This window comes from Acinetobacter lactucae (assembly GCF_013122135.1).
Classification (GTDB): domain Bacteria; phylum Pseudomonadota; class Gammaproteobacteria; order Pseudomonadales; family Moraxellaceae; genus Acinetobacter; species Acinetobacter lactucae.
Genome location: NZ_CP053391.1, coordinates 3,056,246 through 3,113,916, shown reverse-complemented (window position 1 = coordinate 3,113,916; position 57,671 = coordinate 3,056,246). Strand labels below are relative to the sequence as shown.

At 39.3% G+C, this 57,671-nt stretch carries 57 protein-coding genes, 6 tRNA genes, 1 other RNA gene and 1 riboswitch (2 of these 65 running past the window's edge); of the genes, 33 read left to right on the top strand and 31 right to left on the bottom strand.

All coding sequences use genetic code 11. The features are described from left to right. The 4 genes from fabD to lysM form a co-directional block, all read left to right on the top strand. Positions 1-142, top strand: the final stretch of a protein-coding gene (gene fabD, locus HLV59_RS14595) for an ACP S-malonyltransferase (protein ID WP_016142042.1). 845 nt of this gene lie to the left of the window's left edge; only the last 142 of its 987 coding nucleotides appear in the window; its start codon lies off the left edge, out of view; the stop codon is at positions 140-142. Then, positions 139-873, top strand: a complete 735-nt coding sequence (gene fabG / locus HLV59_RS14590) for a 3-oxoacyl-ACP reductase FabG (RefSeq protein ID WP_002120395.1) — start codon at positions 139-141, stop codon at positions 871-873. The genes fabD and fabG overlap by 4 nt, the downstream gene beginning before the upstream one ends. Positions 874-957: 84 nt before the next feature. After that, positions 958-1,194, top strand: coding sequence for an acyl carrier protein (acpP, locus tag HLV59_RS14585; RefSeq protein WP_001279871.1), 237 nt, complete (start codon positions 958-960; stop codon positions 1,192-1,194). A gap of 184 nt (positions 1,195-1,378) precedes the next feature. Further along, a complete protein-coding gene (gene lysM, locus HLV59_RS14580) occupies positions 1,379-1,852 on the top strand; it encodes a peptidoglycan-binding protein LysM (protein ID WP_016142041.1) in 474 nt (157 codons plus the stop codon). Positions 1,853-1,896: 44 nt separating this feature from the next. On the opposite strand, the gene HLV59_RS14575 is transcribed toward lysM, so the two are convergent. Then, positions 1,897-2,664: a hydroxymethylpyrimidine/phosphomethylpyrimidine kinase gene (locus tag HLV59_RS14575; protein WP_057105519.1), complete on the bottom strand. Its 768-nt coding sequence runs from the start codon at positions 2,662-2,664 to the stop codon at positions 1,897-1,899. 97 nt (positions 2,665-2,761) lie between these two features. On the opposite strand from HLV59_RS14575, the gene HLV59_RS14570 reads away from it, so the two are divergent. After that, complete coding sequence (locus HLV59_RS14570) at positions 2,762-3,436, top strand: HAD-IA family hydrolase (RefSeq protein WP_057105518.1); 675 nt, start codon at positions 2,762-2,764, stop codon at positions 3,434-3,436. 58 nt (positions 3,437-3,494) lie between these two features. On the opposite strand, the gene ribB is transcribed toward HLV59_RS14570, so the two are convergent. Then, the gene (gene ribB / locus HLV59_RS14565; protein WP_061875332.1) at positions 3,495-4,154 is read right to left on the bottom strand and encodes a 3,4-dihydroxy-2-butanone-4-phosphate synthase; all 660 of its coding nucleotides are present in this window, start codon (positions 4,152-4,154) and stop codon (positions 3,495-3,497) included. Positions 4,155-4,244: 90 nt separating this feature from the next. After that, positions 4,245-4,395, bottom strand: a riboswitch (FMN riboswitch). 176 nt (positions 4,396-4,571) lie between these two features. Between ribB and HLV59_RS14560 the strand changes: the two genes are divergently transcribed. Further along, a complete protein-coding gene (locus HLV59_RS14560; RefSeq protein ID WP_171430253.1) occupies positions 4,572-6,356 on the top strand; it encodes a DUF2157 domain-containing protein in 1,785 nt (594 codons plus the stop codon). Further along, positions 6,353-6,904, top strand: coding sequence for a GDYXXLXY domain-containing protein (locus HLV59_RS14555; RefSeq protein ID WP_031947529.1), 552 nt, complete (start codon positions 6,353-6,355; stop codon positions 6,902-6,904). The genes HLV59_RS14560 and HLV59_RS14555 overlap by 4 nt, the downstream gene beginning before the upstream one ends. A gap of 54 nt (positions 6,905-6,958) precedes the next feature. On the opposite strand, the gene panD is transcribed toward HLV59_RS14555, so the two are convergent. From panD to HLV59_RS14500, 11 genes are all read right to left on the bottom strand, one after another. After that, positions 6,959-7,339: an aspartate 1-decarboxylase gene (panD, locus tag HLV59_RS14550; protein WP_016142035.1), complete on the bottom strand. Its 381-nt coding sequence runs from the start codon at positions 7,337-7,339 to the stop codon at positions 6,959-6,961. 131 nt (positions 7,340-7,470) lie between these two features. After that, entirely contained in the window at positions 7,471-8,052 is a 582-nt protein-coding gene (pth, locus tag HLV59_RS14545) for an aminoacyl-tRNA hydrolase (RefSeq protein ID WP_016142034.1), read from the bottom strand. A 20-nt stretch (positions 8,053-8,072) separates the two neighbouring features. Further along, the gene (gene rplY, locus HLV59_RS14540; RefSeq protein ID WP_002120443.1) at positions 8,073-8,369 is read right to left on the bottom strand and encodes a 50S ribosomal protein L25; all 297 of its coding nucleotides are present in this window, start codon (positions 8,367-8,369) and stop codon (positions 8,073-8,075) included. A gap of 97 nt (positions 8,370-8,466) precedes the next feature. Further along, positions 8,467-9,417, bottom strand: coding sequence for a ribose-phosphate pyrophosphokinase (locus HLV59_RS14535; protein WP_002120445.1), 951 nt, complete (start codon positions 9,415-9,417; stop codon positions 8,467-8,469). A 36-nt stretch (positions 9,418-9,453) separates the two neighbouring features. After that, positions 9,454-9,528, bottom strand: a tRNA-Gln gene (locus HLV59_RS14530). A 91-nt stretch (positions 9,529-9,619) separates the two neighbouring features. Then, positions 9,620-9,694 (bottom strand) — tRNA-Gln (locus HLV59_RS14525). A gap of 20 nt (positions 9,695-9,714) precedes the next feature. After that, positions 9,715-9,789: transfer RNA gene (locus tag HLV59_RS14520), tRNA-Gln, on the bottom strand. Between the two features lie 26 nt (positions 9,790-9,815). Further along, positions 9,816-9,890: transfer RNA gene (locus HLV59_RS14515), tRNA-Gln, on the bottom strand. Next, positions 9,889-10,722 carry a 4-(cytidine 5'-diphospho)-2-C-methyl-D-erythritol kinase gene (gene ispE / locus HLV59_RS14510; RefSeq protein ID WP_062848744.1) on the bottom strand — a complete coding sequence of 278 codons (834 nt, stop codon included), beginning with the start codon at positions 10,720-10,722 and terminating at the stop codon, positions 9,889-9,891. The genes HLV59_RS14515 and ispE overlap by 2 nt, the downstream gene beginning before the upstream one ends. An 18-nt stretch (positions 10,723-10,740) precedes the next feature. Next, positions 10,741-11,319, bottom strand: coding sequence for a lipoprotein insertase outer membrane protein LolB (lolB, locus tag HLV59_RS14505; RefSeq protein WP_125739839.1), 579 nt, complete (start codon positions 11,317-11,319; stop codon positions 10,741-10,743). 4 nt (positions 11,320-11,323) lie between these two features. Continuing rightward, positions 11,324-13,033, bottom strand: a complete 1,710-nt coding sequence (locus tag HLV59_RS14500) for a tetratricopeptide repeat protein (RefSeq protein ID WP_171430642.1) — start codon at positions 13,031-13,033, stop codon at positions 11,324-11,326. A gap of 88 nt (positions 13,034-13,121) precedes the next feature. Between HLV59_RS14500 and hemA the strand changes: the two genes are divergently transcribed. Then, a complete protein-coding gene (gene hemA / locus HLV59_RS14495; RefSeq protein WP_087090220.1) occupies positions 13,122-14,405 on the top strand; it encodes a glutamyl-tRNA reductase in 1,284 nt (427 codons plus the stop codon). On the opposite strand, the gene HLV59_RS14490 is transcribed toward hemA, so the two are convergent. Together HLV59_RS14490 and HLV59_RS14485 are read right to left on the bottom strand one after the other, a co-directional pair. Continuing rightward, on the bottom strand, positions 14,402-16,270 hold the full coding sequence (locus HLV59_RS14490; RefSeq protein ID WP_171430252.1) for a DNA primase: 1,869 nt from the start codon (positions 16,268-16,270) through the stop codon (positions 14,402-14,404). The genes hemA and HLV59_RS14490 overlap by 4 nt on opposite strands. A 158-nt stretch (positions 16,271-16,428) precedes the next feature. Beyond that, complete coding sequence (locus HLV59_RS14485) at positions 16,429-17,592, bottom strand: outer membrane protein assembly factor BamD (RefSeq protein WP_016144504.1); 1,164 nt, start codon at positions 17,590-17,592, stop codon at positions 16,429-16,431. 71 nt (positions 17,593-17,663) lie between these two features. Between HLV59_RS14485 and rluD the strand changes: the two genes are divergently transcribed. From rluD to HLV59_RS14470, 3 genes are all read left to right on the top strand, one after another. Then, a complete protein-coding gene (rluD, locus tag HLV59_RS14480; protein ID WP_016144505.1) occupies positions 17,664-18,716 on the top strand; it encodes a 23S rRNA pseudouridine(1911/1915/1917) synthase RluD in 1,053 nt (350 codons plus the stop codon). 10 nt (positions 18,717-18,726) lie between these two features. Beyond that, entirely contained in the window at positions 18,727-19,464 is a 738-nt protein-coding gene (gene pgeF / locus HLV59_RS14475) for a peptidoglycan editing factor PgeF (RefSeq protein WP_163119913.1), read from the top strand. A gap of 189 nt (positions 19,465-19,653) precedes the next feature. Then, complete coding sequence (locus HLV59_RS14470; protein WP_016142024.1) at positions 19,654-20,205, top strand: flavodoxin family protein; 552 nt, start codon at positions 19,654-19,656, stop codon at positions 20,203-20,205. 48 nt (positions 20,206-20,253) lie between these two features. On the opposite strand, the gene smpB is transcribed toward HLV59_RS14470, so the two are convergent. Continuing rightward, positions 20,254-20,730, bottom strand: coding sequence for an SsrA-binding protein SmpB (gene smpB, locus HLV59_RS14465; RefSeq protein ID WP_002120348.1), 477 nt, complete (start codon positions 20,728-20,730; stop codon positions 20,254-20,256). A 134-nt stretch (positions 20,731-20,864) separates the two neighbouring features. Between smpB and coaD the strand changes: the two genes are divergently transcribed. The 5 genes from coaD to HLV59_RS14440 all read left to right on the top strand — a co-directional run bounded on the left by coaD (position 20,865) and on the right by HLV59_RS14440 (position 23,477). After that, the gene (coaD, locus tag HLV59_RS14460) at positions 20,865-21,356 is read left to right on the top strand and encodes a pantetheine-phosphate adenylyltransferase (RefSeq protein WP_005070938.1); all 492 of its coding nucleotides are present in this window, start codon (positions 20,865-20,867) and stop codon (positions 21,354-21,356) included. Between the two features lies 1 nt (position 21,357). Then, entirely contained in the window at positions 21,358-21,621 is a 264-nt protein-coding gene (locus tag HLV59_RS14455) for a YfhL family 4Fe-4S dicluster ferredoxin (protein WP_171430251.1), read from the top strand. A gap of 27 nt (positions 21,622-21,648) precedes the next feature. Then, positions 21,649-22,004: RNase P RNA component class A (gene rnpB / locus HLV59_RS14450), an RNA gene on the top strand. Between the two features lie 63 nt (positions 22,005-22,067). Then, positions 22,068-22,144, top strand: a tRNA-Met gene (locus tag HLV59_RS14445). 148 nt (positions 22,145-22,292) lie between these two features. Beyond that, positions 22,293-23,477, top strand: a complete 1,185-nt coding sequence (locus HLV59_RS14440) for a porin (protein WP_171430250.1) — start codon at positions 22,293-22,295, stop codon at positions 23,475-23,477. 54 nt (positions 23,478-23,531) lie between these two features. Here the strand turns inward: HLV59_RS14440 and HLV59_RS14435 are convergent, their stop codons facing one another. Further along, on the bottom strand, positions 23,532-24,512 hold the full coding sequence (locus tag HLV59_RS14435) for a LysR family transcriptional regulator (protein WP_009393747.1): 981 nt from the start codon (positions 24,510-24,512) through the stop codon (positions 23,532-23,534). A gap of 103 nt (positions 24,513-24,615) precedes the next feature. On the opposite strand from HLV59_RS14435, the gene HLV59_RS14430 reads away from it, so the two are divergent. From HLV59_RS14430 to HLV59_RS14400, 7 genes are all read left to right on the top strand, one after another. Beyond that, on the top strand, positions 24,616-25,728 hold the full coding sequence (locus HLV59_RS14430) for a tartrate dehydrogenase (RefSeq protein WP_031947543.1): 1,113 nt from the start codon (positions 24,616-24,618) through the stop codon (positions 25,726-25,728). Positions 25,729-25,754: 26 nt separating this feature from the next. Beyond that, complete coding sequence (locus HLV59_RS14425) at positions 25,755-27,401, top strand: BCCT family carnitine transporter (RefSeq protein ID WP_057074931.1); 1,647 nt, start codon at positions 25,755-25,757, stop codon at positions 27,399-27,401. Positions 27,402-27,412: 11 nt separating this feature from the next. Then, a complete protein-coding gene (locus HLV59_RS14420; protein ID WP_171430249.1) occupies positions 27,413-28,387 on the top strand; it encodes an alpha/beta hydrolase in 975 nt (324 codons plus the stop codon). 42 nt (positions 28,388-28,429) lie between these two features. Next, on the top strand, positions 28,430-29,545 hold the full coding sequence (cntA, locus tag HLV59_RS14415; protein WP_171430248.1) for a carnitine monooxygenase subunit alpha: 1,116 nt from the start codon (positions 28,430-28,432) through the stop codon (positions 29,543-29,545). 63 nt (positions 29,546-29,608) lie between these two features. Next, positions 29,609-31,060, top strand: a complete 1,452-nt coding sequence (locus HLV59_RS14410) for an NAD-dependent succinate-semialdehyde dehydrogenase (RefSeq protein ID WP_171430247.1) — start codon at positions 29,609-29,611, stop codon at positions 31,058-31,060. 47 nt (positions 31,061-31,107) lie between these two features. Next, entirely contained in the window at positions 31,108-32,064 is a 957-nt protein-coding gene (gene cntB / locus HLV59_RS14405) for a carnitine monooxygenase, reductase subunit CntB (protein ID WP_171430246.1), read from the top strand. Between the two features lie 156 nt (positions 32,065-32,220). Then, positions 32,221-32,297 (top strand) — tRNA-Met (locus tag HLV59_RS14400). Between the two features lie 43 nt (positions 32,298-32,340). Here the strand turns inward: HLV59_RS14400 and HLV59_RS14395 are convergent. The 5 genes from HLV59_RS14395 to HLV59_RS14375 all read right to left on the bottom strand — a co-directional run bounded on the left by HLV59_RS14395 (position 32,341) and on the right by HLV59_RS14375 (position 37,796). Beyond that, positions 32,341-33,369: a hypothetical protein gene (locus HLV59_RS14395; RefSeq protein WP_171430245.1), complete on the bottom strand. Its 1,029-nt coding sequence runs from the start codon at positions 33,367-33,369 to the stop codon at positions 32,341-32,343. Beyond that, positions 33,362-34,987 (bottom strand): NAD+ synthase, encoded by a 1,626-nt coding sequence (locus HLV59_RS14390; protein WP_171430244.1) that lies wholly within the window; start codon positions 34,985-34,987, stop codon positions 33,362-33,364. The genes HLV59_RS14395 and HLV59_RS14390 overlap by 8 nt, the downstream gene beginning before the upstream one ends. 385 nt (positions 34,988-35,372) lie before the next feature. Next, entirely contained in the window at positions 35,373-35,933 is a 561-nt protein-coding gene (locus tag HLV59_RS14385) for a hypothetical protein (protein WP_171430243.1), read from the bottom strand. A gap of 162 nt (positions 35,934-36,095) precedes the next feature. Beyond that, on the bottom strand, positions 36,096-36,548 hold the full coding sequence (hemJ, locus tag HLV59_RS14380; RefSeq protein ID WP_171430242.1) for a protoporphyrinogen oxidase HemJ: 453 nt from the start codon (positions 36,546-36,548) through the stop codon (positions 36,096-36,098). Positions 36,549-36,566: 18 nt separating this feature from the next. Then, complete coding sequence (locus tag HLV59_RS14375; RefSeq protein WP_171430241.1) at positions 36,567-37,796, bottom strand: beta-ketoacyl synthase N-terminal-like domain-containing protein; 1,230 nt, start codon at positions 37,794-37,796, stop codon at positions 36,567-36,569. Between the two features lie 299 nt (positions 37,797-38,095). Between HLV59_RS14375 and HLV59_RS14370 the strand changes: the two genes are divergently transcribed. From HLV59_RS14370 to rimI, 8 genes are all read left to right on the top strand, one after another. Continuing rightward, entirely contained in the window at positions 38,096-39,415 is a 1,320-nt protein-coding gene (locus tag HLV59_RS14370) for an EcsC family protein (protein ID WP_031947553.1), read from the top strand. A 201-nt stretch (positions 39,416-39,616) separates the two neighbouring features. Continuing rightward, the gene (gene rpsL, locus HLV59_RS14365) at positions 39,617-39,991 is read left to right on the top strand and encodes a 30S ribosomal protein S12 (protein ID WP_002050319.1); all 375 of its coding nucleotides are present in this window, start codon (positions 39,617-39,619) and stop codon (positions 39,989-39,991) included. A 160-nt stretch (positions 39,992-40,151) separates the two neighbouring features. Beyond that, positions 40,152-40,622 carry a 30S ribosomal protein S7 gene (gene rpsG / locus HLV59_RS14360; protein WP_001138055.1) on the top strand — a complete coding sequence of 157 codons (471 nt, stop codon included), beginning with the start codon at positions 40,152-40,154 and terminating at the stop codon, positions 40,620-40,622. A gap of 177 nt (positions 40,623-40,799) precedes the next feature. Continuing rightward, complete coding sequence (gene fusA / locus HLV59_RS14355) at positions 40,800-42,938, top strand: elongation factor G (protein WP_057106722.1); 2,139 nt, start codon at positions 40,800-40,802, stop codon at positions 42,936-42,938. A 95-nt stretch (positions 42,939-43,033) separates the two neighbouring features. Beyond that, entirely contained in the window at positions 43,034-44,224 is a 1,191-nt protein-coding gene (tuf, locus tag HLV59_RS14350) for an elongation factor Tu (RefSeq protein ID WP_005065785.1), read from the top strand. 204 nt (positions 44,225-44,428) lie between these two features. Next, on the top strand, positions 44,429-45,310 hold the full coding sequence (locus tag HLV59_RS14345) for a metal-dependent hydrolase (RefSeq protein WP_057105460.1): 882 nt from the start codon (positions 44,429-44,431) through the stop codon (positions 45,308-45,310). 240 nt (positions 45,311-45,550) lie between these two features. Further along, complete coding sequence (locus HLV59_RS14340; RefSeq protein ID WP_002121736.1) at positions 45,551-46,426, top strand: metal-dependent hydrolase; 876 nt, start codon at positions 45,551-45,553, stop codon at positions 46,424-46,426. Between the two features lie 107 nt (positions 46,427-46,533). Next, on the top strand, positions 46,534-46,995 hold the full coding sequence (rimI, locus tag HLV59_RS14335) for a ribosomal protein S18-alanine N-acetyltransferase (protein WP_171430641.1): 462 nt from the start codon (positions 46,534-46,536) through the stop codon (positions 46,993-46,995). Here the strand turns inward: rimI and HLV59_RS14330 are convergent. The 3 genes from HLV59_RS14330 to trxB form a co-directional block, all read right to left on the bottom strand. Next, positions 46,981-47,796, bottom strand: coding sequence for an arginyltransferase (locus tag HLV59_RS14330; protein WP_004703325.1), 816 nt, complete (start codon positions 47,794-47,796; stop codon positions 46,981-46,983). The genes rimI and HLV59_RS14330 overlap by 15 nt on opposite strands. Positions 47,797-47,814: 18 nt before the next feature. Next, positions 47,815-48,546 (bottom strand): leucyl/phenylalanyl-tRNA--protein transferase, encoded by a 732-nt coding sequence (gene aat, locus HLV59_RS14325; protein ID WP_032063410.1) that lies wholly within the window; start codon positions 48,544-48,546, stop codon positions 47,815-47,817. 122 nt (positions 48,547-48,668) lie between these two features. Beyond that, a complete protein-coding gene (gene trxB / locus HLV59_RS14320) occupies positions 48,669-49,616 on the bottom strand; it encodes a thioredoxin-disulfide reductase (protein WP_016144520.1) in 948 nt (315 codons plus the stop codon). Positions 49,617-49,885: 269 nt separating this feature from the next. Here trxB and HLV59_RS14315 point away from each other — a divergent pair, with 269 nt between their 5' ends. Further along, positions 49,886-52,936, top strand: coding sequence for a DNA translocase FtsK (locus tag HLV59_RS14315; protein ID WP_171430240.1), 3,051 nt, complete (start codon positions 49,886-49,888; stop codon positions 52,934-52,936). 152 nt (positions 52,937-53,088) lie between these two features. Then, positions 53,089-53,709 carry a threonine export protein RhtC gene (rhtC, locus tag HLV59_RS14310; protein ID WP_016142002.1) on the top strand — a complete coding sequence of 207 codons (621 nt, stop codon included), beginning with the start codon at positions 53,089-53,091 and terminating at the stop codon, positions 53,707-53,709. 41 nt (positions 53,710-53,750) lie between these two features. Here rhtC and HLV59_RS14305 read toward each other — a convergent pair whose 3' ends face one another. The 6 genes from HLV59_RS14305 to HLV59_RS14280 form a co-directional block, all read right to left on the bottom strand. Then, positions 53,751-54,038: a PA4642 family protein gene (locus tag HLV59_RS14305; RefSeq protein ID WP_016144524.1), complete on the bottom strand. Its 288-nt coding sequence runs from the start codon at positions 54,036-54,038 to the stop codon at positions 53,751-53,753. 83 nt (positions 54,039-54,121) lie between these two features. After that, positions 54,122-54,394 (bottom strand): cell division topological specificity factor MinE, encoded by a 273-nt coding sequence (gene minE / locus HLV59_RS14300; protein WP_000896934.1) that lies wholly within the window; start codon positions 54,392-54,394, stop codon positions 54,122-54,124. 2 nt (positions 54,395-54,396) lie between these two features. Then, on the bottom strand, positions 54,397-55,209 hold the full coding sequence (minD, locus tag HLV59_RS14295) for a septum site-determining protein MinD (protein ID WP_002121719.1): 813 nt from the start codon (positions 55,207-55,209) through the stop codon (positions 54,397-54,399). 66 nt (positions 55,210-55,275) lie between these two features. Then, a complete protein-coding gene (gene minC, locus HLV59_RS14290; RefSeq protein WP_005075304.1) occupies positions 55,276-56,004 on the bottom strand; it encodes a septum site-determining protein MinC in 729 nt (242 codons plus the stop codon). A 120-nt stretch (positions 56,005-56,124) separates the two neighbouring features. After that, on the bottom strand, positions 56,125-57,171 hold the full coding sequence (locus HLV59_RS14285; RefSeq protein WP_031947564.1) for a hypothetical protein: 1,047 nt from the start codon (positions 57,169-57,171) through the stop codon (positions 56,125-56,127). Between the two features lie 16 nt (positions 57,172-57,187). Next, on the bottom strand, positions 57,188-57,671 hold the 3' portion of the coding sequence (locus HLV59_RS14280; protein WP_171430239.1) for an acyltransferase. The gene runs 443 nt beyond the window's last position; 484 of the gene's 927 nt are visible here — the last part of the coding sequence; its start codon lies beyond the right edge, outside the window; the stop codon is at positions 57,188-57,190.

Genomic DNA, 57,671 nt, shown 5'->3' with positions numbered 1-57,671 from the left:
TGTTGAATGTGGCCCGGGTACAGTATTGAGTAATCTCGCAAAGCGTTTACCAAATATTGAAAAAGCTTTTTCTATTGATAGTAAGAGCAAAATGGAAGATGCCCTAAATGCTGTTTTAGTGGCAGAAGGAAAAATTGCATGACACAAGAACGCAAAGTTGCATTAGTAACGGGCGCGAGTCGGGGTATTGGCGCTGCCATTGCCCAGCAACTTATTCAAGACGGTTATTTTGTTGTAGGTACTGCGACTTCTGAATCTGGTGCACAAAAGTTAAGTGATAGCTTTGGTGAACAAGGTGCAGGTTTGGCGCTCGACGTGCGTAATCTTGATGAGATTGAAGCAGTCGTTTCTCATATTGAACAGAACTATGGTCCTGTACTTGTTCTAGTTAACAATGCAGGTATTACGAAAGACAATTTGTTGCTTCGTATGTCTGAAGATGATTGGGATGACATTCTCAACATTCACCTGAAAGCAGTTTATCGTTTATCTAAACGTGTGCTTAAGGGGATGACGAAGGCACGTTTTGGCCGAATTATTAATATCAGTTCTGTTGTAGCTCACTTTGCAAACCCAGGCCAAGCGAACTATTCTGCTGCTAAAGCAGGTATTGAAGCATTCAGCCGTAGCCTTGCAAAAGAGATGGGTAGCCGCCAAATTACTGTAAACAGTGTGGCGCCAGGTTTTATTGCAACAGAAATGACAGATGCACTTAGTGAAGACATTCGCAAAAAAATGAGTGATCAAGTGGCTTTAAATCGCTTAGGTGAGCCACAAGATATCGCAAATGCGGTGAGTTTCCTTGCAAGTGATAAAGCAGGTTACATTACCGGTACGGTATTACATGTAAATGGTGGTTTATACATGGCCTAACGCCGATGTATAAACTTTTAAAAATTTTTATATTCAATTAAACTAGTGGCAAATTAAACGCCACAAGCAATGAGGAGAATTCCTGTGAGCGATATCGAACAACGCGTTAAACAAGCGGTTGCAGAACAACTTGGTCTTAAAGCTGAAGAGATTAAAAACGAAGCATCTTTTATGGATGACTTAGGTGCTGACTCTTTAGATTTAGTTGAACTTGTTATGTCTTTCGAAAACGACTTCGACATCACTATCCCTGATGAAGATTCTAACGAAATCACTACAGTTCAATCTGCAATTGACTATGTAACTAAAAAACTTGGTTAATTCGCATATTGCTGAATAAAAAGAAGGCCACCGTAAGGTGGCTTTTTTTATTTTAAAAAAATTAAGAGATACATATTTTTACAAGATCAACCTCAATTGATAGCAGAGGTATAACTTTTTTGAAGTATAACAATAAAGGTCAGTTTAATGACTTTACTATAAACAATAATATGAGGACTAAAAGATGGGTCTTTTTGATTTTGTAAAAGGTATTGGCAAAAAAAATACCGCACCAGCAGAACCACAACCAGCTCCAGCAACACCAGCAGAACCTTCTGCACAAGAAGTTGCAAATAAATTATTAGGTTTAATTAAAAGTTTAGGTTTAGGGGTAGAAGGCTTATCTGTAACCTATAACGGTACTACCGATACCGCGACTATTAAAGGACAGGTAAAAAGCCAAGCAGATAAAGAAAAAATTATTCTTATTGTTGGGAACATTGATCATGTGGCACAAGTAGATGACCAGATGACTGTTGCAACGCCTGAACCAGAAAGTAAATTTTATACAGTGAAATCTGGTGACAACCTTTCAAAAATTGCGAAAGAAGTTTACGGTGATGCAAATCAGTATCCAAAAATCTTTGAAGCAAATAAACCAATGTTAAAAGATCCTGATGAGATTTTCCCAGGACAAGTTTTACGTATTCCTCAATAATTGAGGTTAATAAAAAGGCGCTTTAAGCGCCTTTTTTGTGCTTTTTAAAAACGTTTTGGAATCTTTTGTCCGTTTGGTACAGGGGTATCCGCATTTTTTAAAACACCGAATAACCATGTTTCAGCATGTTGTACCGCAATTTTTAAAGAATCACCCAAAGCTAAACGCCCTGCGATAAAGCTAGCTAAAGAACAACCTGATCCGTGATATTCACCTTCAAGGCGAGGACAGCTACTAGTCGCTGCCAGTTCACCGTTAATGTATAAACTATTTTTAATATGATCTGGTGTATCTTCGTGTCCACCTTTGACTAAAACAGCTTTAGCACCCATTTCAAATAACTTTTGAGTTGCTTGATCTAAATCAGAAATACCTGTTAGAGCACGTAATTCAATGGTATTTGGAGTAATAAGTGTTGCTAGGGGAATCAGCTCAACGAAAGCTTTAACGAGAGTTGCTTGATCACCTAAAGAGCCACCACTATTTGCAACTAAAACAGGGTCAAGTACATATTGATAGTCAGGGTGAGCACGTAAAAATTCAGCTAGTGCAGCAATATTATCTGTCGTGCCAAGCATGCCTGACTTAACACATTTGATGGGTAAGTCACCTACAACTGCATTGGCTTGTGCTAATAAAAGTTCTTTTGAGGTTGCTTCGAAGCCAAATACTTGTTGTGAATTTTGAATGGTGAGGGCAGTACATGCAATTGCTGCATGGGCACCACTTTGTCCAATTGCTTCGATATCGGCTTGTAAACCTGCACCACCTGAAGGGTCTAAACCCGAGAAACAAAGTACGGTTGGACGCACGGTTATTTCCTTTTCAATTTAAATTTACGTTAGTATAAGAGAGTTTGATTAAACTCTCGACCAATTGAATTAAATACTTTACTGGGTTAGTGATTGAATGGCTATAAAACATATTTTGATTGATTTAGATGGAACCTTAACAGACCCAAAAGTTGGAATCCATACTTCAATTCGTTATGCAATGGATAAGTTGGGCTATCCATTGGCCGCCGATTTAAATATTGACTGGACAATTGGTCCCCCGTTAAAAGCATCATTAGCGAAACTTCTAGACACACAAGATGATGCTTTAGCTGAACAAGCTTTACTTGCTTATCGTGAGCGTTTTTCGGTTACAGGTTTATTCGAAAATGAAGTATATCCATCTGTTGCAGAAACGCTTAGTGCATTAAAAAAAGAAGGATATCGTTTATTTGTCGCCACCGCTAAACCAACGATTTATGCAAAACGTATCTTGGATCATTTTGAATTAAGCCAATACTTTGTACATATTTATGGGAGTGAGTTAACGGGTGAGCGCACAAATAAAGCTGAGCTTATCCATTATATTCTTGAGCGTGAGCAACTAAACCCTGAAGAATGCTTAATGGTAGGCGATCGCCAATATGACATTTTGGGTGCTCGTCATAATGGTATTGAAGCGGTAGCAGTAACTTATGGTTATGGAACACCTGAAGAGCTCGCTCAAGCACAACCAAAAGCAATGATTACGCAATTTTCTGAACTTTTGGAATATGTTGAAGGGCAGGCAACCCAAAAGAAAGTATCTTAAATATTATCAAATTTGAATTTAAAGGTTTGGCTTTAATCTAAAGCCAAACCTTTGTTATTTAAATACCATGTTGTTGGCGGTATTGAACCAGTTCTTCAATCGTAATCACAGTTAAATGATGAGTTTGAGCATATGCTAAAACTTGAATGCCCGACGCCATCGTGCCATCTGGGTTGGTTAATTCACATAACACGCCAGCGGGTTTAAGCCCAGCTAGTCTTGCTAGATCAATTGTTCCCTCTGTATGGCCTCGACGAGTAAGTACGCCACCATGACGTGCACGTAATGGAAAAACGTGACCCGGACGATTTAAGTCACTTGCGACAGCACCATCTTTAATTGCAGTTTGAATGGTAGTAACACGGTCTTTAGCAGAAACACCAGTAGTCACACCTTGAGCTGCTTCAATTGTTACTGTGAAAGCAGTATGAAACTGACTTGAGTTTTGAGAAACCATTGGAGGGAGTTCTAGATGATCTGCTAGCTCTTCTGTTAGGCATAAACATACGATACCTGAGCCGTCACGAATCATACGTGCCATTGTTTCAACAGTTAGTGTTTCAGCTGCAACAATTAAATCTGCTTCATTTTCACGGTCGAAGTCATCCATTACCAAGACAGGTTTGCCTTGACGGATATCTTCTAATGCTTGTTGAATGCGTTGTTCAGCAGGAGAGAGGGCTGAGAAAAAAAGTTCTGGTTGAATTAAGCTAGACATAATGAAACGCTCTCGTAAAAATACGGTTGAACATTTCAGGACTGATGTAAAAACAGGCTGGCACTGAAATAAAACGGATTTATCCCAGTTCGTCGTCTTCTTTCATCCGGACTATACCGTCGGCTTTGGAGTTTCACCAAATCTGCTCAAATTACACAATTTAAGCTCGTGGGCTTGTTAATCTATTTAGAAAAATTAACTTTACCACCGGTGGGGAATTACACCCCGCCCTGAAGCGATGGGTTTCATTATAGCGCGCTTGATAAAATTGGCTAGATGCTTTTATAGAATGCTAAGTTTCTTTACGAATAAGTATTTTCATAAATAGAATTAGGCTTTTTAACAAGAGCTTACTTGTTGATATGAAAATGGAATGCTATGTTTTTTATAGAAAATTATAAATAAAATAGGTGTTTCATGCAGAGAAGAGACTATTATCCTCTGACCAATAGCTCATTTATTCAGCATCTCCATATTTTCAGTTATGTATTTATGGCGGTAAGCATTCTGTATTTAATTGCTGCTAATTGGTTGATGCTTCCAGACAGTATTCAACTCGCTATCCCGCCCACTATATTAGTTGTCACAGCTTGGTTCAGCATAAAAGATACTTTAAGAGATGGGGTTAGGCAGACCTTACATAGCGTTTGTGGTTTGATGATAGGCTTAAGTCTGGCTGTAATTGGGCAGATTTATCAAACTGGTGCAGACAGCTATTTGCTTTTTTTAATTTGGACATTGCTGTTATTACCTTGGCTATATCGACCCAATATTGGAATCTTTGCTTTAATTTGTATTACTAGCCAACTTACACTTTTTTTATTTTTTAAGCAGACTTTTTGGCTAGAAAAATTTCCCTATTTATATCTATTTGCTCTAAATTTATTAAGCCTTATTGAGTTTTGGATATGTATAAAGAAATATCGTGCTTTACGATTTGTCTTTATTGCTTGGTTTGCAGTTATTTCAATCATTGGAATGATTCAATATTTATCGAATGAGAATATTCCTTATCTGATCTCTGCTTTCTTTTCAGGAATAATCGCTTTTTATTATTTCTTCAAAAAAGATGATCAATTATGTGCCAGTTTAATGGCTGCTGTTCTTGGTGTAACGGCTACCATATGGCTTGTAGATGGGATTAATCATCTATTTAAAGACTCTAATGAGTTCATCTTTTTATTGATTGCGGGCATTATTTTTATTTGGTTTGCGCTGATTAGCTATCTTTTAATAAAAATTTTTCGTCAAAGCCGCTTTTATATCATTCCAATGGCAATTGGTGCTTGGCTTGCGGGTTTAGCGCTTGCAGCTTTTACGCTCGTATTTTGGGAAGCCATTTCTTTAGTGATTGGAATTATTTTTGTAGCATTTGCTATCGTGCTTTTAAAAAAATCGCAACGTTATTTCTTTCGACAATTTGCTTATTGTTTATTTATCAGTGGACAGACTGCTTTCTTATTTCATCTTGGTTCAGAAACAGATCAGATGCTATGGGTTTTAATTGCACAGATTTTTATTCTATGTATTAGTTATTTCTTTAAACCACATTGGTTTTTCATTTTAATTCAAATGCTTGCTACGTATGGCATAGCTTTTATCTATTTGCTACAACTGGACCATTCATTATGGTCAATACATTCTACTCAAACCTATTTAAATTTAACTTTGCTCAATTATTTTGTTTTTAGTTTGGTACTCTTACCTAAGAGAGAATCACTAGTTCTATATGAGCGTAGTATTTTTTTATGTGTGCTAGTCGTCATTCTAGTAGCTTCTTTTTTCGATACTTTTATGGGACTTGTTCCAGAAAATTCGATAGATCAATATAGGTGGGTTCTATATTTTCTGCCTAGTGTTTGGTTACTTTACTTTAGTGTTTTTCATTTATATAGACAACTTCAGGGAATCATATTTTTCGCTTTTTTAATTTTTGGTGTGTTACTTATTGCATTGGGATATTTCGAAATTTTCATATTGTTTACTATTTTAACGTGGGCATTAAAAAGTAAAGATCGGATTGTTTATGGAGTTAGCTTAGCTGTATTCGTTTTAGTGTTCTGGCAGCTCTATTACAACCTACAAATAACTTTTCTTGCTAAGAGTTTATCTATTTTTATTTCTGGTGTTTTTCTATTGGCTCTGTCTGGGTTGCTTGACCGTGAAAATAAAAATGGTCTTATTGAAGGAGAGAAACAATGAAAAAGTATTTTTCTCTTATTCTTGCATTAGCCACGATGTTATTTTTTGCAGCGTTAGTAGTCAAAAACGAATGGCATCTGCACCATAGTAAAAGTATTTTCATTGAGCTTAAACCAGTTGATCCTCGTTCAATTTTACAAGGTGACTATATGGCATTGGCTTATGAGTTACATTTACAATCTCTTAAAGCTCTTGCTGGAAGTGAAAGTGAAGCACTAGAACAGGTGGTTTTTAATCGCTCTTCTGTTCCCGCAAAAATTATTTTGGATTCACAAAATCGCGTAGTTCGTACCATTTTAGATATCAATAATTCATTTGCTGGGCAGAGGTTAATTTTAAAAAATCCTGAAAATCGTTTGCAGGCTTTATATCCTGCTTCTCGTAGTTTTTTGTTTGCAGAAGGCTTGGCTCAATGTTATGAAAAAGCCAAATACGCTGAATTTAAGGTAAACCCTAAAGGTGAGGCGATTCTGTTTGATTTGCGAGGAGAGGGGCTTCAACCTTTAAATTGTGAAAAGCAAAAGAACTGGTGGAAAAGAACTATTTAGGATTTATAAAAATAAAAAAGCCCGTTAATACGGGCTTTTCTTTTTTAATCTTTATTAAGCAACTTGTACAGGAATGCAATTCGCTGTGTGGTTGACTGTATTATCTGGGTTTGCATATACCAAACGTGGTTTGTGAGCATTTGCTTCAACTTCGGTGAAATCACCAAACGTAGCAATAATAACTAAATCGCCAACATCTGCTTGATGTGCAGCACCGCCGTTTACTGAAATAATGCCAGAGTTATCTTCACCACGAATCGCATAAGTCGTGAAGCGTTTGCCATTGGTTACATTCCAAACATGAATTTCTTCATATTCACGAATACCAGCTAAATCCATCAATACGCCATCAATTGCACAAGAACCTTCATAGTGAAGCTCAGCATGGGTTACAACTGCACGGTGAATTTTGCATTTTAATAAACGAGATAGCATGGCTAGCGTCTCCTGAGTAGACCTAAGATGTAGATCTTATGGTGAAATCTTTAGCTTTTGCGGTTGGCAAAGTGGCTGATGCGCATTTTGCTCCTAAAAAAGCAAGATAGCAAGCATGATTGTTCAACAATTTAAGTGGGTTTATATGCATTAATTTGATTCATTGCCTGAGGAACTTGTCCTTGAACAAGTAGCTTCACTTTAGAAAGGGCATGATCAATTGCTGCATCCATCAGACTTTGTTCACTACTTGGTGCTTTTCCAAGTACGTGACCTGAAACTCTCTCTTTCGAGCCAGGATGTCCGATCCCAATACGTAAACGGTGAAAATTTGGACCAATATGAGGAACAATGTCACGTAAACCGTTATGCCCACCGTGACCACCGCCTGTTTTAAGGCGAATAACTCCAGGGTTCATATCTAGTTCATCATGAGCAATCAAAATTGCTTCGGGAGCAATTTGATAAAATTTTGCAAATGGAACTACACTTTGTCCAGAACGGTTCATAAATGTAGTGGGTAGAAGTAGACGGACATCGTGTCCTTCTATGTTACCACGTCCACTGATTCCGTGAAATTTCGGATCATTTTTTAATGTAATGCCATATTTATCAGCAAGCTGTTCTATGAACCAAAAACCTGCATTATGGCGGGTCTGGGCATATTCTGAACCAGGATTGCCCAAACCAACAATTAGCGAAATATTTGACACTAATCTACGCCTTTAAACACTTATGCGCGTTTGAAGTCAGCGTGCATAGGAGTGTTTTTAGATGGGTGACGTTGTAACGCTTGGATTTTAACGTTTTCAACTTTGTCGCCCACTTTGATTTCTACAACTTCTTCAAAGAAAGCATTGCTTTCTAAAGCTTTTACAAGCTCACGAAGTTCTAAAGTAACAGTTACAGGCTCAGCGTTGCCACCATAAATGATAGCTGGAATTAAAGCTTCGCGACGAAGGCGGCGGCTCGCACCTTTCCCTTGTTTGTCTTCAGCACGCGCTTGAGCGTTTAATACGAAGTTTGCCATGAGTAAATCCTCATTAAAGTTTAAATAGACTAAACTTGCGACCAGTTTAGTGAGAGAAAACCCCAGCCAAGGCTAGGGTTTATAAAAAGCTGCAATATTATAAACTATCGAACATTGCACTGATAGACTCTTCGTTATTAATACGACGAATCGTTTCAGCAACCATACTAGCAACAGAAACCTGACGGATCTTGCCTAAGGTTAATGCTTCTTCAGAAAGAGGAATGGTATCAGTCACAACCAGTTCATCAATAACTGAATTACGTAAGTTTTCAATAGCCTTACCTGATAGTACAGGGTGAGTTGCGTATGCAACTACACGACGTGCACCAAATTGCTTAAGCGCATCAGCTGCTTTACACAATGTACCCGCAGTATCAACCATATCGTCTACGATAACGCAATCACGATCTTTTACGTCACCAATTAAGTGCATAACTTGCGACTCGTTGGCTTTTTGACGACGTTTATCAATAATTGCTAAATCGATGTCACCCATCTGTTTGGCAACAGCACGAGCACGTACTACACCACCAACGTCAGGAGAAACCACCATAAGGTTGTCATGTTGTTGTTGACGTAAGTCAGCAAGCAAAGCAGGAGTACCGTAGATGTTGTCGACTGGAATATCGAAGAAACCTTGAATTTGGTCAGCATGTAAGTCGATCATCACGACACGGTCAATACCAACAGTGGTAAGCATGTCTGCGACAACTTTAGCTGTAATCGGCACACGTGCAGAACGTGGACGACGGTCTTGGCGAGCATAACCAAAATAAGGGATAACAGCGGTAATACGACCAGCACTTGCACGACGCAAAGCATCTGCCATAACCAAGATTTCCATAAGGTTATCATTGGTAGGGGCACAAGTAGGCTGAACGATAAATACGTCTTTACCACGAACATTTTCAGTAATTTCTACTGAAATTTCTCCATCAGAAAAGTGACCGACTGATGCAGCACCTAGAGGGATATGTAAGTGACTTACGACTTTTTGAGCGAACTGTGGATGAGCATTTCCACTAAAAACGACAAGATTGGGCATGAAGCACCCTTGGCGGTTGGTATGTAATGAAATAGATGGCAGGGGCGGCTGGATTCGAACCAACGGATGCCGAGATCAAAACCCGGTGCCTTACCACTTGGCGACGCCCCTAATGCGGCAGAACTTTAATATTTTTGCAATGCAATGTCAAGATTAATCAACAAAAAGCATAGCAATTAAGTCTGTCTTTAAAATAAGAGAATGGCAGGGGCGGCTGGATTCGAACCAACGGATGCCGAGATCAAAACCCGGTGCCTTACCACTTGGCGACGCCCCTAAATTCGATGATATATATGATGGCAGGGGCGGCTGGATTCGAACCAACGGATGCCGAGATCAAAACCCGGTGCCTTACCACTTGGCGACGCCCCTAATATAATCATCATTACAGGTGAGGTTGGCAGGGGCGGCTGGATTCGAACCAACGGATGCCGAGATCAAAACCCGGTGCCTTACCACTTGGCGACGCCCCTAACGTGTAACCTTAAAATGATTAAGAGGAGATTCTTTTAAACTATTTACCAAGTAAGATTTACATGGCGAATGCTTAAGAATTTCATCAATATTCATTTCATTCGTTACTTCAGTAAAAACACAAGCACCTGTACCTGTAAGCTTTGCTTGACCAAACTGATCTAAATATTGCATTGCTTCTTCTACTTCAGGGTATAACTGTCGAGCCAGTGGCTCAAAGTTATTTCCAAAATTAGAAGGCTCTAACTGATAGGCGCAAAATTTAGTGGTCTTAGAGTCTCTTGTCAATGTTTTTTGTGAAAAAAGCAATTGAGTGCTGATAAAACAATCAGGTTTTAAAATAATGAACTGTTTTTGATCTAAGTCTATGAATGATAAATGTTCGCCGATGCCTTCAGCCCATGCATTTTTACCATAAATAAAAATTGGAACATCAGCACCGAGCTTTACACCGTAGTCCGCAAGTTGTTCTTGCTTTAGGCCACATTCCCATAATTGATTTAACACAATAAGCGTTGTGGCGGCATTAGATGAACCGCCGCCTAGACCCGCACCCATTGGAATATTTTTTTCAATTTTGATGTGCAAGCCACAAAGTTTTTTCGCATGCGGTCTTAGTATTTGAGCAGCTCGATAAATCAAATTTTCTTCAGGTCTGACTTCACTCAATCCATCAATTTCGATTTGTTGATCCAAAGTGGGCGTAAATATCATCCAGTCATATAAATCAATAAGTTGGAAAATGGTTTGTAACTCATGATAACCATTTTCGCGTCGGCCTGTAATATGCAAAAACAGGTTGAGTTTAGCTGGAGAAGGAACTCGAATCATAGATTTATATAATTAGACTTAACGGTTTTGGATGACCATTGTAATACGGTTTTCTTTATCTTCAGCAAGAGCTTGCTTTAAAACCAGTTTGTTTGGCAAAGTTTGTGCGCCATCATAGCTAAAATTAACTGTCCATCCATCTTCAATCAGTTGGTTTACACGATTTTCGCTATCTTTACTGATTTGAGCACTTAAAGTTGCAGGTTTGGCTAAAATCCAACTCGTTAAATGAGTAATAGGTGCTTGCCAACCAGTTGCACGCTCTAAAAGCTCTTCTGGAGAGGCCGCAGTAATTAATCCAGTTTTCGCACTATTTAACTTAACTTCACCGGGTTTACCCTGAATTTGGGTTTTTCCTACACCTAAAATACCGCTTAATTCAATATCAAAATTATCTTGTTGTTGAACCCATGTGAAAAAAGCACTACCAGTTTGCTGTGGTGTGCGAACCCCGATTTTACCTTGTAAATTAAAGTGTTTTTCATCTTGAACTTGTTGGGTAACCGCAGGTTTTGGTTGAGTAAAATGCTGACAACCGGTTAGAAATAATACACTTGATCCACAGATCGCTGTGCACAGTTGGGCAAATTTGCTCATATATTTAACTCTTTTTTGCAGATGTAGGTAAAATTAACGCATCAAGCTGTTGTAATTGTGGATCATTGGCATGTTTTTGTTTCAGTTGTTGTAACACAGCGCTAAATTGAGTTAATGATCCTTGCATATACAATGCTTTAGCATAACGAATGCCAATATTTATATTGTGACTAAGTTCATAAGCTTTGCCTAAAGCCTCTGCCGCGGCTTCATAATCATTCTGCAAAAATGCAATATAGCCTAGCGTATCAAGGATTGAGGCTTGTTCCGGCGCATATTCTAAAGCTTGCTCTGCATATTGACGTGCTTCTTTTAGCCGACGGTTTTGCAGGGCTAATGTATAAGCATATGCATTAAGGTAAGTTGGACTGTTAGGCTCAAGTTGCAATAATTGCTTTAATGTTTTGTCCAGTTTATCTCTGTCAGTATACGGATCAAGTAATAAAACTTCTGCGTAAATGAGTTCTGGATCATCGGGTAAATTCTTTATCGCTTCATCTAATAAGTTTAATGCAGCTTTTTTATTGCCCATTTTCTTTAAGATTTCAGCTTGAGCTTGATATAAGAAACTTGCATGTTGGGGATAATTTACGCGTTCTTGAGTAAGGAATCGTAAAGCATCGTGTAAATTTTCTTGTTTATCATATATTGCAATCAAGTTTCGTCTTGATACCACGTATAAACTGCCATCAACTAAACGATAGTAAGCTTTTGCAGTTTCATAATGCTGTTTACGTTCTGCATTAATCGCTAAGTAGTAATACGCTTCATTTTGGTATTTAGCCGAGTTTCGCAGGTCGACAAGATATTGTTCTGCTTTGTCATACTGTTTTAAATCAATGCTTGTTAAGCCTGCAATAAATAAAGCTTCTTCAGCTTGAGGGTTCGCTTCTATAATTTTTTCAAGTTTTTCTAAAGCAAGCTGAGGTTGGTTAATTTGTATGAGATAGCGGATTTCAGCTAAACGAATATCTAAATTTTTCTTATTTTTACGACTCGACTTTGCATACCATTTAAGTGCACCTTCTTGATCGCTGAGAGCAATGAGTAAGTTTGCTTTCATTAAAATAAAGCTCGTTACTTTAGGACGTCGGCGTAATGCTTTGTTAATGTTGGTTAGCGCAGTTTGTAATTGACCATTTTGTGCTTCTAAATTGGCGATGAGCGCTAAGATAGAAGGGTTGGCTTTTTCTGCACTCGAGCGTAAAGCTGTTAATAAAACCTCTCGATCTTGTGCATTTTCTGGGGCAATGCTGGCTAAAATCTGTTCTAGATCGGCGGTGGGGTCTATCTTTAAAATCTTATCTAATGTCTCAGCAGCAAGCTGATATTCGTGCGTTTTTAAAGCAATATGTGACAAATAGAATAAGGCTGGTACATCTTTGGGTTCTTGAGCGACCCAATGTGTAGCAATGTTTAACGCAGCTTGTAAATCATTATATTCAAGTGCAACGTCTAAAGCTCGCTGCTTAATTGAGGTAGAGTTGCTTTTAATTGCGAGCACTGTGTAATTGTGCAAAGCGTTTGGAATATCGTCATAAGCGAGCGCAAATTCAGCGACCATGGATTGCTCTAATGCCTGATCAAACGAATGCACGGCATAGGTCTCTTGCACAGGACGTGCATAGACATATGAGGACATGCTACCTAACAATAAGAATGTGGTAGAATACTGTCTTATCGAAGCACCGTTAAAATTAATACGGCTATTCATTTGACGCAATTTTTATTGATCCAAAGTAATGCTTTTTATGACACCGATGTTGCACAATAGCATAAATTTAGCGAAATGATGATCTGATATGTCTTTCTTTGCATTGGGTGTCAACCATCAAACAGCTTCTGTAGAACTCCGCGAACAAATTGCTTTCAATGCAGAGCGATTAAGTCGTTTGCTTGCCGAACAACGCCATCACCAAAACCTAAAGGATTTGGTGGTCGTCTCGACTTGTAACCGTACAGAAGTTTATGCCATGGCAGACAATGCCGAAAGCCTTCTAAAATGGTTAGCCGATGCCAATAATATTGATGTAAAGCAGTTAATTCATCATGTTTATCGTTACGAGAACACGCAGGCAATTACACATTTAATGCGAGTAGCGAGTGGTTTAGACTCTCTTATGCTAGGTGAACCACAAATTTTAGGGCAGGTTAAAAGTGCTTTAGCATTGTCTAAAGAAGCCCAAACGGTCTCTCCTGAATTGAACAGTGTTTTTGAATATGCTTTTTATGCAGCTAAACGGGTACGTTCCGAAACCGCGGTAGGTAGTCATGCTGTTTCAATGGGTTATGCAGTTGCACAACTGGCCTTACAGGTTTTTAGTAAGCCTGAAAAACTTACCGTAATGGTGGTTGCTGCGGGTGAAATGAATAGCTTAGTGGCTAAACATTTGGCTGAAATGGGTGTCGCGAAGATTATTATTTGTAATCGTAGCCGTGAGCGTGCTGACCAGTTGGCTCAAGAAATTGCACATCAGGTGGAAGTTGAGATTATTGAGTTTTCAGCATTAGCAGAAAATTTATATCGTGCTGATGTCGTGTCGAGCTGTACTGGTAGTTTATACCAAGTTATTGCTTATTCTGATGTTAAGACCGCATTAAAAAAACGTCGCTATCAACAAATGTTGATGGTCGATTTAGCAGTGCCACGTGATATAGATCCTAAAGTTGAAGCACTTGATGGGGTCTATTTATATGGTGTGGATGATTTACAAAGTGTGATTGATGAGAACCTCGCTCAGCGTCGTCAGGCGGCAGTTGAAGCGGAAGTGATGGTGAATCAATTAGCGACTCAGCTTATTACTCATCAAAAGGTTAAAGAAGCTGGTAGCACAATTCATGCGTACCGCCAGCACAGTGAAGAGATTAGTCAACAAGAGCTTACGCATGCATTAGAAGCTTTACATCATGGTGATAATGCCGAACAAGTATTACAGCAATTTGCCCACCGTTTGACGCAAAAACTTATGCATCCTACATCGATATTACTACGTGAAGCTGCTAAAGCAGAAAATCCTGATTATTTTGAATGGCTACAACAGCATTTACAGGATGTGTTTGATCATGAGCGTAAACCAAAACATTAAGACAACAGCTTTAAACTGATTTGTTTCGTCAACTCATTGAGTTGTTGTCTTAGATTTCTTGATTCAATTAAAGAAATCGGCGATTTAAGTTTTTGACGTAAATATCTTTCTTGCAGACTTAATGAATATTCTTTGGCTAACTTGTCAGCTACCTCAGGAGCCTGTGTTAATGCTTGAATATTTGTTCTTTGCATAATATCGGCAATTTCATGACAGTAACTACTACAAGCACCAAGCACATAATAAGTTGCCAGCTCTTGGTCATCTGGTAAATCATCAAAAATACGATTTAAGATCGCCAGTACTTTGGCTAATAATTCATCTTGGTGAATATAGGCCCGTAATCCTTCAAAATGAATATAAAGAAAAGGATGATGCATTAAAATTGCGATCGCAAAGTCTTCATCTTTTGTATGAATATTAAATGACAGCGAAGCATCGTGACTGATTTGTGGGGTAAAACGTTTACCAAGTCCGAGTTTCTCACGGAAAGATTGAGTAAGTAAGTAACGGAAAGAACCTTGTTTAGGTAATAATTCTGTGAGTTCTCTGAGTTCTCCCATGACTAAACTTTTCCCTTCAGGTGTACTGATATCGTGTTGGCCTGTTAAGTGCGCAAATACAAAATCGGACAAAAGAGGGGACTGTTGTAATAATTTTTGGAAATTTTCCAGCCCTTCTCGACGGATCAGAGAGTCGGGGTCATGATCATTCGGTAGAACAAAAAATTTAAGTTCACGACCATCATTAAGAAGTGGTAAAGCAATTTCTAACGTTCTGCGTGCTGCTTTTTGACCTGCCGCATCACCATCAAAAGCAATGGTAATTCGGCTATTTTGTTTAAATAAAATATTAAGATGTTCTGTATTACTTGCAGTCCCTAACGTTGCTACGGCCCCAGTAATGCCATATTGCTGAAGTGCAATGACATCCATATATCCTTCAACCATTAACCAATCGCTAGATTTAAGCTTTCTACCTTCATAAAGCCCATAAAGTAGCTGGTTTTTGTGGAAGACTTCGGAGTCCGGTGAGTTAATATATTTGGGCTTGATTTCATCATTTAAGGCACGTCCACCAAAACCAACGACTCGACCTTTAGGGTCACGAATTGGGAAAATAACGCGATCACGTAATAAATCAAAATCACGACCATTATCGCTCGAGCGGATAAGCCCAAGTTGTTTTAAGCCGTCAATGTCATAGGGAAAGGCTTTCTCTAGGTGCTGCCAGTCTTCTGGAGCATAGCCTAAGCGCCAAAATTGAATCGTCTGATTGGTTAATCCACGCTGTTTAAAGTAATTTTTTGCCTTTTGGCTATGAGGTAATTGTTGTTCATAGAACTGAGCAACATTTTCCAGTAAGTCATATAAATTACCTTCTTGAACTGGTTCATCAAAGCTAAACGGCTGTTCGAACTGAGCAAAAGGGTCATCGAAGAATACTGGTTCAAGCGTGTTGTAGCTTTCATCTGATGGCTGCTGTGGAGTTACAGGCTCAGCCATATTTGTTTTAGTAACAGGTGGCTTTGTAACCTGACGGGTATAAGACAGTTTTTTATTTTCAGTATTATCTTTGGGTAATTCAATTCCAGTACTACTGGATAATTCTTTCATTACCTCTATAAAGTTTCGGTTATCGATATCCATGAGAAAACGGATTGCATTTCCGTTAGCTTGACAACCAAAGCAGTGATAATACTGCTTGTCACGGTAGACATGGAACGATGGTGTTTTTTCTTGATGAAAAGGGCAACAGCCGGAATATGTACGTCCGGTTTTTTTCAGTTTCACACGTTGACCAATCAGATCGACAATATCTGTGCGATCTAGAATTTGATCAATCGTATGTTGTGGAATTGCCATAATTCAGATAACCGTATTAAAACTTGATGAGACAGTGAGTCAGAATATTCTGACATGATGAATCGAGATATGCCCAATAAATATTTTAATATTTTATGAAAACAAACAGGCAAGTGATATCACTTGCCTGTTTATTGATGTTTTTTTAAAGCTTAAACTTATTGAGCAGCGTTATCCGCGCCTTGTGTTGCCTCATCTGATTGAACATCAGTTGAAGCTTCAGTAGAGGTAACAGCCGGAGCAACAGTTGTATTTTCTGCTGCTTGTGGTTCAGGTTTGTCTAATAACCCGAAGCTTAAACGGTTTGTCCAGCTACGTTCAGACTTAGGCGCTTCAACAGGTGTTTGTTCTGGTGCTTCAGTTTCTTCTTTATCTGAATTGCCAATTAAACCAAAGCTAACACGATTGAGGAAACCACGTTTTGGAGCTTCTGCTTCAGTTGTGCTTTCTGGCGTTGCAGCTGTCGACTCACGACCGAAAATACCTAAAGTTGCACGGTTAATCCAGTTACCTTCTTTACGAGCAGCACGCATATTAACTGTGCCGTCTTTTTTCACAAGGCTTGGGTAATTAAGCTTTAAAACTTCAATATATTGTTGTGAAGTGGCTTTATCACCTAATTTGTCATAGCTATATGCCAAAGTCGCTAACGCTTCTGGAACTTGTGGCGTTTGTGGGTAATGTTCAATCACCCATTGCGAACGTTCAGCAGCTGCGATCCAAGCTTTACGTTTAACGTTGAAGCGAGCAGCAGTCATTTCATTTTCAGCAAGTTCTTGCCCAATGAATTTCATACGTTGAGCAGCATCAACAGAATATTGACTACTTGGGAAACGGCGAATTAAATCAACAAAGTTTTGATACGCAACTTTTAAATAACTCACATCACGATGAGATTGCTGTAAAGAGGTATAGCGCAACAAACTGTCGTAGTTTTGCTCCATATTGGCAACAGCACGAACATAATAAGCATAATCCACATTTGGATGTTGAGGATTTAAACGAATAAAACGTTCTGCTAAGGCAATCGCGCCTTCATAATCTTTTTGTTTAAATTTCGAATATAGAAGTTCAAGTTGTGCTTGTTGTGCGTATTGTCCAGTCGGATAATAAGTATCGATTGCCTCTAAAGACTTGGTCGCATCAAGATATTGACCACGGTCAAGCGACTTTTGGGCCTTTTCGAAGTAAGCTTGTTCACTAGATTGAGGGCCAGTATCGACCACTTCTTTTTTACTTGGATTGCTGCTACAGCCCACAAATGCAGACGCTACGCCTAAAGATAAGGCAAGCATCGTAATTTTATAACGTGGTAGCGACATAAAAACTCCTCTGTTATGTTGGGCAATGAGCTACAATTGCGCTATTAAACCACTTTTATCTCAATGATCAAATGACTTCAGCACAATCTTCAAACACAAACTTATCTGAAACCGACTTCAATTTACTTGAAGATTCTGAGGATGCAGATAACCATACTTCTGATACAACTGCAACACGTTTATCGTTGCAAGTTCAGCTAGATGAAACCTATCTGGGACAACGTATCGATCAGGTAGCGGCCTTGGTATGGAGCGAGTTTTCACGTGAAAAGCTCAAGCAATGGTTGAAAGATGGCCATCTGTTGGTGAATGGTAACATTGTCAAGCCTAAGCACCGTTGTGAAGGAACTGAGCTGCTTACGCTCGAAGTAGAGCTTGAAGCTCAGACAACGAGTCAACCTGAAAATATTCCACTCAATGTTGTCTATGAAGATGATGATATTTTAGTTATTAATAAGCCGGTAGGCATGGTGGTACATCCAGGAGCAGGCAATAGTTCCGGAACTTTGGTAAATGCCTTGCTTTATCATTTTCCAAAATTGGCAGAACTTTCGCGTGCTGGTTTGGTACACCGTATTGATAAAGATACCAGTGGCTTACTTGTTGTTGCTAAAACATTAGAGGCTCAATTTTCTTTAAGTAAACAGTTGGCGAATAAAACGGTCTACCGTGTATATGACTTGGTTGTTTATGGAAATATTATTGCTGGCGGTACGATTGATGAACCGATCAAACGTCATCCAGTTGACCGTGTGAAAATGGCGATTTTGCCGGGCGGGCGAGATGCGGTAACCCACTATAATGTGAAAGAACGCTTTAAAGATTTTACTCGTGTACAAGCGCGTCTTGAAACGGGTCGAACACATCAGATTCGTGTGCATTTTAGTTATATTGGTTACGGTTTGATTGGTGATCAGGTTTATATGAACCGTGTACGTGTGCCAGCTGGTGCATCTGAATTACTGATTGAAACTTTACGTGGTTTTAAACGTCAAGCATTGCACGCAGCTAAATTAGGCTTAAAACACCCTCGTACTGGTGAAGAAATGCTGTTTGAAGCGCCGTGGCCTGAAGACTTTACACATTTAGTGAATGTGTTGCGTTCAGAAAACGCTGCATATTAAGGACGTGTATATGGAATTTGTTCAAGGTTTACCTCAAGGCGTATTTGTAGGGCAGACACGTATTCAGCATCCTTTGGCATTGCCAACAGATCAAGTTGAGTTATCTGGCTTTAATTTGGCTTTACATGTCAAAGATGAGGCACAACGTGTTCAACAGCATCGAATGATATTGTTAGATGAGTTTGCGAAATTCGGTGTTAAAAAAATGACATGGATGACTCAAACGCACAGTACGATTTGCCATACTGTAAATGAACAAATTCCTTTTAAAGCCTTAATTGGTGATGGTTTAGTTACTCAAACGAAAGGTCATGCTTTAATGATGATGACGGCTGATTGCTTACCTGTCGTGTTGGGAAATATCGAAGGCAGTGAAGTTGCTAATTTGCATGCGGGTTGGCGTGGTTTGGCTGGTGGCATTATTGAAAATACAGTGGCGGCTATGCAAAATCCTCCAACTTGGGCATGGTTAGGAGCTGCAATTAGTCAACCTTGTTTTGAAATTGGAGCTGAAGTAAAAACTGCTTTTTGTGACAAGTATCCAGAGTTGGAAACAGCTTTTGTTGAGGGGGCGGGTCCCAATAAATTTCATGCAGATTTATATGCGATTGCACGCTTTATTTTGCAACGTTTAGGTGTGCAACAAGTCTTAGGTGGAGATCAATGCTCTTATCAACAGAGTAATGAATATTTTTCTTATCGTCGTGATGCGAAGACAGGACGTATGGCTACGTTTGTTTTTATGTAAGTTTTGATCACCGCCTTAAATGACTCTCTTATTTTATATTTATTAAAAATAGGAGAGTTTTTTATTTAATTTGAAAATATTTCTATAGTATGCGGTAGTGAAAGCCTTATATTTCATATTTATAGATGAAGGTTTAGCAAGCGTTAATAAAATGATAAAATAGAAAAAATCGCTCAAAATTTTAAACTTATGTCTTTGCCTGAAAAACACCTCTCTATTGTCTACCACAGTCCATATGGTCATACCGCGAAGGTAGCTGCTGCAATTGCTGCGGGTGCAGAGGTGATGGGGGTAAAAGTACATCTAATGAATATTGAACATATTGATTGGGATGCGCTTGATGCATCGCATGGTATTATTTTTGGTTCGCCTACTTATATGGGAAGTATGACGGCCGACTTTAAAAAGTTTATGGATAGTACTTCTAAACGTTGGAAAGAGCGTTTATGGCAAGGGAAGCTTGCAGCTGGATTTGCAAACTCAGGTGGTCTAAGCGGCGATAAACTAGCTGTATTACAACAATTAAATATTTTTGCAATGCAACATGGCATGCTTTGGTCTGGTTTACCTTTAATGACGACAGGTCATGGTGAAAAAGATTTAAACCGATTATCGAGTTGTTTAGGTCTAATGACACAGTCAGATAATGCGCCTGTTGAAATTACTCCACCACAAGGCGATTTAGATACTGCAAAATGGTTTGGCGAGTATATTGCGGGTCTTTTATACAGATTAAATTAATAAACTTCACAATGTAAAAAAGCCTCTAAAAAGAGGCTTTTTATTTAATTACTTATGAAATATACGAGCTTTATCACGCTGCCAATCGCGATCTTTTTCAGTCGCACGTTTGTCATGAAGCTGTTTACCTTTCACAAGGGCAATTTCAAGTTTAACCAAGTGACCTTTCCAGTAACATGCCAAAGGAACACATGAGTAACCTTTTTGGTTAACTGAACCTGTTAACTTTTCTAGTTCTCGGCGTGATAATAATAATTTACGTGTACGTGTAGCTTCAGGTACTACATGAGTAGATGCAGAAAGGAGCGGTTGAATTTGTGCACCAAATAAAAACGCTTCACCATTCTTAAAAATGACATAACTTTCTGTCAAACTCATGCGACCAGCACGTAAAGACTTTACTTCCCAGCCGAGTAAAGACATACCAGCTTCAAATTTTTCTTCGATAAAATAATCGTGGCGGGCACGTTTGTTTTGTGCGATGGTTCCGCCATTATGTTTCTTTACTACTGTTGCTTTCGCCATAATTCAAACTTCCACAATTGCCCCTATTGTGCCGTAAACTGATGCTAAGGTGAAGTTTTTCCTGCACATCAATATTTCGCCTCATGTATAACTTTTGCTAAAATAGGTTCACAATACAATTAGAGTACTAGCGGATGTCTAAAACGCGTGTAATTTATCCTGGAACATTTGACCCCATCACGAATGGACACGTTGATTTAGTTACTAGAGCATCAAGAATGTTTGATGAGGTTGTAGTAGCAATTGCAATTGGACATCATAAAAACCCTTTGTTCAGTTTAGAAGAGAGAGTTGAACTGGCCCAAACCTCATTAAGCCATTTATCAAATGTGGAATTTGTTGGTTTTGATGGTTTGCTCGTTAACTTTTTCAAAGAGCAAAAGGCAACAGCAGTACTTCGTGGTTTAAGAGCAGTTTCTGATTTTGAATATGAATTTCAACTTGCCAATATGAACCGTCAACTTGACCCACATTTTGAAGCAGTGTTTTTAACACCATCTGAGCAGTATTCATTTATTTCTTCGACATTGATTCGAGAAATTGCTCGTTTAAAAGGGGATGTAACCAAGTTTGTTCCGCAAGCTGTGGTTGAGGCCTTTGAACGTAAACATCAACAAGGTTGGTAACGTGTCGCTATATATTACCGATGAATGCATAAACTGTGATGTTTGTGAACCAGTTTGCCCAAACGAAGCTATTTTCATGGGTGAAGTGATTTATGAAATTAATCCTGATTTATGCACTGAATGCGTTGGTCATCATGACCAACCGCAATGTCAGTTATTTTGTCCTGTAGACTGTATTCCTAAAGATCCACAGCATGTGGAAACGGAAGAGCAGCTATTCGACAAATATAAAAAATTAATTGCTCAAAAAAGCACAAGCAATTAGTCAATAAATTTGTTAATATGCGCCCCTGAGGTGAGCTGGATGGTCGCTGCTGTGGAGGTCTTCGTGACTGAAGCAGGGGAGGAAAGTCCGGGCTTCATAGGGCAGGGTGCCAGGTAACGCCTGGGCGGTGAAAGCCGACGGAAAGTGCAGCAGAGAGTAGACCGCCTCATTCGTGAGGTAAGGGTGAAAGGGTGCGGTAAGAGCGCACCGCGTGTCTGGTAACAGTTCACGGCATGGTAAACCCCACCAGAAGCAAGACCAAATAGGAATCCTGAGGTACGGCCCGTACTGGATTCGGGTAGGTCGCTTGAGCGTATGAGTGATTGTACGCCTAGAGGAATGACCATCCTCGACAGAACCCGGCTTATAGGCTCACTTCACCTAATTTATTTAAAATTTTTCTTGACGTGCGTTAAAGAAGTTAAGATAATGCGCGCACAGTTTTCGGCTATGTAGCTCAGTTGGTTAGAGCACCGCACTCATAATGCGGGGGTCACAAGTTCAAGTCTCGTCATAGCCACCATTTTATAGACCACGCTCCTGCGTGGTCTTTTTTTATGTTCATTTTTTGATTAAACACAGTTTGTAAAGACCGACTTTATAGTTATGGCATTGTTTGTCTAGATCAATTTCTTCATGTTCTTATGACACTTAACAAGGATGTTGAAGACATGAAAAGGTCATTATTATTTTTAGGAATTTTAAGTTTAACTGCGGGAGTAGAAGTCTCTGCGGCCGATTTAAGTTGGGGAGATCCAACTTTAGATTCAGGTCAGTTTAAAGTTTCTGGCGCCGTGCGTTCCCGCTATTTGCATAAAGATTATGTAGTTGATGCAAATGAAGGTTCTCAAAATGATGACTGGCGGCTAACCGATATTAAATTAGTGTTAGGTTATGAGAATCCAAATTGGATTGCAGGTGCAGATGCCCGTTGTTATCAATATGATCGCTTATGTGATGCGATTTTCCTAAAAAAAGCATGGGTGGGTTATAAGTTAACTGACCAGCAGAGAATGACAGTAGGTTTACAACCCGTTGATTTTGGCTTTGGCGAATTTTGGGGGAGTAGTTACTACGAAACGCTTTTAAATACAGTCGGTTTAGAAGACATCGATAATCTGGGGATCAAATATAAATTTGTAGATAATCAATATAATTTAACTTTAGGTTTCTATCCAACTGATGGTGGAAATTATAAAGGAACTTCAAAAGACTCAAGCCGTTATAGTGGTAATTTTGTTGAAGCTGATGATTTAACCAACGGTACTAATATTGAAGAAAAGAATATGTGGATTGCTCGAGCATCTAGAAAATTTGAGCTTGATAAGGCACAAAATTTTTCGACCGAGTTAGGTAGTTCAGTTTGGTACTCTGATTTAGAAAATAAAAGAACTGATGAAGATGGTCATCGTAAGTCATGGAACGTTTTTGCTCAAACGCAATATCAAGCATGGCAATGGATGTTCTTAGCTGGGAAGCAAGATGTCACCAATGGCGATAATTTATTTCCAAATAGCTCAACCATTGGAGCTTTTGATTATCCATATCAAGTTGCCAATAAAGGTAAATATTTGGTCAATGAAATTAACTATACCTTTGCTCAGCCATTTCACAAACTTGAAAATATTAAACCTTATATCTCTCATAGCCGCTTCTTTAAAGATGAGGATGGCTATAAAGACTCTGAACGCTTAATTGCAGGGGTTTATTTTAATTACAAAGCCATTGGTATTCAGGGTGAATATATTATGAGTAAAAATGATCCAATGGTTGGCGGTGGGGCTGATGGCCTTGCACAAGGTAGCAGTAATGATTGGGATAAATTATTTTATCTTTCAATTGGGTACTATTTTTAAAATTTGAAAGCAATTTATTGCCCTAAGTGAATAGACCTCACTTAGGGCTTTTTTTCATAGAAAGACTTTTTCAGGCGGTGGTTCTCGTTTAACTGCTGGAGAAATGAGTTGCCCTCGGTTTAGGTTTTGAACATGCTGTAAACGATTGAGTAGCTCGTTTTGAATAAACAAAATACAAGTCTGTAATTTAGATGAGCTTTTAAGCCGTGATGGATAAACCGCCCAAATATCTGCATCTTGCCAGTACTCAGGTAAAATGTGTTGGAGTTGACCGGTAATTAATTCATCTGCAACATCCCAAATTGACCGGAAAATAATACCGTGACCTTCTATGGCAAGCTGATGAATAATCTCACCATTATTTGAAACAAAACGTGGTTTGATATGTACCGAGACATCTTCAGAAGCATGCCTAAATTTCCAGAGTACCGAGGATTGATCGCGTTCACTAATTGTTAAACAGTCATGTGATTGTAAATCTTCAATGCTGTCTGGTACGCCATGTTTAAGTAAATAGCTTGGCGCTGCACACAAAATTCGAAAATTAGAAGCTAACTTCTTCGCAATCATGTTTGGCGCAATTTCATTACCAATTCTAATGTCCAAATCGATACTGTGTTGAATCAGGTCTTTAGTATTGTCGATGGTGTCAAAATGAATTTGGAGCTTTGGATAAAGCATCATTAATTTAGACAGAATTGGTGCGATATGTTTTCTGCCAAAACCAAAGCTACTAATAATATCCATACGACCTGTAGGTGTACTGAGTGGGTTATTGACCAGTTCACAGACTTCATCAAATTCTTCAAGAATATTTGAAACTCTCTCAAGGATGAGTTTGCCATCTTCCGTTAAGCTGACATGACGCGTGCTGCGATGAAAGAGTTTGCAGCTTAACGTGTTTTCTAAAATATTAATTCGCTTGCTAATAAAAGCTGGCGATGTCCCAAGTTCCTCAGCAGATTCGACAAAACTTTTTAGTTTGGCGACTGTGCAAAAAACCTTTAAATCCGATAGGTTAGGTAGATTATTCACGATCCGTGTCCATTGGAGTGATAGTTCTGTTGTTGATCATTTTTGCTTAAAACATCATGTTTAAGCCATACAAGGATATTAGTCGAAGGTGTGAAGGAAGCTTATGGCAAAAAGATATAAAGTTGCCACGATTGCAGGCGATGGCATTGGTTTAGAAGTTCTACCAGAAGGCATTAAGGTTGTAAAGGCAGCAGCAGAAAAGCATGGTATTGAGCTTCAGCTAGATGCTTTCGATTGGGCAAGCTGCGATTACTACCTTGAGCACGGCAAAATGATGCCAGATGACTGGTTCGAAACTTTACAGGGCTACGATGCGATTTATTTTGGCGCTGTAGGCTGGCCGGATAAAGTGCCGGACCATATTTCGCTTTGGGGTTCGCTGCTCCAGTTCCGTCGTGGTTTTGACCAATATGTGAATTTACGTCCAGTGCGCCTAATGCCGGGTGTGAAATGTCCATTGGTAGGTAAAAAACCGGGCGATATCGATTTTTACGTGGTTCGTGAAAATAGTGAAGGTGAATACTCGGCCATTGGTGGTAAAGCTTTTGAAGGAACAGACCGAGAATTTGTTTTACAAGAAGCAGTATTTACACGTCATGGCGTAGACCGAATTTTGCGTTATGCATTTGAGTTTGCAAATCAGCGCGATGCGAAAAAAATTACAGCAGCGACTAAGTCCAATGGTATTGCAGTTAGTATGCCGTACTGGGATGAACGTGTTGATGCGATGGCAAAACAATATCCACAAATTCAGGCTGATAAACAGCATGTTGATATTTTAGCAGCTCGTTTTGTTTTACAACCTGAACGCTTTGATGTGGTTGTTGCATCGAATTTATTTGGTGACATTCTTTCCGATTTAGGTCCTGCATGTACAGGAACCATTGGTTTAGCGGCTTCGGCAAATTTAAACCCAGAAAGAAAATTTCCATCATTGTTTGAACCTGTACATGGTTCAGCACCAGATATTTACGGTAAACAAATTGCCAACCCAATTGCTGCGATTTGGTCGGGTGCCATGATGTTCGAGTTCTTTGGCGACGATGATGAACGCTGCATTCAAGCAGGTCAGGACATTATGCAGGCGATTGAGAATGTATTAATTAATGGGCCAAAAACAGCCGATATCGGTGGTCAGGCAAAAACTTATGAGGTAGGAGATGCAATTGCATCGTGTGTAGCCCAAACTAAAATGGACGTATTCGCTATGGAATAACGCCATCCAAAAATGGATGTAGGGATATGGATAATCAAAACACAAAAATTTATACGGATAAAGTTCTTGCCGTAACCAGCTTACTGTTTGTATTTATTTCAGTTGCTGGTTTGGCGATTTATTCGCAAGAGTCGATCAAGATTGCTGCAACATGGATGCAGTGGACGACGTCGGTATTTACAACCCCAGTATTACTGTTTGCTTTTTTAGCTATTATTTTTACTTTTGGTCTGGCCTTTAGTAAATACGGCAAAATCAAACTCGGTGAAGGAAAGCCTCAATACACCACAATGTCATGGATTTTTATGTTCATTTTGTCAGGCATTGGGTCTTCTACATTGTACTGGGGCTTTTTGGACTGGGCTTATTATTATCAAACTCCGGGTTTGAGCTTACCGCCTGAGTCAGCAGAAGCATTGAAATATAGCGTGGCTTACTCGTTCTTTCACTCAGGTTTAAGTGCATGGGCAATTTATGCTTTGGCATCAATTTCTTTGTGCTACAGCTACCATGTGAGAAAAAACAAAGGGTTGAGTTTGGCTTCTGTGATTGAGGCTGTAACAGGCTTTAAATCAACCGGTGTGGTTGGACGTTTAGTTGACCTTATGTTCTTGCTTTGCATGTTTGGTGCATTGACGATTTCATTAGTACTCACCGCCGTGACATTTACCAATATTTTGTCTCAGCTTACAGGTATTCCAAATACCTTTATGACCAAAGTAATCATTATTTTGGCAGTATCGGTTCTGTTTGCTCTCAGTTCGTATGTAGGTATGGATAAGGGTATGCAGCGTTTAAGTCACATGGTGTGCTTGGGTGTAGTGTTATTTGCGATTTATGTACTTTGCTTTGGTCCGACTCAATTCATTTTGAATAATTCATTAATGAGTTTTGGGTTAATGGCAACCAACTTTGTCGACATGAGCTTGTTTACCGACCCAATGGGCGATGGCAAGTTTACTCGTGAATGGACTGTTTTCTACTGGTTATGGTGGATTTCATACGCACCGGGTGTGGCGCTGTTTGTAACACGTGTTTCTAAAGGCCGTACCATTAAAGAAGTGATCTTTGCCATGGTAATTGGTGGCAGTGTTGGTCTCTGGTTCATCTTTGGTGTGTTTGAAAACTACAGTGTTTATAGCTTTATTCATGGAGCTGTAAATGTACCGCAAATCTTAAGCCAACAGGGTGGTGAGGTTGCAATTGGACAATTGCTCAGCCTATTACCTGCTGGAAAGCTGATGATGTGGATTTTCCTCGGCATTATGGTGGTGTTCTTGGCAGCACATATGGATGCGGTCGGGTATGCGGTTTCAGCAACATGTACACGTGGTTTAAGTGAAGGACAAGATCCATCGCCAAATGCCCGTCTGTTCTGGTGTGTCATGCTGACTTTGGTTCCGATTGCCATGATCTTTAGTAAGGCACCTTTAGACACCATGAAAACGGCAACTATTGTGACGGCTTTACCGTTCATCGTGATTATTCTGATTCAAACCTATGGCTTAGTGAAATGGCTGATTCAGGATTATGCCAAAGTCCCATCGCATTTAATTGAGCAACAAGGTTATGATGATGCGGAAATTGGTTTAAACCAGTCTCAAGATGAACATGCAAAACGGATGCAGCTTGAGCTTGCAAGCTCAATCAAACTGGATAGAAAAACCAGCTAGAGGGAACGGTAATGACTACATGTGAACAGACCACGTATGTTTTAAGTGAAGAAATGCAAAGCCTAGTGTACTGGAGCAGCATTTATTCACCAGCAGATGCGGATATTGACTCAATTCGTGCAGCATATGACGCGATGTGCCGACACTACACTTTGCCTCGTGATGGCAAGATCGAAGTTGAAGACCGTGTTGTTGCAAATGCAGAGCATCCGGTACCTGTTCGCATCTATTCACCAAAAACTAAACGACCTGAAGCTGGTTGGCCGTGTGTGTTGTATTTACATGGTGGTGGTTGGATGGTCGGTGGACTCGATTCACATGAGTTTATTACCAGTTATTTATGTCAGGACTTAAATGCAGTTGTCATTGGTGTGGATTACCGCATGGCACCAGAGCATCGCTTTCCAGCAGCTTTTGAAGACTGTTTAGTAGTCTATCAATGGCTTAAACAACATAGTTCTGACTGGCAGATTGATAGCGAAAATATCGTTCTAGCAGGCGATAGCGCAGGCGGTAACTTAGCAGCAGCCCTTGCAGTGCATCTACAGCATAGTGGTTTGCAAGCTCAAGGTCTGGCTTTGGTTTATCCGTGTTTAACTACAGCACTTGATACACCAGCCGCACAAAAGCATGCCCATGCGCCGTTATTAACAACCGAAGATATGCATTTTTATTTAAAGGAATATGCACCTAACTCACAAGATTGGCAGGATTTACGTCTAGCGCCTTTATTGGCAACGGACTTTTCAGATATGCCTGCCAGTTTTGTAGCCGTTGCAGAATATGACCCTTTAAGTGATGACGGTTATTTCCTTACCCAAAAATTGGAACAAGCAGGTATCCCTAACGAGTTCCATTTAGGCAAAGGTTTATTACATGGCAGTTTACGTCTCATGCGTGATTGCCCTGAAGTTCAACAGTTATATCAAAACATGCTGAGTGCAATACGCCGCATGTTTGGCAGTGTTGAAAAGACATCAATTTAATATCGAGTCATTTGGACGAAAAGAATTTAATGGAGTAATAACATGAGTGCAGTTGAAAAATTACCTGAAGATTTTTGTGCAAACCCAGATGTTGCATGGACTTTTCCTAAAGTTTTCTATACTTCATCGCAAGTTTTTGAGCATGAGAAAGAAGCAATCTTTGCTAAAAGCTGGATTTGTGTTGCACATGGCAGTGAATTGGCACAACCGAATGACTATATTACCCGTAAAGTAATTGGTGAAAATATTGTCATCATTCGTGATAAAGATAGTGTTTTACGTGCGTTTTATAATGTGTGTCCGCACCGTGGTCATGAGCTTTTAAGTGGCAGTGGTAAAGCAAAAAATGTAATTACTTGCCCATACCATGCTTGGACTTTCAAGCTAGACGGTAGCTTGGCTTTGGCACGTAACTGTGACCATGTTGAATCTTTTGACAAAGAAAACTCAAGCATGGTTCCTTTAAAGGTTGAGGAATATGCAGGATTTGTTTTCATTAATATGGATGAAAATGCGACTTGTGTAGAAGACCAGCTTCCGGAATTTGCTGAGCGTTTAAATCAAGCATGTAGCGTAATTAAAGATTTGAAACTGGCGGCACGTTTTGTGACAGAAACTCCAGCAAACTGGAAAGTGATTGTTGATAACTATCTAGAGTGTTACCACTGTGGACCAGCGCATCCTGGCTTTGCCGACTCGGTACAAGTTGATAAATATTGGCACACAACACATCAAAACTGGACATTGCAATATGGCTTTGCACGCTCATCTGAGAAGTCATTTAAGCTTGATCCATCGGTAACTGATCCTGAGTTTCATGGTTTCTGGACTTGGCCTTGCACAATGTTCAACGTACCACCGGGCAGCAACTTCATGACTGTGATCTATGAATTCCCAGTTGATGCAGAAACGACTTTGCAGCATTACGATATTTACTTCACGAACGAAGAACTTACTCAAGATCAGAAAGATTTGATTGAGTGGTATCGTAATGTATTCCGTCCTGAAGATTTGAACTTGGTCGAAAGCGTACAGCGTGGTTTGAAATCACGTGGTTATCGCGGTCAAGGCCGTATCATGACTGATAAACAACGCTCTGGTATCAGTGAACATGGTATTGCTTACTTCCAACATTTAGTGGCGCAGCATCACAAATAAAATAAATGGATTTATTCAGGTGTAAAGATGACTTGCACCTGATTCTTCAGTTAGGAAGATGATATGTCGAGTTTACAAAGTACTGAATTATTTCAGCAACAAGCCTATATTAACGGGCAATGGTTAGCTGCACAGTCAAATGCAACGGTTCCAGTGACTAACCCAGCAACAGGCGAAGAAATTGGCACAATTCCAAATATGGGAGCGGCTGAGGCTACTCAAGCAGTTGAGGCTGCTTATACTGCTTTGCAAAGTTGGAAGGCTTTAACTGCCCAAAATCGTGCAGATATTTTATTAGCTTGGTACAAACTGGTTCTCGATCATACCGATGAACTTGCTTTAATCATGACCATTGAGCAAGGAAAACCTTTGGCAGAAGCGAAAGGCGAGGTGCGTTATGCAGCATCATTTATTCAATGGTTTGCCGAAGAAGGCAAACGTATTTATGGCGATGTGATTCCAACGGTCAATAATCAGCAGCGTTTTATTATTAGTAAAGAACCTGTGGGTGTCGTGGCTGCTATTACGCCGTGGAATTTCCCAATCGCCATGATTACCCGTAAAGCAGCTCCCGCTTTAGCAGCAGGATGTACGGTTGTCATTAAGCCAGCAAATGAAACACCTTACTGCGCGTTAGCGATTGCGAAACTTGCAGAAAAAGCAGGTATTCCGGCTGGTGTGCTTAATGTTGTGACCGGTAAATCTCAAGAAATTGGCTCTGTATTTACTTCACATGAAAAAGTGAAAAAATTGACCTTCACTGGCTCAACACCAGTGGGTCGTTTATTGATGCAGCAGTGTTCAAGTACTATTAAAAAGTTGGCACTTGAGTTAGGCGGTAACGCTCCTCTGATTGTGTTTGATGATGCCGATTTAGATAAAGCTGTACAAGGTGCGATTTTTGCCAAGTTCCGTAATGCAGGCCAGACCTGTGTTTGTGCTAACCGCATTTATGTACATGACAATATTTATCAAGTTTTTGCTGAGAAGTTTGTACAAGAAGTACAAAAGTTTAAAGTCGGTAATGGACTTGAAAATGGCGTGCAAATTGGCCCATTAATTAATGAAAAAGCAGTGTTAAAAGCACAGCAATTGATTGATGACGCGGTAAGTAAAGGCGCTAAGGTAGCTTGTGGCGGCAAACAGCATGCTTTAGGGCAAACGTTTTATGAACCATCAGTTTTAACGAATGTTGACCGTACAATGGAAATTGTCCAAGAAGAAATTTTTGGTCCAGTTGCACCACTCATTCGTTTTACAGATGAGGCTGATGTTGTTGCTCAAGCAAATGACACCATCTTTGGTTTGGCCGCTTATGTTTATAGCGAAAATATTTCACGTTTATGGCGAGTGTCAGAACAGCTTGAATATGGAATGGTCGGTATGAATGCCACAGCAATTTCAAATGAAGTTGTACCCTTTGGCGGTGTGAAACAATCAGGTGTTGGGCGTGAAGGTTCAAAGTACGGTCTTGAAGAGTTCATGATCATTAAATATATGTGTTTAGGGCTTTAAGGATAAGCCCTAACAACAAGAATATGCGGTAAAAGAAGGATTCTAATATGGCTAGTCATTATGAAATGTTCCCGGCGGTTGTTACTCATGTGGAGCAGCTAACCCCTTTAATCAAACGGTTTACGTTCAAACGTCAAGATGGGCAGAACTTTCCTCGATTTAGTGGGGGAAGCCATATTATTGTCAAAATGAATGAACAGCTTTCAAATGCCTATTCATTGATGAGCTGTACACAAGACCTATCGACGTACCAAGTCTGCGTTCGTAAAGATGTGGAAGGTAAGGGTGGTTCAGTGTTTATGCATGATCAGTGTAATGAGGGCTGTGAAATTCAGATTTCAGAACCAAAAAATTTATTTCCATTAGCCGAAACAGGCAATAAACATATTTTAATTGCAGGTGGAATTGGCATTACACCATTCTTGCCGCAAATGGATGAACTTGCGGCACGCGGTGTTGATTTTGAGCTACATTATGCTTATCGCTCGCCTGAACATGCGGCTTTGTTAGATGAGCTAAAGCAGAAACATGCCGAGCATGTATTTAGTTATGTTGACTCAGAAGGCTGTACATTGAATTTGGATGAATTGATTTCATCGCAACCTAAAGGCACACATGTCTATGTATGTGGGCCGAAACCCATGATTGATGCTGTGATTGATTGCTGTAATAAGCATCGTTACCGCGATGAATATATCCACTGGGAGCAATTTGCTTCAACAGTTCCTGAGGATGGTGAAGCATTTACGGTAGTACTTGCTAAGTCTAATCAAGAAATTGAAGTACAAAGTAATCAGACAATTTTACAAGCCATCGAAACATTAAATATTGATGTGGAATGCTTATGTCGTGAAGGAGTGTGCGGCACATGTGAAACTGCTATTTTAGAAGGTGAAGCTGAGCACTTCGATCAATACTTAAGTGATGCAGAAAAGGCTTCACAGAAGAGCATGATGATTTGTGTATCGAGAGCTAAAGGTAAAAAATTAGTATTAGATCTTTAATATATTTCTTTGGCCGATCAATTGTTTAAAGTAAAAATTGCTAAAAAAAGAACAAATAATGATGATCTGAATCTTATTTGTTCAATTGATGGGCATTAAGGGTTTTTACCTATTGACCTGCTATACAGAACTATAGATAATGCGCACACAGTTTACGGCTATGTAGCTCAGTTGGTTAGAGCACCGCACTCATAATGCGGGGGTCACAAGTTCAAGTCTCGTCATAGCCACCATTTTAAAAACCACGCTCCTGCGTGGTTTCTTTTTATCTATTTTTTACTCATTAAAATGTTTTTCAATCATATCGAGTGTTTTGGGACTTTGATAAAAAGGAGCTAAAAGCGCTTGAAGTAATGGTTCTAAAATACCGTGCTCATTAAAGGCATCCATCACCTTCGGATAAAAACGTAAAGCCTCTGTTTGTAAGTCGCTTTCGGTTAACCCAATCTCACTTAATACTTCAAATAAACTCTGATCTTTATAAAAATCATAAAAAACTTCTACGCCATACAAAATCAGATCTTGCATAAATTCTGATTGGCGTAATTCTTTCCAATATTCATAAATTAAAACAAAGAACTCTTCTACATCGAGAGGAGTGAGCTGTTTCATAAACTCATACATTTTTTTATGTCTAATATCTTCCCAAACATGGCGCACTAGACTTTCTAAATCTTCGCTCGATAAAAGACTTAATTCTGTAAGTTGCTCATGAATAAAGCCGGCAATCCAAGTTTCAAGTTTATGCTCAAGGCGCTGTTGTTGTAAAAATGAGAATTTTTTGAGCTTATGTTGCCATTCAAAATGGTAGTCATCCACTCTAGGTGCTGTTAGAAATTTAGGTAATTTTTGTTCTAAGGTTGAAGTTGCAATGTATTGGCAAAGTTGTTGTACAGAAGAGCTGGTTCTTAAAAACTGATTGAGATAATGAGGAATATGTTCCATTTCCAAAAATTTGGATAACCACATTTCAAACTGGTGGTCAGAGACTAAATCTTGTAACTGAATTGGAGACTTCATGGCGGATAGATAGATACGCTGCGCAATTTCCCCAATAAACTCAAGTAAACCGGCCCCTAGCTGCATTTCAAAAGCATAGCGTTTCACAACGGCTTGTAATTGCTCTAAATCAACAACTTCATGTAGCTTGATTTCATCAGCATGTTGCATAAACAGTTGTATGAACTGCTGGAAATAAATAGGTGAGTTTTCTATAGATAATTGTTTTTTAAAAAATTCCACCTGCTCAAGCAAAAGTGCTTGAGCAAGTGCGGTAGTTTTTGATGAGTTTTTCTGCTCAGTCATTCGCTGTCCAACCGTTGACAATCGGATAACGTCGTTCGCGACTAAATGCACGAGAAGTAATTCTCGGGCCAATCGCACCTTGACGACGTTTGTACTCATTACGATCAACTAAACGGATGACTTTTTCAACAACTTCTTTATCAAAACCTTTGGCAATAATGTCGGCCTGACCTAAATCTTCTTCAATGTATGCATACAGGATGGCATCCAATACATCATATGCTGGTAAAGAGTCTTGGTCTTTTTGATCTGGACGAAGTTCTGCAGAAGGTGGGCGAGTAATCACACGCTCAGGAATAACCGGAGTTTCACTTAAGCTATTACGGTATTTTGCTAATTCAAACACGATAGTTTTATAAACATCTTTTAGAACCGCAAAGCCACCAACCATATCGCCATAAAGCGTACAGTAGCCAACTGAAAGTTCAGATTTATTTCCTGTAGCAAGGACTAAATTACCGAACTTGTTTGATAAGCCCATAAGCAATGTGCCACGAGCACGCGCTTGTAAATTTTCTTCCGTTGCGTCAGCTGGTGAATTACCAAAGAAAGGATACAAAGTTTGCATGAAGCTATTTACGATTGAGTGAATTTCAGCAATACCGAAAGTTACACCCATACGGCGAGCTTGTTCAGCCGCATCTTCTACACTAATTTGAGAAGTGTAGGTATAAGGCATCATTACAGCTTGTACTTTTTCTGCTCCGATTGCATCAACAGCAATCGCAAGTGTAAGGGCAGAGTCGATACCACCAGAAAGACCCAAAATCACACCAGGGAATCCTGAGCGCTCTACATAGTCACGAGTTGCCATGACTAAACCTTGATAGATCTCAGCAAAGGTTTCTAATGCAGGAGCAGACTCAGTGTCTTTAAATAACTTTGTATCACGGTCAAATTCAGCAATATAAATGTCTTCTTTAAAGCTCGGTGCTTGTAAAGCAATTTCACCATTTTGATTGCTGACAAAACTTGTGCCATCAAAAATTAAATCGTCTTGTCCACCCACTTGGTTAACGTAAACAATATTTAGATGAAGTTGTTTTGCAAGTTCACTCAAGGTCTGTATACGGTGTTGTGGTTTACCGACTTCATATGGTGATGAGTTGAGTACAAGAGCAGTATCAACATTTAATTGGCTCAACTGTTTGACTGTATTAATTGACCAGATATCTTCACAGATTAATACACCAAATTTATGTCCAAGATATTCAAACACCAAATGCTGATGGCCTTTTTGGAAATAACGTTTTTCATCAAAGACGCCATAGTTTGGTAAATTATGTTTATTAAAAACACCCAAAACTTGACCGTCCTTCATGACAGCAGCAGAATTATAACGTTGACCATCTTCTGTCTGGTTTACAAATCCGAAAACCATAACAATGTCTTTAACTTCGGCAAGTTGTGCAAAGGCCTTTTGCATACGTTTATTTAAATTTGGACGTAACAATAGATCTTCAGCTGGATAACCAATAACAGAAAGCTCGGGAAAAATAATCAGGTCAGCGTCTTGTTTTTTCGCCTGATTTACTTGCTCAATCATCTTTTGGGTGTTTGAGTCAATATTGCCAATATGCGGAGAAAACTGAGCAAGGGCAACTTTAAAACTTTTCATTCAAACCTAATCCTAGATCATAACGAATATAGATACACACAGTGTTGATTTTTATGGATATAATTTTTCAACGATGTGTATGATACGATAGTAAACAATTAAAATAGTAAACAAAAATGTCAAGATCAATAATATATACCAATCCCATATTTTCTGCGTAAAAATAACGAGATTTTCTGTATAGAATAGAAACAGGCTTCATTATTTTTATTGTTTGTATACTGCCTTATCACAAGCTAATTTGGAATAAGTCTGTTCTATTTTTTTCAATAATTTGAATTGAGTAAGCCTACTTTTATAGTTTAGATAAGTATTTCTGATTTATAAGAATTCTCATTTACATTACGCAAAAAATGTTACGTTCAAAGCGAGATTGATTATTTAGTTACAAATGAAGTTGAGGTGAACAGATAATATTCGGGATTTTTCCTGAGCAAATGTCGCGCGCAATTTCGCCTTGCTGTTCAATATTATACGTACTAAATGCCTTGTTAGGGTGGTAGGTATATTTGTAGGGATTGTAACTTTTAAAGCTGAGGTAATAGGCTGATTGTAATAAAGCACCTTTAAGTAGTACATGAATGCCTTTTTGATATTGCATGACGTGTGTGAGTTCGTGAATAAAAATACCCTGCATAAACTTAGATTCTAAAGCGTAATTTTCGCTGTAATCAGCAGGATTGACATAAATATTCCCATTTGGGGCCATGAAAATACCGCAAGTCTGCCAAGGGAGGTAGCGCGTAGCAATAATTTTAGGCCGTTCACAATCAAGCATGTCGCCGAAAACCATTTGTGCCAATAATTTTTCTTGAGTAGTCAAATGTCTAATCGGGTAATTTTTTAAGTGACGGAAAATAAAAAGTGTAAGAAGAATAAATGGTGTATGGATTAAGCTTTTAAGGGCATTATCAGTTAGCATAGCTTTGCCATTAAATGAGTTCATCTATTTCTTTAGCATAGTATAGATCATGGGTTGCTAAATAAAGAGCTATGACTATTCATTAGTTTTATAGTTCTGTTTTGAGAAATATAATTGTTTGAATAGATTGTGCATTTTATTATGATGAATAAAAGACTTCTTAGAGAATAAAAGCAAAAGCCCCAGTTAGAACTGAGGCTTTACAACAACTAAAATCACAACAGCAAATAAAATTAAGGTTGGCATTTCATTAAAGAATCGCCAGAACTTATGTGATTTATAGTGAGCATTTCCGATGAGCTTTTTACGATAATAGCCACATAGCAAATGATAAATCACTAATAAAGCCACTAATCCAACTTTGAGGTAAAACCATGTTGCATCATGATAATGTCGAGTTGCATCACCCCACTCGACAAGAAAGTGGGCGGTAATTAATGTAGCAATCATCGAAGGCCACATAATTCCGCGGTACAACTTGCGTTCCATTACCTCAAAGCGTTGATGACTTGCAGCATCTTCACTCATAGCATGATAAACATATAGACGTGGTAAGTAGAACAAAGCAGCGAACCAGCAAACCACGGCAATAATATGTAATGCTTTTACCCACAAAAAAGCATCAGAAGGTGCATCCATCGATAATCCTAGGTGGGATTATGCATCCCACTTCTTGAAAATAAGGCAAGCGTTAACGCCGCCAAAGCCAAAACTGTTACTCATTACAGTATTCAATTTTGCATCACGTTTTTCAAGTACGATATCAAAAGGTTTTGCGCCTTCATCAAGTTCAGTTACGTTGATGTTTGGTGCAATAAAGTCATTTTGCATCATTAGTACAGAGTAAATAGCTTCTTGTACACCAGCGGCACCCAAGCTATGGCCTGTCATCGATTTGGTCGAGCTAAGAGGAGGTACTTTACCTTCACCAAATGCACGCTCCATTGCTTTAAGTTCTGTAATATCACCAGCTGGAGTAGAAGTACCATGTGTATTTACATAGTCAATTTTTTCTACGCCATGTTGCTTAGCTTCTTCAAGTGCCATTAATACACAACGTGTAGCACCTTCACCACTTGGAGCAACCATATCTGCGCCATCACTGTTCGCAGCATAACCTACTACTTCAGCTAAAATGTTCGCACCACGTGCTTGAGCATGCTCAAGTGATTCAAGTACTACGAAACCACCACCGCCAGCAATAACGAAGCCGTCACGGTCTGCTGAATATGGGCGAGAAGCTGTTTCTGGAGAGTCGTTATATTTCGAGCAAAGTGCGCCCATTGCATCAAACAATAAACTTTGAGACCAGTGATCTTCTTCACCGCCACCAGCAAGCATAAGGTCTTGTTTGCCAAGTTGAATCAAATTGTAGGCATAACCAATTGCATCTGCAGAAGTTGCGCAAGCACTAGTAATAGTATGAGAAATACCTTGTAGTTTAAATGCAACACCGACGTTCGCAGTAATAGTGTTTGACATGTTACGTGGCACGAAGAATGGGCCTACTTTACGTGCGCCTTTAGTTTCTAATAATTCTGTCATTTCAACAACAGAAGCAGTTGAGCCACCACCTGAACCACCTGCAATACCATAACGTGGGTTACCACTAAGTTGCTCAGGAGTAAGTCCTGCATGTTTAACTGCAGCTACAGCAGCGTTGTAGGCATACATCGCACATACGCCCATAAAGCGTTTTAATTTACGATCAATATTATCAAATTCTTGGTCTGCAGCAGCGCTAACATGACTTTTAAAATTGAGTTCAGCATAAGTTGGGTTAAAACGTGTCCCGGAGATTCCATTTTGAAGTGAGTGAGTAACTGCTTCTAAAGAGTTACCGATACATGAGTTAATACCCATACCAGTGATTACAACACGTTTCATCTACAGGTCCCTTTATGGTGATATTAAGAGTCTATCGTGTTCAACAGCTATGAAAATGAATAGGAGAATATAGCTGTAAGAAAACGAGACTCATGTTTTTCGTTGTTAACATGATAGCAGAAAGGTTTTTTATTTCTTATGGCAAATCTTTATGACAATTTTACATTTAAAAAAAATAACCAAATACATAGTATGTTGCATTTAGGGTTAACTAAAATACACACATTCAAGTTGAGATAAATCCACATTCCACCTAGTATTTATCTCTAATTAGATAAATTAAAAAATCGAGGTACTTGATGACAAAATTTAATAATAATCAATCTGACAATTTGTTTTCTCAGGTCTTCGGAGTGGCTAAAAAGCTCAGTTCTACAGGATTGAGTATCTTACAACAGAACCAATCAGGTGACGTCAGTAAGGTAATTGAACCAATCCCAACTGGAAAAACTGTTGAAGGTAGATCGAGAACAAAAAGCCCATTTGAAGTTGAGCAATATGAAAGTCCTCAACAAATGCTAAGAGAACATTTACCAAAAGTCACACGTCAGGTGTTTGGACGACATTTTAAAAAAGTAAATGGTGTTGCAACATTTCTTTCACCGGATTGGGATGAAAAAATCTCAGGTTATTTATTTGATTGGCTAAATGACTTTAGTTCGAAAAGTACCTTAACTGAAAAAATCTTAGAAGAAGCTGGTGCTAAAGATTTATTTGAATTAACTAAAGATACGGGTCGTTCTCAACGACTAAGTCAGGCACTTATCGAACAAAACAAACTCATTGCGACTGTACAAGGTGCAATTACAGGCATTTCTGGCGTAGTGGGTGCAGCAGTAGATATTCCAGTTTCATTAGTTTTAGTTTTAAGAACTATTTACCAGACAGGAAGATCACATGGCTTCGATCTTTTAGAAGCTACTGACCAAGATGTTGTCGAGTTTATTTTTAAAGAAGTTGATATTAGTCTGATTGCAGAGAAGCAAACCCTCTTGTTGGCTTTAAAAACATTACGAAATATGTTGGAAACCCAAGATATTCATCAATTTCAACAAGTATTGGGGTCAACCACTGATGTAGACACTTTGAAAAAATGGCTAACAGATGAAGATGGTGAGTTTAAATGGGAATGGTTAAACCGTATTCCTAAACTGTCTGCTTTTGGTAAGTTTACGCCAGTTGCGGGAGCTGTTTTAAGCGCGGTATACAGCTGGAAATTACAAGAAGATGTAGGCCATAAAGCTCAAGCAATTTTTGGAGCTGCAAGACATTATTTAAATGAGCATCCAAGTGAGCATTTATCTCCGCTACAAGCCTATTATGCTGCAGTTACACTCATCCAAAAAGCGAGCCCAAGACTTTTAAATATAGGTGAAGATGGCAATATTCAGGCTGCTCATCATCATAAAGTAGAAAATCATGAGGTGATTTCAAAAGTTTCTATTGTGTTAAAGCCTACTGACGGCCAAAAGAGTGAAGAAAAAATTCAGGAAAATGTTCATCAGGGCCTTGAAAAACTTGCTGACAAGCATGTAGCAGAGCATGAGCATACTGAGCAAAAGCCAGCTTTAACCCCAGAAGATGACGACGAGATATTGGAGGATAAAAAATACTCTTAACAATACGCTTACAATGATGAGGTTTAAAAAGTGGAACTAACCTCCATTTAAATTTGTAAATCGTCCTGTCAAACATTGATATGGTCAACATTTGGTAATGTATTGCCGTGTTGACCATTTTTGCATCTTGGCTTACAATTATGTGCCCTTAAAAAGAGGTATTTTCTTTTTAAGGTTTTTTAATAACGGGAGAATTGCCATATGGCAACAACGAATCAGTTGATCCGTAAGGGTCGTACGACTTTGGTTGAAAAATCCAAAGTTCCTGCGTTGAAGGCTTGTCCACAACGTCGTGGTGTTTGTACACGTGTTTATACAACTACACCTAAAAAACCTAACTCAGCTATGCGTAAGGTTTGCCGTGTTCGCTTAACTTCAGGTTTTGAAGTATCTAGCTACATCGGTGGTGAAGGCCATAACTTACAAGAGCACAGTGTTGTTCTTATCCGTGGTGGTCGTGTTAAAGACTTACCGGGTGTACGTTACCATACCGTTCGTGGTTCATTAGACTGTGCTGGTGTTAAAGATCGTAATCAATCACGTTCTAAATACGGTACTAAGCGTCCTAAGAAGTAATTCTAGGAAACTAGTCGAATAAGCCCTTTAGCGTTTCGCTTGTTTGAATTCTTCATAGATTTGTAATTCAAGCGACGTATAGTAAGGCCAGCGTCGTGTACATGACACTTGTACAAACTGCTGGATCATCCTGAAGTGTCATATTATTAGGTGTATTAAAATGCCAAGACGTCGCGTAGTCGCTGCTCGTGAGATCCTTCCAGATCCAAAATTTAGCAGCCAAACAATCGCTAAATTCATGAACCACGTAATGCAAGATGGTAAAAAATCTATTGCAGAAAGTATCGTTTACGGTGCTTTAGAACGCGTTCAAGAAAAAAACAAAGTAGACCCAGTTGAATTTTTCGAGACTACTCTTGAAAAAGTTCGTCCTATGGTTGAAGTAAAAGCACGCCGTGTTGGTGGTGCTACTTATCAAGTACCTATGGAAGTACGCCCATCCCGTCGTACTGCCTTAGCTATGCGTTGGTTAGTAGATGCTGCTGCTAAGCGTTCTGAAAAAACGATGGCTTTACGTCTTGCTGGTGAGTTGCTTGATGCAGCTGAAGGTAAAGGTGCAGCAATCAAAAAACGTGAAGATGTGCACCGTATGGCTGAAGCTAACAAAGCCTTCTCTCACTACCGTTTCTAAGCGGATAAAACAGGCCTTATTCAGGAGAATATTCATGCGTACAGCAGCTCGATTCAACATTGCTCTCTATCAAAGTGGGGGCTTTGCAGGTATTTAAGTTGCCTGTTTGGATATTCGCGCGCATCAATTTAATTGGTGCGTCCTGTTTTAAATATAACATTTAGGAATGTAGACATCATGGCTCGCCAAACCCCAATTACTCGTTACCGTAACATCGGTATTTCTGCGCACATTGACGCAGGTAAAACAACTACAACTGAACGTATTTTGTTCTACACAGGTGTATCTCACAAAATTGGTGAAGTACACGACGGTGCAGCAACAATGGACTGGATGGAACAAGAGCAAGAGCGTGGTATTACAATTACCTCTGCTGCTACAACTTGTTTCTGGTCTGGTATGGGTAACCAATTCGAACAACACCGTATCAACGTAATTGACACCCCGGGACACGTAGACTTCACAATCGAAGTTGAACGTTCTATGCGTGTTCTTGATGGTGCGTGCATGGTTTACTGTGCTGTAGGTGGTGTACAACCTCAGTCTGAAACTGTATGGCGTCAAGCGAACAAATATAAAGTGCCTCGTTTAGCATTCGTGAACAAGATGGACCGTACTGGTGCAAACTTCTTCCGTGCTGTTGAGCAAGTTAAAACTCGTTTAGGTGGTAATCCTGTTCCTATCGTTGTGCCAATTGGTGCTGAAGATACATTCCAGGGTGTTGTTGACCTTATCGAAATGAAAGCGATTATCTGGGATGAAGCATCTCAAGGTATGAAGTTTGAATATGCTGATATCCCAGCTGACCTAGTTGATACGTCTAACGAATGGCGTACAAAAATGGTTGAAGCTGCGGCTGAAGCTTCTGAAGAATTAATGGACAAGTACCTAGAAGAAGGTGATCTTTCTAAAGAAGACATCATCGCTGGTTTACGTGCTCGTACATTAGCTTCTGAAATTCAAGTAATGCTTTGTGGTTCTGCATTCAAGAACAAAGGTGTTCAACGTATGTTGGATGCTGTAATTGAATTCTTACCATCACCTACAGAAGTTAAAGCGATCGAAGGTATCCTTGACGACAAAGACGAAACTAAAGCGTCTCGTGAAGCATCTGACGAAGCTCCGTTCTCTGCGCTTGCGTTCAAAATCATGAACGACAAATTCGTAGGTAACTTAACATTCGTACGTGTTTACTCTGGTGTTCTTAAACAAGGTGATCCGGTTTATAACCCAGTTAAATCTAAGCGTGAACGTATCGGTCGTATCGTACAAATGCATGCGAACGAACGTCAAGATCTTGATGAAATCCGTGCAGGTGATATCGCAGCGTGTGTAGGTCTTAAAGACGTTACAACTGGTGATACATTATGTGATGAGAAAAACATCATTACTCTTGAGCGTATGGAATTCCCAGAGCCAGTAATTTCATTGGCTGTTGAACCAAAAACTAAAGCAGACCAAGAAAAAATGTCTATCGCTTTAGGTCGTTTGGCTAAAGAAGATCCATCGTTCCGCGTTCGTACAGACGAAGAGTCTGGTCAAACAATTATTGCTGGTATGGGTGAGCTTCACCTTGACATTATTGTTGACCGTATGAAGCGTGAATTCGGTGTTGAAGCTAACATTGGTAAACCAATGGTTGCTTACCGTGAAACGATCAAAAAGTCTGTTGAACAAGAAGGTAAGTTCGTACGTCAAACTGGTGGTAAAGGTAAGTTTGGTCACGTATATGTACGTCTTGAGCCGCTTGATGTTGAAGAAGCTGGTAAAGAATACCAATTCGTTGAAGAAGTTGTTGGTGGTGTAGTACCTAAAGAATTCTTTGGCGCGGTTGACAAAGGTATTCAAGAACGTATGAAGAATGGTGTATTGGCTGGTTACCCTGTTGTTGGTATTAAAGCGACATTATTCGATGGTTCTTACCATGACGTCGACTCTGACGAATTATCGTTCAAAATGGCAGGTTCTTATGCCTTCCGTGATGGTTTCATGAAAGCGGATCCTATCCTTCTTGAACCTATCATGAAAGTTGAAGTAGAAACTCCAGAAGACTATATGGGCGATATCATGGGTGACTTAAACCGTCGTCGTGGTATGGTTCAAGGTATGGACGATCTTCCTGGTGGAACAAAAGCAATTCGTGCAGAAGTTCCTCTTGCTGAGATGTTTGGTTACGCGACTCAAATGCGTTCTATGTCTCAAGGTCGTGCGACTTACTCTATGGAATTTGCTAAATATGCTGAAACTCCACGTAACGTGGCTGAAGGCATCATCGCTAAATTCCAAGCTGGCGGTAAAAAAGGTGACGACGAGTAATCTTTCGATTACTATAAGCCCAAACTAATTTCTTAGTTAAAAACCAAGTGCTCATGGGGTGACCCTCCATGAGTAGTTTATAAAGGAAGATCATCATGGCTAAAGCCAAGTTTGAACGTAATAAGCCACACGTAAACGTGGGCACAATCGGTCACGTTGACCATGGTAAAACAACTTTAACTGCTGCGATTGCAACTATTTGTGCAAAAACTTACGGCGGTGAAGCGAAAGATTACTCACAAATCGACTCAGCACCTGAAGAAAAAGCACGTGGTATTACAATTAATACTTCACACGTAGAATACGATTCTCCAATTCGTCACTACGCGCACGTTGACTGCCCGGGCCACGCCGATTACGTTAAAAACATGATTACTGGTGCTGCTCAGATGGACGGCGCGATCCTTGTGTGTGCTGCGACTGACGGTCCAATGCCACAAACTCGTGAACACATCCTTCTTTCTCGTCAGGTTGGTGTACCTTACATCATCGTATTCTTGAACAAGTGTGACCTTGTTGATGATGAAGAATTACTTGAATTAGTAGAAATGGAAGTTCGTGAACTTCTTTCTACTTATGACTTCCCAGGTGATGACACTCCAGTTATCCGTGGTTCTGCGCTTAAAGCGTTGGAAGGCGATGCTGGTCAATATGGTGAGTCTTCAGTTCTTGCTCTTGTTGAAGCGCTTGACTCTTACATCCCAGAACCAGAACGTGCTATCGACAAAGCATTCTTAATGCCAATCGAAGACGTATTCTCAATTTCTGGTCGTGGTACTGTAGTAACAGGCCGTGTAGAAGCTGGTATCGTTAAAGTTGGTGAAGAAGTAGAGATCGTTGGTATTAAAGATACAGTTAAAACAACTGTAACTGGCGTAGAAATGTTCCGTAAACTTCTTGACGAAGGCCGTGCAGGTGAGAACTGTGGTATCTTACTTCGTGGTACTAAGCGTGAAGACGTACAACGTGGTCAAGTACTTGCTAAACCAGGTACAATCAAGCCGCACACTAAATTCGACGCAGAAGTATACGTACTTTCTAAAGAAGAAGGTGGTCGTCACACTCCATTCTTAAATGGTTACCGTCCACAGTTCTACTTCCGTACAACTGACGTAACTGGTGCAATCCAATTACAAGACGGCGTTGAAATGGTTATGCCAGGCGACAACGTTGAAATGTCAGTAGAATTAATCCACCCAATCGCAATGGACCCAGGTCTACGTTTTGCGATCCGTGAAGGTGGTCGTACTGTAGGTGCTGGTGTTGTTGCGAAAGTAACTGCATAATCACTTTCAGTGAAAAAAAGCGCTCTTTTTAGAGCGCTTTTTTTATATTTAATTGTCTAACAATCACTATAAAAGCTGGCCTTAACTGATATTTCAATGTCCTTATTTACACTTAATCCTTTTTATTAAATTTGTATGATAAGAATCAAGAAAACGAACAATAAAGTTTGAGTAACTAAGGTTACTTACTAAGGAGCTTTGGGTATGAATGCTAAAGTGAATATTACGAATCGTGCAGGTGCAAGCTTTCCAGTACGTCGTATGAATTTTGACTTTAATGATGTACCAGAATATTGGATGAATGGTTCTGCTGGACTCACACATTTTATGACTGCATTGTCAGCATTGTTTCCGGCTGGTGAGAAATTCTTTATAGATAGTGTAAGAGCAGTACGTTATCACCCAGCTATTAAAGATGATGAAGCACTGCAAAAAGAGATTAGTGCTTTCATTGGGCAAGAAGCAATGCATACTCAAGAGCATGTGAACTTCAATGCTTCTGCTCAAAAGTTTGGTCATGATGTAGAAACGTTAGAGAAGTTTACCGATACGGCGATTCAAACAGCCATTAAAGCTTTCGTAAAAATTGTTAAACCTTTCGGTATGACCAAAGAAATGGTTGACTTGACTGCTACAACGGCTCTTGAGCATTTTACCGCTACCATTGCTTCTCAATTATTGGTCAATAGGCACATTCAAGAGCTTATGACAGATGAGACAATGTCAACAATGTGGTATTGGCATGCTATTGAAGAAAATGAGCATAAAGCCGTAGCTTTTGATGTATATGAAGGTGTGTTTGGTAAAGGCATAAAAGCTTATGCTTTACGTACCAGCTCTTTAGTGTTTGCTATGACTTTAATCTTTTTGATCCAGTCATCCTTTGTGCTTCGTTTATTAAAGCAAGATAACAAGTTGAATTTAGATGAACTATCAGTAATTTATAAATACGGATATAGCCCTTCTAAAGGCATTATTAGTGGTATGGCTAAAGAAATGCTAGCTTACTTTAAACCTGGCTTTCATCCAAATGACCTAGATACCGTTGGTCTATTGAAAACATGGAAAGCAAAACTAGGTTTGTAATTTAAATCTATGTTGATTTGAAAGGGCTCATGAGTAGCCCTTTTTTCTTTTTAAGTATTATTTGCTAACCATAAGTATAAGTAAGTCTATGCACCTTTATGGGGTTATTAATGACCTCATCTGATATTTCTCTGTCCTCATCTGCACTTAATTGGTACATCGAAAGACGTATGATTATAAATATTAAGAAAATAAATAAAGTTATATGTGAATTAGCTATTCACATAAAAGGAGTCTGAGATGAATGCTAAGGTAAATATTTCCAATCGTGCTGGCGCTAGTTTCCCTGTGCGTCGTATGGATTTTGAATTTGCTCAGGTCCCACGTTATTGGGCAAATTATGATGCAGCATTAACACATTTTATGACAGCATTATCGGCCCTTTTTCCAGAAGGTGAGCAGTTCTTTGTAAATAGTACGCGTGCTGTTCGAAATGATCCAAAGCTTGCTGATCCAGATCTTCAAAAAGAAATTAGTGCTTTTATTGGTCAAGAAGCGATGCACTCTAAAGAGCATTTAGCATTTAATGCTTCAGCACAGGCTTATGGTTATGATGTGCGCCATATGGAAAAGCAAACAGGAAAAGTCATTAAGATGGGTACAGCTGTTGTAACCAAATTGATGAAACCTTTTGGCTATACCAAAGAAATGATTGATTTAACTGGCACCTGTGCTCTAGAGCATTTCACATCGACCATTGCAGCTGAACTTTTACAAAACCCTGAAATTCAGGCCATGTTCCAAGACGACACTATGTATCATTTGTGGATGTGGCACGCAGTTGAAGAAAATGAACATAAAGCTGTGGCATTTGATGTGTATACAAGTATGTACGGACAAGGTCCGAAAGCTTATTTTATGCGTTCAACAGCCTTGATTATTGCAATGGCTTTAATCTTCGCGACTCAGTCTTATTTTACCGCTAAGTTACTCAAGACTGACGATAAATTAACTTGGAAAGATACGAAGTACATGCTTAAGTTCATGTACGGTCGTAAAGGTTTTATGACTCGTCAAATTCCAGAACTACTTGATTTTTTAAGACCAAAATTTCATCCAAATGACTCGGATACCACAGCATTGCTGGCAACTTGGCGTGAAAAGTTGGGCCTTTAAAAAATATTGCAAAAAGGACAATTTAATTGTCCTTTTTTTTTGCTCGTTTTTTCTTGGGAAGTTTTTATAATACGCACTACTTTAGAATCTTCATTGCGTTGAAACTCATGATTCGTATTATGCAAAACACTGATGTGGATATTGTTGTTAAAATTGAAAAATTAGTTCAAACACATCCGTGGTCAAAACAGCAATTTATTGAATCTTTGAACTCGTATCAATGTACAGTGATTGAGTCACAAAACAGAGTCGTTGGATTTTGTATTTTACAGCCTGTTTTAGATGAAGCGAATTTATTGCTCATGGCAGTTGATCCTAAAATGCAAGGGCAGGGTTTAGGATATGAGTTATTAAACTCATCGATTGAAAAATTAGAAAATCAGCCAGTACAAATCTTTTTAGAAGTTCGGGAAAGTAATAAAGCCGCTATCGGTTTATATGAAAAAACAGGCTTTCACCAAATTGACCTGCGCCGCAATTATTATCCTACCCAAGATGGTGGGCGTGAACACGCGGTGATTATGGTAAAAACCTGTACAGATGATTTCGCATCTTTATTTAATGATTAAATTATTCCATTCAGAAGGTAACGTGGTCATAAGAGACGTGCCTAGCTGTTGAATTTCCTCTGGTGATAATGACCTGTTTAAACGGCGCCATTGTCCATCGAGTAGAAGTTCTAAAGGCGTATATTGCGATTTATAGTTCATTTTAGCTGAGTGTGGCACCCAATAGCCTAAGTAGAGATATTCTAAACCGAGCGATTTCACATATTCGATTTGGTTAAGAATAGAGTAAACACCAAGTGATCTGCGATGCTCATCTGGGTCAAAGAATGTATAAACAGCCGATAGACCATCGTCCATTAGATCACAAGTAGAAACGCTAATTAGACGATTATCTTTCCAAAGCTCAAGAAAAAAACTATCTGTGCAGCTATGTACTAAAAACTTTTCAAACTGATCTAAGCTTGGCGGAAACATATCACCATCTGCATGGCGTTCATTAATATAGCGTTCGTATAAATCATAATGAATTTGTGCTGCTTGTCGCGTAGGCAGAACTGTCATGGTGAGATCTTGATTCCGTTTCCATGCTTTTTTTTGCATGCTGTTCATTTGGAAGTCGGCCACAGGAACACGACAAGACAAACATTGTCGACATAAATGACATTCAGGGCGATAAACAAAGTCGCCACTACGACGAAAGCCTAAACGAGAAAGTTCTGAAAGCGTGACCACATCAATTCGATGGATGGGGTCTAAAAACACCATGCGTGCAGATTTATTTTCTAAGTAGCTGCAATCATGAGGTGGAGTAATATAATACTGCAGATCATTTAAAAGGGACTTCGGGTGATATGATTTCATGATTGGTCCCTCCTGTTATCATTCCATTAATTTTGCATCTAATGCTATTGTTTTACTTGAAAATACACGTTCTTGATACTTTTTCCAATTGATAGAGGGGTGAATAATTACATCTTGTAACGATTTTAAGTAGTCTTGACGAGAAAGTGTACTGGCTCCCAGACTAATTAAGTGACTGTTTACGAGTTGGCAGTCTATCCATGGTAGCTGATTTTCTTGTCCTATGAGCATTAATGTATAAAAAGCCATTTTTGAAACATCGGTTTCATTGCTAAACATTGATTCACCAAAACACCCTTTGCCAATGGTAACACCGTATAAGCCTCCTACAAGATCCTCTTCTTGCCAGACTTCAATACTGTAACCGTAGCCCGCATTAAACATCTCACAGTAGCCTTGAATAATATCTTCGCTAATCCATGTTTCGTCTGCATAACTTCTTGGTAGAGAGCAAGAGCGAATAACTTGTTCAAAAGCATGATTGACCGTAATGGTGTAATCGTACTTTTTCATGTTCCGAATGAGTGATTTACTTGGTTTATAGTTTTGAGGATAAATCACACAACGAGGTTCTGGGCTCCACCAACAAATAGGCTCATCTTCATTAAACCAAGGAAAAAGACCATGTGTATAAGCTTCATATAGCGTAGAGGGGGAGAGGTCCGCTCCGATACAAATTAAACCATGCCCATCAGGATCGGCTTCAATCGGGTCAGGAAAAATGAATTGGGAAAGTGGAAGTGTATTCATAAAAACAAAATAAGATCAGCTTTAAGGTTATGCTATAAAAATTAATATATGTCAGCTAGTCATTATTTTAAAAAAACAGCCGTTATAAGAACGGCTGTTTTAAAATTCTAGAAATCTATGATTTAAAGATTATCTAGATATTTTTCTGCATCTAGAGCAGCCATACAGCCTGACCCTGCAGAAGTAATAGCTTGACGGTAAATACTGTCAGCGACATCACCAGCTGCAAAAACACCCGCTACAGAAGTTGCTGTTGCATTACCTGAAGTACCGCTTTGCACTTGGATATAACCATCACGTAAATTTAATTGACCATCAAACATTGCAGTATTTGGTTTGTGGCCAATTGCAACGAATAGGCCATGAACCTCTACGTCTTGCTTAGCACCATCTTGAGTTGATTTAAGGCGAACACTTGTTACGCCAGTATTGTCACCCAATACTTCTTCAACTTCGTGATTCCAGATAATGCTGATTTTGCCTTCTTTTTCTTTAGCAAATAAATGATCTTGCAAAATCTTTTCAGAACGTAAAGTATCACGGCGGTGTACTAAAGTTACATGTGAAGCAATATTTGATAGATAAAGTGCTTCTTCAACAGCAGTGTTACCACCACCAACAACCATTACTTTTTGGTTTTTGTAGAAGAAACCATCACATGTTGCACATGCGCTGACACCTTGGCCCATAAATTTTTGTTCAGACTCCAGGCCAAGATATTGAGCTGTAGCACCAGTTGCAATAATCAAAGCGTCACATGTGTACTCTTCCATGTCACCTTTTAAAACAAAAGGACGTACATTTAAGTCCACTTCGTTAATGTGGTCATAGACGAGTTCTGTACCAAAGCGTTCAGCATGTGCTTGCATACGATCCATTAATGCAGGACCTGTTAAACCTTCAGGATCGCCCGGCCAGTTGTCAACTTCGGTTGTTGTTGTAAGTTGCCCACCTAGTTGTAAACCTGCAATTAAAGTAGGTTTAAGGTTTGCACGTGCTGCATATACAGCTGCACTATAGCCCGCAGGGCCAGAACCGAGAATAATTAACCGAGAATGACGAGCACTCATTGAGGGTATCCTTATTTATTTCGAGAATTTTGAAAATTATACGTGAATTTACCGACCAATAGCGTGAAATCGATGTGGATAATATTGATCAGGTCAATCGAATTAAGTTATATAACAATATAGAAGTGCCTTATGTTAACAACAACTGTAAAGAATCATGCACCTTTTTTGTAAGAACAAGTGCATAATATAAAGTTCATTCGTTGAAGATCTAAAATGTAGTTCTTCACATCTCTAAACCAATAATTAAATGGGTTACAGGACAGTATATGACTGCGGTGTCAAGTGTTTATGCACAGCGCTTATTGATGACATTATTCTTGGTTTCTTTTGGTATTTATATGTTCCTCGCGACAGTAACATATACACCATTTGATCCTGGCTGGATGCATATTTCCAGTGATACTCAGCAAGTATCCAATGCAAGTGGTATTGCTGGCGCATGGATTGCAGATTTGCTGTTTGGTTTTTTAGGATGGGCAAGTTTGCTTATTCCAATTTTCCTTTTCATTGAAGCAATTCAGGTTTGGTGGCCACGTAGTTTCTTAAACCGCCCATTTCGTTATGCTGCACAATTCTTCTTAATTTTAGTTGTATCTAGCCTACTTTATTTACACTGGAATGTGCCGGCAGATACTTTAGATAATGCAGCTGGAGGAATTATTGGTTATGAGTTAGGTCAAAGCCTATCTCAATTGTTAACAATTTACGGTGCAACCTTATTTTTACTGGTTTTCGGAGTAGTGTTGTTTACTCTTGCATTTGGGGTGCAATGGAATAAAACATGGATTACGCTCAAAGCTACACCAAGTTATTTACAAGATTTATTTTATAAGAACGTATCTCCGAATGAGTCGGATTATGATTTAACAACGCAACCTGCTAACAAAGCAGCTGCGGTTAAAGTTGCACAAAATTCTGAGGAAAATGCGAATACTTCAGATGAGAAAGAAGCACCAGCTCCATCTGAAATAGCTCAACCGCAATCAACAACACGACATGATGTAGTTGCTGAGCGTTTATTTGCAGATGTGCTAGCGAAAGAGCAGAGCCGTCCTGAACCTGTAGTAGATACACCAATTACAAACACTCAAAACTTTGAGCATACGCTTGAACAGGCCCATAAACTTGAACGAGATAGCCAACGTTTAGTTGCAACTGGTGAAGTATGGCGTGCTTTGCAGCGTGATGATGCGAGTCATAAGCAAGAAATTGATGCACTTTTAAGAGCAGCTGATGATTCAACAGAGATAGAGCAAGTGCCTGCTCGTGAGCAATTTCAGCAAACAATTTCTCAAGTCAATCAGACTCAGCCTGCATCTAAACAAGACTTACATGGTCTTGATTGGAATGATGATGAGATTTTTGATGAACTGCTTGCTGCGGTTCCAAACAGTAAAACTGCAACAGATGTACATACACCGTTTGTTCAAGATCAACATATAGAAGCAGAACCAACTTCGCAATCCGTTAATATTGCGAGTGAAACGTCTTCACCTATTTCGAATTTAAATCAGTCACCTAAAAATTTGTCAAACGAACAAATTTTTGAAGATTTTGATGATTTATTAATAGATGAAGACATTGCTCCAGTAGAGCCTGTAAGAGCAAGTAGTTATGCGCAATCTTCAGCATTTGTAAAAGCTCCTATCCAAACGACTATTCAGGCCGACAAACTTTCAAAAGAAGAGTTTATTGAAGCTTGGCAGGAGACTGCTGGAAAACCGCAGGAAAATTCTGATTTTGATGAAGACGATTTCGATTTTGATGCGCCCTTAACAGATGCCTCAGGCCGCCCAATGTCTCGTGCAATGCAAGTTGCCAAAAAGCGTTTGGATTTACCAACTTTACCTGGTCTTGACTTACTCGATAAGGTCGATCCGAATAAGAAAGTCAACTTTACTGAAGAGCAGCTTTCGCGCTTATCTGAATTGCTTGAAATTAAATTGCAAGAATTTAACGTAAAAGCTCAGGTGGTGGAGGCTCAACCAGGGCCAGTTGTAACTCGCTTTGAGTTAGATTTGGCACCAGGTGTTAAAGCTTCTAAGGTAACGAATATCTCGCGTGACTTGGCGCGTTCAATGTCGATGGCATCTGTCCGTGTGGTCGAAGTCATTCCTGGTAAACCATATATTGGTATTGAAGTGCCAAACAGTGCCCGTGAAATGGTACGTTTGATTGAGTTGTTGGAAACACCGACATATCGCGACCCAAGTGCATTAATTAGTATGGCGATGGGTAAAGATATTTCAGGTAATCCGGTACTAACAGACTTGGCGAAAGCACCGCATATGTTGGTTGCTGGTACGACAGGTTCTGGTAAATCGGTTGCGGTCAACTCGATGATTTTATCGATGTTACTTAAATATACACCTGACCAATTACGTTTAATTTTAATCGATCCAAAGCAGTTGGAACTTGCAAACTATAATGATATTCCACATTTATTAACTCCAGTCGTTACTGACATGAAAGATGCGGTAAGTGCTTTGAACTGGTGTGTGAATGAAATGGAGCGTCGTTATAAACTTATGTCGTTCTTGAAAATTCGTAAATTAAGTGACTACAATCGTAAAGTTGAAGAAGCGATTGCGAATGGTGAAGACTTAATTGATCCGACTTGGAAGCCAAGTGATTCTGCGACACAAGAACGAGCACCTCGTTTAACGCCATTACCATCTATTGTGATTGTTGCGGATGAGTTCGCCGACATGATTATGCAAGTGGGTAAAAAAGCAGAGGAAATGATTACACGTTTGGCGCAAAAATCTCGTGCTGCCGGTATTCACCTATTGCTTGCAACTCAACGTCCATCTGTTGATGTTATTACCGGTTTGATTAAAGCCAATATTCCAACGCGTGTAGCATTACGTGTAAACAGTAAAATTGACTCGCGCACAATTTTGGATGCAGGTGGCGCAGAAGATTTGCTTGGTCATGGTGATATGCTGTTCTTAGGCCCTGGTAAAATTGAGCCAGAACGTGTGCATGGTGCATTCATTAGTGATGATGAAGTAAACCGTATCTGTGACGCTTGGCGTGAGCGTGGTGAGCCCGACTATATTGATGAAATCTTGACTCCATTTGATGAGGAGCCAGCATCACGTGGCTTTGAAGAGGGTGAGGGTGGTTCTGACCGAGATGCACTCTATGACCAGTGTGTGTCATTCGTTCTCGAGACTCGAAAAGCGTCTACATCTTCGCTACAGCGTAAATTTAGCCTTGGTTATAACCGTGCCGCTCGTATCATTGATCAAATGGAAGAGAACGGCATTGTGAGTTCAATGGGCCCTAATGGTAAGCGGGATATTCTAGTTTAAGACAATATCATTTAAGCCTCTTCGGAGGCTTTTTTTATAGCTTAAATAAAAGTGGACCTATTAATAAATGACTTAAAGATTTTATCGTCTAGTAAAAAATGCTAATGTATTTTCCCTAAATCAATAACAATGAATTAAATCAGGAGAAAGACATGTTATTAGCTCTGATTACTTTAGCCTTTATCCACTTTTGCGCACTTATTACTCCCGGGCCTGATTTTTTTCTTGTATCTCAAACTGCTATTAGTCGATCTCGTAAAGACGCTATGCTAGTTGTTGCTGGTATAACGGCAGGTGTTATGTTTTGGGCTTGTTTGGCACTGATGGGGTTAAATCTTATCTTTGAAAAAATGGCTTGGTTAAAGCAAGGTTTGCTGCTTGCTGGTGGTTTATATTTGTGTTGGTTGGGTTATCAGATGCTACGTTCGGCTTTTTCAAAAAATCAGCAAGAGGGCAATGTTGCAGTTGAACTTCCCAAAGCACCTTACTTATTTTTTATTAAAGGTTTGATAACCAATCTATCAAATCCGAAAGCTGTTATTTATTTTGGTAGTGTTTTCTCTTTATTTTTAGCCAATCCTCAACTTGATCAGGTCCACTGGCTACTCTTTATTATCGTCACAGTCGAAACAATTTTATGGTTCTGCTTTGTGACTTTTATTTTTTCATTACCGAGTTTCAGAGCAGCTTATCGTAATTTTTCAAAATGGATTGATGGTATTTCAGGTGGTATTTTCACCGTATTTGGCATTTTCCTGATTGGCAATCGATAAGCCTAGATAAGAAAAAAGCCTCTTTAAGAGGCTTTTTATTTTTAAGCAAACTTTGCTAGAACTTCTAAAAATGGAGCCGATTGACGTGGAAACTTACCAATTACATCATGGATGCGTTGGCCTTCAGGGTCTTTGGCATTAATGTCACGTCCGTCCGCAATAAATTGAGTTAAAAGACGTTCATAGTCTGTTGGACGCATATGTTTGAAAGCATGGTAGAGCACATGAAAATCTGCATTCACACCACTTGGAGGAAGTTGGTTGAGGTAGGCAAAAACACGCTCATCGGACCATTCTTCATTGAAAGTTGCTGGCTGTGATAATGCCATGACAATCTCCTCATTTTAAAAAAGGCAAAATAACTTGCGTTATTTTGCCTTGATTCTGATTTATTGAATAGTCAGAAATAGAATTATCGTTCTTCAGGTAAATTGATATTCATTTCTAACATTTCGATATTAGCTTCAGAGCGAACCTGCATTTGGATATGCTGTTCACCTACACCGCTAACATAACGACTAACCACTTGCATGATTTCTTTTTTCATCTGATCAATTTTGTCTTGGCTTAAACGACGGCCTAAACCTTGTTCAGAAGCAACAATAACTTTCAAACGATCTTTGGCAGTTTGAGCACTTGATGGTTTTTCTTCGCTGCTAAATAATTTACTCCAGAATCCTGCCATATCTACGCTCCAAATAGTCGTGCTAACCAGCCTTTAGGTTGAGCTGTGATGTGTCGATAAGGACGGTCTTCGCCAAGGAAGCGTGCAACCAAATCATCATACCCCTGACCAGCTTTAGTTTCTGAATACAGAATAACTGGCTTACCCTCGTTTGATGCTTGTAATACACTTGGACATTCTGGAATAACACCTAATGTCGGTACGCGTAAAATATCTTTAGAAATATCATCAATTGTCAGCATTTCCTGACGGTCAGCACGTTCCGGGTTAAAACGTGTAATACATAAATGTTTACGTATACGCCCTTCGTTGTGTTCAACTTTCTTGGTTTTGCTATCTAACATACCAATAATACGGTCAGAGTCACGTACTGAAGAGATTTCAGGGTTTGTTACAATGATTGCTTCATCTGCATGATACATGGCTAAAATCGCGCCACGCTCGATCCCTGCAGGTGAGTCACAAATGATGTAATCAAACTCTTGAGATAGCTCATCAATAACACGAGCAACACCTTCGTCGCTCAACGCATCTTTATCACGTGTTTGTGAAGCCGGTAAAATATAAAGGTTTTCGATATCTTTATCGCGAATAAGGGCTTGCTGCAGACGTGCTTCGTTATTAATAACATTAACAAAATCATAAACAACACGACGCTCACAACCCATAATCAAATCAAGGTTACGTAAGCCTACATCAAAATCAATCACAACAGTTTTATGACCACGAAGGGCTAAACCTGTTGCAAAAGATGCGCTCGTTGTAGTTTTACCTACACCACCTTTGCCTGATGTTACGACAACAATTTTGGCCACCGAATCCACTCCTATTATGGTCATACACCCTTAAAAGGGCTGTTTTTTGGTGATTTGCTTAATAAATTAAAGTTCTAGAGCTTCAAATTCAAGCTCTTGCTTTTCATTTAAATAAATATGTACTGGTTTTTTTACCACATGTTTAGGGATATCATCTGCGACACAATACGTTCCGGCAATGGAAACGAGCTCAGCCTCTAAAGATTGGCAAAAAATGCGTGCAGCTGCGTGCCCGCCCGCACCAGCAATGACTCTACCACGAACTGTGCCATAAATATGTATATTTCCTGAAGCGATCACCTCGGAACCACTATTCATGCCAGCCTTTAAAATAATATCGCCGTTATCTTGTACAAGGGATTGGCCTGTACGCAAAATTTCATCATGATAAGAGGTAATATGAGCGACCGCTATCTTGTTTAGTGGTTTTTTTGTTTCTGCTGAAGACGAGGCAGGGGCGGTAGCAGGTTTTTCCACAATAGCAACTTGTTCAGCTGTCGCTTTAATGCGCTGTAAGGGTTGATCTGCCGGTAAAACAGGGAATTGAATAGCGCGAGCTTCATCTCCTAAAATACCGTCGATTACCGCCATTGGTTGTAAACCTAAGCTCACCAGAAGTTGAATTAATGCAATTAATTCTTGCTCAACTGTACTGTCAATAATCACTAAAGTTCCCTGATAGGAACCTTCATTTAAAATATTTGATAATTGCTGGCGGATCACATCATGATCATTGGTATCGAAGGTTATCCTGCTAAAGTTAACCATTCTGCCGGTAATCCGTATATCAGCCATAAGTCTTCCTTCAAGGCGTTAAACGAGCTGTAATATCGTTAAGTTTATTGTAAATAGGGCAAATGCTAGAACAATTCGTGCCAATTCTCTAGCGTGATTCATAAAAAATTAAATAAATGCTTATTCTTTGATTCGATCATACTCCGCAAGGGTTTGTTGCCATTGTTTGACCTTGACTTGTTTACGTACAGACTCCAATGTCTCGAACACGACAGATTCAACCAATTGTTCAAGCTGACGATTATTAATATTTATTTCACTTACTCTTTGAGAAATTAATTGGTACGTGGGGTTTGGACTGTTTGGTGATCCCTCAATTAAAGGCTCAATTAAACCTGCACTAATATTTTCACCTAATCTTTGACCAATGCTTTGAATTTGCTGTTCAATACGACCGCCGACTAACGGAATTAAGCGTAATAATTGAGTTAGCTCAGGTGTATCAATAATAGCTTGATCTACAATTTTGCCCACACCTTTTGTAATAGCAGGCTTTTGTTCTTTTAAAGCAGTCGCTAAAGATTCTTGTAATAATGCGGTTAGAGCGACAGTAAATTGTTCACGATGATGATTAACCAAGTCGTGAATAATCTGTTTATGACTAGAACTGGTTTCAAGTTCATATCTAATGCCATCAATCACGGTAATTACAACGCGGTCAGATAATTCTTCCATTACGACGCGATAGTAAAATAGCCCAGTTTTCCGCCAACTTTCCGGAACAACTGGATAGCCCAACTCATGTAAACGGTAAGCAATAATCCCGGCGCGGAATAAACGTAAAAAACGGAGCTGGGGAATAATCGCTAAAATTTCATACCAGTGAATAAATGGGAAAAAGAACCAACGCTTATGGTGCTTATTGATGATTGCAATAGCCCAACGCACAAGCAACTCAACAATTAAAAAACCAATAAACCAAGCTTCTGATGTGATCACCCACGGATGCAGTGTAGTACGATAAAAACTGAGTACTTGGGGCAAGTGAATATGTTCAAAGAACCATGCCCCAATACTGCTCATTAAAAAGAAATTAGTAGCAAGACAGAACAGGTTAAAAATGATAATAAACACCATAAAAATGTCGTAGACCAAAAACAGCTTAAATGAAAGACTGTTTGGATCTACATGATGGTATTTGGTTTTTTTCCCAGAACTGTTTTGCATAATAACGAGTGCTTTCTTAAATATTTACAGTGGTATATTGAGATTTCATTTGCTCAATAAGTTGATCTTTTTCGGTCCAAATGTCATGAACCCATTGCTGAAAACGTTCACGATAAGCCGCGTCATCTTCATAGTTGCCGCCAAGCACCCAGTCTGGAATTTCAATTTTACGTAAGTTGACTGCGATTTTTGAAACATCGCCAAGCCAGAAATTGCTATAGCCCGGTACGCCGTCAGGATAGACGATGGTCATATCAACCAAAGCATCGATTTTGTCACCCAAGATATTTAATGCAAGTGCCAAGCCGCCTGCTTTGGGTTTTAGTAAATGCTTATATGGCGATTTTTGCTGGTCATGTTTTTCTTGAGTAAAACGAGTTCCTTCCAAATAATTTAATAATGTGAAGGGCTGACTTAAAAGTTGTTCACAGGCTTTACGTGCTTCCATCATGTCACGGTCTTTAAGCTCAGGATTTTTTGCAATCTGTTCTTTGGTGTGA

What these genes read in the sequence shown, in the direction of transcription:
- cntA (WP_171430248.1), top strand. Translation starts at nt 28,430, where the DNA reads ATGAGTGCAGTTGAAAAATTACCTGAAGATTTTTGTGCAAACCCAGAT.
- rhtC (WP_016142002.1), top strand. Translation starts at nt 53,089, where the DNA reads ATGTTATTAGCTCTGATTACTTTAGCCTTTATCCACTTTTGCGCACTT.
- minC (WP_005075304.1), bottom strand. Translation starts at nt 56,004, where the DNA reads ATGGCTGATATACGGATTACCGGCAGAATGGTTAACTTTAGCAGGATA.
- hemA (WP_087090220.1), top strand. Translation starts at nt 13,122, where the DNA reads ATGTCTTTCTTTGCATTGGGTGTCAACCATCAAACAGCTTCTGTAGAA.
- fusA (WP_057106722.1), top strand. Translation starts at nt 40,800, where the DNA reads ATGGCTCGCCAAACCCCAATTACTCGTTACCGTAACATCGGTATTTCT.
- rluD (WP_016144505.1), top strand. Translation starts at nt 17,664, where the DNA reads ATGACTTCAGCACAATCTTCAAACACAAACTTATCTGAAACCGACTTC.
- rimI (WP_171430641.1), top strand. Translation starts at nt 46,534, where the DNA reads ATGATTCGTATTATGCAAAACACTGATGTGGATATTGTTGTTAAAATT.
- trxB (WP_016144520.1), bottom strand. Translation starts at nt 49,616, where the DNA reads ATGAGTGCTCGTCATTCTCGGTTAATTATTCTCGGTTCTGGCCCTGCG.
- HLV59_RS14500 (WP_171430642.1), bottom strand. Translation starts at nt 13,033, where the DNA reads ATGAATAGCCGTATTAATTTTAACGGTGCTTCGATAAGACAGTATTCT.
- HLV59_RS14470 (WP_016142024.1), top strand. Translation starts at nt 19,654, where the DNA reads ATGTCTTTGCCTGAAAAACACCTCTCTATTGTCTACCACAGTCCATAT.
- HLV59_RS14535 (WP_002120445.1), bottom strand. Translation starts at nt 9,417, where the DNA reads ATGCCCAATCTTGTCGTTTTTAGTGGAAATGCTCATCCACAGTTCGCT.
- HLV59_RS14490 (WP_171430252.1), bottom strand. Translation starts at nt 16,270, where the DNA reads ATGGCAATTCCACAACATACGATTGATCAAATTCTAGATCGCACAGAT.
- HLV59_RS14440 (WP_171430250.1), top strand. Translation starts at nt 22,293, where the DNA reads ATGAAAAGGTCATTATTATTTTTAGGAATTTTAAGTTTAACTGCGGGA.
- HLV59_RS14345 (WP_057105460.1), top strand. Translation starts at nt 44,429, where the DNA reads ATGAATGCTAAAGTGAATATTACGAATCGTGCAGGTGCAAGCTTTCCA.
- HLV59_RS14420 (WP_171430249.1), top strand. Translation starts at nt 27,413, where the DNA reads ATGACTACATGTGAACAGACCACGTATGTTTTAAGTGAAGAAATGCAA.
- HLV59_RS14555 (WP_031947529.1), top strand. Translation starts at nt 6,353, where the DNA reads ATGAAAAAGTATTTTTCTCTTATTCTTGCATTAGCCACGATGTTATTT.
- ispE (WP_062848744.1), bottom strand. Translation starts at nt 10,722, where the DNA reads ATGATTCGAGTTCCTTCTCCAGCTAAACTCAACCTGTTTTTGCATATT.
- HLV59_RS14305 (WP_016144524.1), bottom strand. Translation starts at nt 54,038, where the DNA reads ATGGCATTATCACAGCCAGCAACTTTCAATGAAGAATGGTCCGATGAG.
- lolB (WP_125739839.1), bottom strand. Translation starts at nt 11,319, where the DNA reads ATGAGCAAATTTGCCCAACTGTGCACAGCGATCTGTGGATCAAGTGTA.
- HLV59_RS14430 (WP_031947543.1), top strand. Translation starts at nt 24,616, where the DNA reads ATGGCAAAAAGATATAAAGTTGCCACGATTGCAGGCGATGGCATTGGT.
- HLV59_RS14570 (WP_057105518.1), top strand. Translation starts at nt 2,762, where the DNA reads ATGGCTATAAAACATATTTTGATTGATTTAGATGGAACCTTAACAGAC.
- minE (WP_000896934.1), bottom strand. Translation starts at nt 54,394, where the DNA reads ATGGCAGGATTCTGGAGTAAATTATTTAGCAGCGAAGAAAAACCATCA.
- HLV59_RS14375 (WP_171430241.1), bottom strand. Translation starts at nt 37,796, where the DNA reads ATGAAACGTGTTGTAATCACTGGTATGGGTATTAACTCATGTATCGGT.
- rpsL (WP_002050319.1), top strand. Translation starts at nt 39,617, where the DNA reads ATGGCAACAACGAATCAGTTGATCCGTAAGGGTCGTACGACTTTGGTT.
- rplY (WP_002120443.1), bottom strand. Translation starts at nt 8,369, where the DNA reads ATGGCAAACTTCGTATTAAACGCTCAAGCGCGTGCTGAAGACAAACAA.
- cntB (WP_171430246.1), top strand. Translation starts at nt 31,108, where the DNA reads ATGGCTAGTCATTATGAAATGTTCCCGGCGGTTGTTACTCATGTGGAG.
- HLV59_RS14485 (WP_016144504.1), bottom strand. Translation starts at nt 17,592, where the DNA reads ATGTCGCTACCACGTTATAAAATTACGATGCTTGCCTTATCTTTAGGC.
- HLV59_RS14410 (WP_171430247.1), top strand. Translation starts at nt 29,609, where the DNA reads ATGTCGAGTTTACAAAGTACTGAATTATTTCAGCAACAAGCCTATATT.
- HLV59_RS14285 (WP_031947564.1), bottom strand. Translation starts at nt 57,171, where the DNA reads ATGCAAAACAGTTCTGGGAAAAAAACCAAATACCATCATGTAGATCCA.
- lysM (WP_016142041.1), top strand. Translation starts at nt 1,379, where the DNA reads ATGGGTCTTTTTGATTTTGTAAAAGGTATTGGCAAAAAAAATACCGCA.
- pgeF (WP_163119913.1), top strand. Translation starts at nt 18,727, where the DNA reads ATGGAATTTGTTCAAGGTTTACCTCAAGGCGTATTTGTAGGGCAGACA.
- coaD (WP_005070938.1), top strand. Translation starts at nt 20,865, where the DNA reads ATGTCTAAAACGCGTGTAATTTATCCTGGAACATTTGACCCCATCACG.
- HLV59_RS14370 (WP_031947553.1), top strand. Translation starts at nt 38,096, where the DNA reads ATGACAAAATTTAATAATAATCAATCTGACAATTTGTTTTCTCAGGTC.
- HLV59_RS14315 (WP_171430240.1), top strand. Translation starts at nt 49,886, where the DNA reads ATGACTGCGGTGTCAAGTGTTTATGCACAGCGCTTATTGATGACATTA.
- smpB (WP_002120348.1), bottom strand. Translation starts at nt 20,730, where the DNA reads ATGGCGAAAGCAACAGTAGTAAAGAAACATAATGGCGGAACCATCGCA.
- tuf (WP_005065785.1), top strand. Translation starts at nt 43,034, where the DNA reads ATGGCTAAAGCCAAGTTTGAACGTAATAAGCCACACGTAAACGTGGGC.
- HLV59_RS14340 (WP_002121736.1), top strand. Translation starts at nt 45,551, where the DNA reads ATGAATGCTAAGGTAAATATTTCCAATCGTGCTGGCGCTAGTTTCCCT.
- ribB (WP_061875332.1), bottom strand. Translation starts at nt 4,154, where the DNA reads ATGTCTAGCTTAATTCAACCAGAACTTTTTTTCTCAGCCCTCTCTCCT.
- hemJ (WP_171430242.1), bottom strand. Translation starts at nt 36,548, where the DNA reads ATGGATGCACCTTCTGATGCTTTTTTGTGGGTAAAAGCATTACATATT.
- panD (WP_016142035.1), bottom strand. Translation starts at nt 7,339, where the DNA reads ATGCTATCTCGTTTATTAAAATGCAAAATTCACCGTGCAGTTGTAACC.
- fabG (WP_002120395.1), top strand. Translation starts at nt 139, where the DNA reads ATGACACAAGAACGCAAAGTTGCATTAGTAACGGGCGCGAGTCGGGGT.
- aat (WP_032063410.1), bottom strand. Translation starts at nt 48,546, where the DNA reads ATGAATACACTTCCACTTTCCCAATTCATTTTTCCTGACCCGATTGAA.
- HLV59_RS14330 (WP_004703325.1), bottom strand. Translation starts at nt 47,796, where the DNA reads ATGAAATCATATCACCCGAAGTCCCTTTTAAATGATCTGCAGTATTAT.
- HLV59_RS14425 (WP_057074931.1), top strand. Translation starts at nt 25,755, where the DNA reads ATGGATAATCAAAACACAAAAATTTATACGGATAAAGTTCTTGCCGTA.
- HLV59_RS14560 (WP_171430253.1), top strand. Translation starts at nt 4,572, where the DNA reads ATGCAGAGAAGAGACTATTATCCTCTGACCAATAGCTCATTTATTCAG.
- HLV59_RS14390 (WP_171430244.1), bottom strand. Translation starts at nt 34,987, where the DNA reads ATGAAAAGTTTTAAAGTTGCCCTTGCTCAGTTTTCTCCGCATATTGGC.
- rpsG (WP_001138055.1), top strand. Translation starts at nt 40,152, where the DNA reads ATGCCAAGACGTCGCGTAGTCGCTGCTCGTGAGATCCTTCCAGATCCA.
- HLV59_RS14385 (WP_171430243.1), bottom strand. Translation starts at nt 35,933, where the DNA reads ATGAACTCATTTAATGGCAAAGCTATGCTAACTGATAATGCCCTTAAA.
- HLV59_RS14395 (WP_171430245.1), bottom strand. Translation starts at nt 33,369, where the DNA reads ATGACTGAGCAGAAAAACTCATCAAAAACTACCGCACTTGCTCAAGCA.